We start from the raw sequence: 52,803 nt of genomic DNA, 5'->3' as shown, positions 1-52,803 counted from the left end.
AGGGTTGGAGTTGAGGGCATGAAATGCATAGTTGAAATCACATCATAGAATTCTTTTGCGCGCGCAGTTTTGTCTTTTTCATTGAGTGCAAGACCCATTGCAATGCGCATCCAAAATCCTTGCGGAAGTTCAAGGCGGTGTCCGTCTTTTCGTAGATAATATCGGTCATAGAGCGTGTGGATTCCCATGTATTCAATATGTTCGTCGCGTTCTATGTTGAGGTAGTCTGCAAGTTCTTTGAGGTCAAATTCGCTCATGCGTTCATCAAGCAATTCATAGGCAAGACCATTTTGGATGCTTCGGACAAACGCGTTTTTGTACGCTGTTTCAAGTGATTTATCAGTCAGTGATTCACCAATCACTTCTTTGTAGAGTCTTTGGCGAAACAGTCGTGACGCAACAATACTGTAGGCGGGGTCGCGTTCAATAAATGTTGCTGCAGAAATAACCGCAACTTTAGTGAGGTCTTTTGAGGTGATTGTGTCAAACACGTTTTTGAGCGATTCTTTAAAGATGAGTTCTTCGTCAATACTGTCCTCATATCCGCGCGCTGCAAGACGAATTGATTTTTTGAGCTTGTATGGGTCAAAAATAACGAATTTTCCGTTTTCTTTTTTAACGCGTATTTGCCCATGAAATGAGCGTTCAATGTTTTTTTCTTTTTCAACTTCACGCTCTTTTTGACGCTCTGCGCGGTAGAGAATATAGGCTTTTGCCACTTCATAAAAACCGTTTTTAACCAGGTTTTTTTCAACAACATCCTGCACGTTCTCTACATTAGGGTACAGGTCAGTGAACCGTTCTTCAATTTCTAAAAACACGTCGTGCGTGATTTGGTCTATTGCATCACTTGAGAGTGTTGTGTGCGTTGCCATAACTGCTTTTGCAATCGCGTTTTTGATGCGTGACTCGTCAAAGTCAGCAATAGTCCCGTCCCGTTTTATGATGTTCATGGCTGTTTTGCGAAAAAATGCATTCCCCACGCGCGCCGAAAGTAACGCGCGTTAATGTTTATGGTTTGTTTCTATATAAGACTAGTGTAACTGTGCACCGCGTATAGTCAACAACAATGCATTGTGTTGTCCGCTAATTTTTAAATGCGCAGCAAATGCTGGAATTGGTGTGATAAAAAAAAGGATGTATGGTTATTGTTGAGGTGCTTCAATGATTTCCATTGAGTAGCCTTTCTCGTCTGCTAGCGCCTGTACGTCGTTTTTGTACTTGTCTGCCCATTGCTTGGTGGTGATGATTTGTATCTCGTTTGTTGCCATGATGTCTGCATCATCCCAAAAGAGTTTTTGGAGCCGTTTTACGTCTGCAACAACGTTTTTTGCTTTGTTCATTTGGCTAAGCACAATCATCACATCAGTCATCTCTTTGTCACCCATTTTACTTTGAGGGGTTTTCGTTTAAGTACCAGCATGTTTTTTTGGCATTTTCGTGAACAGAAATTGTACGTTGTTCCGTCTGCTTTGAAGTATTGTTTTCCTGTTCCTTTGTCAATGTCTTTTTCGCAAAAACTGCACTTCATGGTCTTATCTCCTCTTGCCGTTTAGTGGTTGTGCTTCAAGTTCAACTTGTTTGAGCATGAGTAGGTCATCCATTCGAACCGGTCCTTTTACGTTTCTTCGCACCACTTTTCCTTTACTTGAGCCGTCAATGATTTTGCAGCGCACTTGCGTTGCTTCTCCTCGCACGCCTACGCGCCCTACAATTTCAACAACTTTTGCAGGCGCGCCTATTGCGGTAAAGGTTTCTTCATCGACGTCTTCATCTTTGATTTCAACGTCTTTCATGCCTTTGTCTTTTCGGCTCATGGTCTTATTCCTGTTTCTTGTTTAGTGCGCGAACGTGTTCTACAACTTCTTTGAACAATTTTCTTGCATCACCTTCGTCAACAAGGGCTGCGCTTGCGCAACTTACTTTAAGGTTGATGCTTGCGCCAAGTTCTTTCTTGCTTGGAACCTCAATGTATGCAATGTTCCGTTCTTTGCACAAAAGCGGTAGGTGTGCTACAATTGCTTTTGGGTCAACGTCTTTTGCGACCACTACAAGCTTTGCAACACTGCGTTCAATTGCTTTTGTTACTTCATTTGTTCCTTTTCGGATTTTTCCGGTATTAGCAGTTGTTTCTAAAAGTTCATAAACCTTATTGGTTAACTCATTTGCTGCGTTTTCAGCATTCATTGTCAATAGTCACCTCTTATCATCGGTTAATTCTTCACGAAACCTCATCAGTATTTAAACGTTTGCTCTATGCTAAAGCCAGCTTCTTACTCCAGTTATTTTTTATTATACCTATCCTAAACTAAGACTCCCAAAAACTGAGATAATATAAGTTAGATAAAAGCGGGTTATTTACTGGCGGAAATATGTTTCTTGTACATAAAATGTTTTAAACGTATTGTAATTTTAATTGAATCATGAGCAATAAAAATTCTTTAGGTAGTAGGGAATTGCTTGAAAATGTTTATTCTATTTTATCAGAAAAGTATTTGTTTAAAACAATTGATTTTCCAGAAGAATATCAAAATCAAGATCCAATTTTTGCGAAAGATCCAATTTTTGGGAAAAGGCCTACATCTGTTATAGCTCTAGATTACTTTGATCAAAATAAGCGTGGTTATATGGTTTATAATAGTATTAATGTACTAAAAGTAGGGAACAATATCTGGGCTGTTGGTTTAGGAGAGTTAACTGGAGAAAATCACCTCATTGAAAGATATACTGGGGATATAATATGGTTAAAATTAGAATTAGGAGAGAAGAATGAAGAAGAACTTAGAACTGAATTATTACGCAGAACACGTAGCTTAGCTAGTTATACAGATGGTAAATTGTTTCTTCCATTCATTCGAGATGGTTATAGGATTTTTGAGAGTTTGAAAAAACATAACCTGAATGAATATGTTGTTCAGGAAGCAGAGTATAATAACACGCGCAGTATGAAATTTAAACCTGAGTTTGCAGAACTTTTAGCGAATACAATCGAGAGTATTCTAGAGTAAGTAATTTTATGTAAAAACAGTTAACAGTAGCCAGCAAGCAAAGAAAAAAAATCCTAATCCAATGTCAAACTTTGAGCCTGTTTCAAATCTTCCGTTAAATACTACAAAGCTAGCGTTGTAAGGATAGAGTAGCTGAATGCCTCAGTTAGTTAGCATGTCCAGAAGGAAGTGAGAGAGTATTCCTAAGCTTAAAGCAAAGCCGTAAGCATAATTCAATAGTATTGCAGGCAGTAAAAATATTAGTAGCATAATCCAAGAGTGCGTGACTCCCCGTGCCCGTAATTCTCGTTCAGCCAAAAAATAATTCTCTGAAAGAATTGCCCTATTAAACTGAAAGGATAGTCAATGTCTGGAAGCAAAGAACCGATAATGACTAAGAACATGGCAAAACCATCATTCCTGAAAAACAAACTGCCCAACAACAGAGCTAGGCTAACATGAGTAAATCCAATCATGCAAGAAAATGTTCAAAGAAATATTTAAATAGTGATTTTTAGATTTTTGTTAAATCTATATTTTTATAAACAAACTCACTTCCTTTTGGTGATATGCTTATAATATCCTGTTTTTCATCAAATTCTATAAACTTTTCTTTATGCATTTTTTTAAGTAGTTTTTTGAAGTTACTTGTGTTTGAATGTTCTATATTAGAAAAAAGAGTGCTATAATTCATTTGGTCCGGAAAATTTGAATATAAAAGAACTAATATTTTTTCTTTGTATGTAAGTTTTATATTCAAGATTCTTTTTTTGTTGTTAACTTCCCAAACAATAGGATAGTCAATGTTTGTCAATATTTTGACAGTTTTTATAGCCTCATCAACTGAAATTGCTTGTGTTTCTCTAACTAATTCTGCTAAAATCCATCGAACACTAGAGATTATAATATTTGCATCCATCTCATTAGGGTCTATATTATTGCCTATATGGCCAACTCCTCTATGATTACGTATTGTATAAATTGAGTTTACTAATCTTGGGATATGAAGACGTATGCTGTCAGAAAAATTTGTATTATTCTCAAAACCTCGTATTATTTGACTAAAATCTTTTCCTAAATTTTGCCCGAATGGTGTATAAGAACCGGTTGTTATGAATTGTAAAGTTCTAACTATACATTCACAGAATTTGGCACCATTAAGTTCAGAAGGTTCGAATCGTTTATGATAATAGTTTGTGAATAATTCTGTGTATCTTTTTTCTAACTCTGATATTATATTCTCCGGAATGTTTGAAAATATTTGTTTGAAATTAATCTTATCCATCTTCTGTCTTTTTTCCTAATTTTTTGTTTGATTTACGTTTAGAAGATGGTACCCATCCCTGTTCTATTGAGTCATTTAAAACTTCGCTTATAAATTCATCTGCTTCTATTTCTGCTGTTTTATCAAGAGAATAATTGTCATTGTTTTTTAAGATGCCTCTATCATTTGCTAAAAAATCATATGAGCTCCCATGATATAATCTCCAGTTTTTTAATTCTGGGTTTATTATATCTTTTCTTGATATTGTTTCTACATCCATTACTTGAGTATATATTCTTATCAATACATAAATTAGTCTTTTTATCGCGTCAATGCCATTTTTGGCTTTTAAATTTGATATGTTTCTTAGTAAGAAATGAAATTCACCTGAATCTGTTTTATAACCTAGTTTGTTAATTTGTTTTATGTCCTGAGATCTTTCTGGCAAGATTATGGGTTCAGAACTTTCTTTTTTAATATTCCCTTCAAATAATGATAATAATAGCATTTCAAGAGATTTTTCCTGAAGGTTTTCAGGTAGTTGTTTAACAAATTCAACAATTTCAGGTAACTTTTCTTTAAGTAGTTCATAATTATTTTTCATTCTGTTTGCCCTCAAGTTGATCAAGAAACTTTTTTAATTTGTAATTAATCATGAAGTAGCCTTTTTCATTAGTGACAAAATTTGATAATTGTGTTCCTAACATATTTTTAACTGAACCGATAGCAATAGTAGTTTCTTTGGATATGTCTTTTTGTGAAGCTTTTTCACTGGGAATGAAACCTAACATTGCTGAAACTTTCTTTGCAACTAAATATACCCCTATCTTTTTGCCATTAGTTAATTTTTCAAATTCTTCATTAAATTCTATACCCCCTTCCCTATCTATTTTTACGTAATTCTGTATTATTGTTTTGGCAGTTTTTATATCCAGTTTTTCTGCTTTATCGATTATTAGATCTGAAAAGAAAGAATGCAAATCTTCCATGCGTCCTTGATTATTATCATTTTCCATTTTATACATCCAAGTAGGAAAACTTTATAACCAAGAAATTAGTACTCCTCAATTGCACTATCGGAAATGCCTATCTTGGTATTTTCTTACTTTTTTTATTTATATTAAATTATTAAGTTGGCTTATCTTTAAGTTGTTTATGCCTGTTCAGTTGTGAATTTACTAATCAGTTCAAAACATTGTTCTAATCCTTTAGCATACATGTCCGCGAACGTTAATTGTTTAGAGCAAACATTGTTTTCAGAACCAAACAGCTCATTGTTCGTGGCTTCAAAAACTATTATGTTGCCTTTCTTGGCGAACCCTGTTTGGTTGAAAAGCTTGTGAACATCGTTCTTTGTTAGATAAACTTCTGTGTAACCTGTGGTGTTTTTTGTGTGTTTGCTGAAGGATTTAGTTAATCCTAAGGCATGTCCAGGAAACTCTTTTTTCAGGTATTCTTCTATTTCTTGGTCGTTGATTGGTAGCGTGGTTCTGAAGGCTGGCTTTTTTGGCGTTCATATTTTTTTAAGAGAGTCTGTTGCTTGCGTGTTCATGCTTGGAAATACTGCGCATGCGATGACGGTTGTCCATTTGCCGTCTTTGTTTCCTTCGGCTGACTGGCAGATGTTTCTGGTTTTGAATTCTTTGCCGCTTGCTTTGTATAATTTTTTACGCTCGTCCCACGCGGTTTCCGGGTCAAACTCGAGTCCAAGCGTGGTTGCAAGCATAGTTGCTGCAAGGTCTTCAGCGTAATCTCCTGATTTCTTTTTAGTCTCGCCATGACCGTGATGTTCTGACAAGTAGCCGTACGTTTCTTTTTTGGTGTGGGCAACGCCGATAGCTGCTGAAATAAGCCGGTTTGGCTCGTTTGTTTCTGAGCGAGCCATTACACAGAATGTGATTTGTCCTGGAGAAAGTAATTTTGTTCCCTGCGCTTTGGTAATAACTTTGCAATTTGGCGGCAAGATGCTTGAGACATAGACAAGGTTGCATTTTTCAATGCCCGCGTCACGCAGCGCGAGCTCAAATGAAGCGAGCTTGTCTTTGTGCACGCCAACGCCTTTTGCAAAGAATACGTGAGTTGGAATCATACGTGTGTTAGAAGCGTTAAAGAGTTAAAAAAACTTTTCCCTATCAAACGTTAGTTGTGCGCGTACACAAACGTGAGCGGAGTTTTCTTGTCAAGTCTGACAAAACCAAAGCGCACAAATTGGAGGGTAGTGCCGATTTTTTCTTTTGCAGCTGCCAGTTCTGCAATGCCCTCAATGGTTGTGCCATCAGCCATGAGCACGACGCACTTCTTGCCTTCATGATTAACCCACTGAATTTTTTGCAGGTTATGCAATACTGAAATATCTCCTTTAATAGCAAGGGTTTTTGCATCTTTTTTCACTACGTTGCCAATATTCATAAGCCGCGTTTTCTTGCTTTTTTTAATATTTGCAAGGTCTTCACGGTTCAAGTAGAGCGTGCTTGCAACATTCACTTTGCGAGAGCCAAGTGCTTCATTAGTAGGATGGTTTTGAATGGTAACCTCAGAAATGTCTTCAAGACCTTCTACTTTTGCGCGTGTTTGGTCTTTGACAAAGAAGTAACGTTTTGTCTCGCTGTCAATTAAATCCTTGTCATGTGCAGCAAGCATTTCTTCTGACAGGCTTATTTTTCCGCCAGTCACGCCCGCGTCAATAATGAGTTTTCGAATCGCGTTTGGGTGGAATCCTCTGCGTTCATATGATGCAATCATAGGCAGTTGCGGGTCATCCCAGCCAGTGTATATTCCTTTTTCAATACCTTCGCGTATGAGGCTTTTACTAAACGTTCCGGGACCAACAAAACCCATGTGGCCCAGCGTTATTGTGGTAGGATAGTCCCAACCAAGATACGTGTACACCCATTTTTGGCGCAGAGTTGAAATAGCAAGGTCTTGACCGCGTAAAATATGGGTGACACCAAAATCGTGGTCATCTATTGCACTTGCAAAATCAAGAAGCGGCCAGACGGTAAATTTGTTTTTTGTCATGGCATGATTTGGCTTGTCAATAATGCGAAATGCCACCCAATCGCGTTGCGCCGGGTCTTTGTATTTCATGTCTGTTTTGATGCGCACAACAGCGTGTCCTTCTTTTAACTCCGCAGAGAGCATAAGTGACCACTTGCGTTCGTTCTCATAAATAGATTGCATACGGCACGGGCACGCAACGCCCGCCCCTCTGCGTTCACGCCATTCAGCTGCGTCGCATGTGCACACGTACGCGCGATTCTTTTTGAGAAGACCTGCCATGACGTGATAGTAGCGATCAAGACGAGCGCTTGCGCGTGATTCTTTGTGCACGTAGACGCGCAGCCAGTCAAGGTCTTTTTGCAATTGCGTGTACGCTTCTTTTACCGGTCTTTTGTTCTCGTTTTTTGGGTCAGTATCATCATAGCGAAGAATAAAGGTTCCCCCATATTTTTGCACGAAATAATCATTAAGAATAGCAACGCGCGCGTTACCAATATGCATGCTTGCGTTTGGGTTTGGCGCATAACGCATCGTGACGTTACCTTTTACGTTTGGAAGTTTAAGTTCTTTTTTTGACACTTCTTTTTTGTCAAGAATGTGCGGGTCAATTTTTAGTAAGCGCACTTTTTGGGAAGAAATATCAAGCCGGTTAACCTGGTCTACAATTTCTTGAATGCGTTTCATGGCAAACGCAACGCTTTCACGCACTGACGGTTCTTCTTGCACGACTTTTGAGAAAATCGCCTTTGCTTCTGCGCGTCCATCATGTTCTACCGCGTTTTTAAGCGCGTACTTCTCAATGATTTCATCCATTCTGTATCTTTTCAAGTCAGTTCTAATTAATTAAGATTCTCCTTCTTGAGTCCAACCAAGTCTCGCGCGCAATAACAAAGTATAAATTTCTAAACACACTCTTGAGCAGGTATGTCTTATGTGCTTGCAGCAAGTGTTAGAGAGGAAATTCTCAATCAATTACTTGATGACGGCAAATTTGCCGTGCATGATTTTAAAGAGCCCTATGCTGATTTCGTTGACAAGTTTGGTGCTATGCTGACGCGCGGTTTTGACAATTTGTACGCGCATCTCCTGCATGACTCATTTTATCAAGCGCACTGGAGCGAGATTAATTACAACGAAGTGCAGACATTAGTGGCGCATCTTAAAAAAAATAGGCAACTCAAAGAATTGTTTAATGACGGCTTAGCACAATTTGATTTTGACCGTTTCACTATTAATTTTAGAAATAAGGTATATACTGCGCCGCATTACAACGATTGGTTTTCTTTTTTACTGCACGCAAACAAGGCTCTTGGCGCGCATGCACGTCCTGAACTTGGCGGTATTGCATCAGATATTGCGGGTGACGCGCGCAGTTCTGTTGAGGATGTGGAGATGCTTCTTGAATGGTTTGGTACTAGTATTGCTAAGGGTACTCAGAGTAATTTATGCGCGTTGCTTGACGACAAACGCGTGTTTAAAAAGAAAACATTCATGGGATTTGGCAATGACCGTTATGCGCGTTCAATTGAGCTTTCTAATAATTGGCGCAAAGCCACGTTTTTCGAGCGGGAAAATTCCATTGTCACGTGGTACATGCTTCTCTACAAGGGCATGGAACAATTTGTTACTAACAAGATGAGTTCATTTGACAAAAAAAGAAAGGCCATCCCCTTAGACGCGTTGTCTAAGGAGGATAAACTGTTTGTTAAACAATATTTAGTTGCGCTTGAAAACGTTGCTTAACTCACTCCAATGCGAGACGCTGGCCGTTTTGGAGGATGTGTGCTTCTTTTCCAAGACGCATGTTAAAGTCGTATGCAAGGCTGATAGCGTTTGCAAGCATGTCTACTGGTCCGTGACACGGAATGTAGTTTTTTGGGCGAAGCATTTTCATCAAATCACGATGGTCTTCTTTGCTTGCATGCCCGCTTGCGTGCACGTCTTTGAAAATACGCGGATGAAATCGTTTGAGTCGTTGTTCAAGCTCGGCAACGTTTGAAATGTTAACTGGAGAGGGTATCACATTTGATGAGAAAATGATTTGGTCTCCTTGCGAGAGCTTGTAGGGCAACTCTTTTTTTGAAAGACGGTCAAGCACCGCTCCTGGCTCGCCCTGGTGGCCGGTGGTAATGAGCAGGTACTTGTGTTTTCCTTCTTTCATGATTTCGCGCATTTTCTTTTTCACGTCAGGTCCGCGCGCATAAAGTTCAATGTCCTCTTTGAGATTGACAATGCCCACTTTTTCTGCGGCATTCATGTATTTTGCCATGCTGCTGCCAAACAAGACGGGTTTTCGTCCCAACTTCTTGGAGAGTTCAACAATGGTTTTGATGCGCGAAATGTGTGACGCGAACGTAGTAATCACAATTCCTTTGCCGTCGTTTTCAATGCCAAAGAGAATGTCTCTGAGCATTTCACGAACAACCACTTCTGAAAATGTTTTGGTTGGTTTTTCAACGTTCAAACAGCATGAGACAAGGGCGAGCACGTCTTTGCTTTTTCCCAATTCTTTGAGGCGTTTTGTGTCTGTTCGCGGTCCAAGAACCGGTTGTTCATCAAACTTCCAGTCGTTTGCGTACACCACAACGCCATAGGGCGTGTGCACGGCAACAATAGAGCACTCAACAGTTGAATGCGTTGTGTAAATAAACTCGATACTGATGCTTTTTGTGAGTTTTTTTGTCTGACCTGGTTTGAGAGCCAGAAGTTGGTTTGGGAGTTTCACGTTTGTATCTTTGATAAGCGCTTTAAGCACTTCTAACGTGAAGGGTGCGCCAATAATTGGCGCTTTTCCATAGGTTGGTGCCATTTTTGGAATAGCACTAATATGGTCAAGGTGTGCGTGTGAGCACACAATAGCTTTTACTTGTTTGCGATAGGGGATGAGAATCTCGTCATCAGGAAACGCCTGGATTTCAATGAGTTCTTGAACGCTCATTTCTCTCCATTCTTTTTCTTTAGGTAAGAGCAGGACTTTGCTTAAGTCCCAGCCCATGTCGAGAATGACGATTTCATCATCAACTTTGACCGCGGTCATGTTGCGGCCAACTTCTTCATATCCGCCGATTGAGAAAATTTCTACTGGCATAACTAATCATTTTATATATATTTTTTTGATAAATAAGTGTAAAAAATCACGTTCTAATGGTGTCTTTTTACTCTCTTTTTTCGTTTTCAATAATCTTGTTTATTGTCTATGGGTTTATAAATGTGATTGATGAGTTGCAATAAGTATTTATTATTAAATGTGTTTCACGTTCTCGTTATGGAGTTAGTAACCGTAAAGGATTCATGCAATATTGATTTTGACATCCTGCCTCTTGGCTCAATTATTTTTCAAAACAACTCTGCATACGGGAAATCAAAACAACACAGCACATTCCTGTTCCGTTTTAGCAAACTTGTTGGCGGGAGCTCAGCAGTACTGCGCATTGACCAGTCAACAAAACGCTGTGATATCGTGCTTCGCGGCACGTTTTCACAAGAAAACAAAAGCCTGATTCGCGCCCATTTTCTTGAGTTTATCGAGCACTTAGAAACCCTGCATAATGGCGTGCGCCTCAAGTTTGATGAATTTCAGGACGTGCTTAATATGCACTACACCCTGCTTAAAAATAAACTCTCACCGCAAAGCATTGCTTCTGTGCCTGTTGAGGATGACTCACGCAAAACAAACGATGTTGAACAGTCAGCGCATAAAGAAATTGAAGACTTAACCGCGCGATTACGCTTTATGTGAAACAACCCATTCTTTAACGGTCATCTTGTTTTTCTTGGCAACGCGTTTCATAAGTTTCATCGTGCCACTGCCGTATTGCGCAGCTTTTTTTGCGCGCCACGCAAACTTCTTTGGCACGCCAAGCTTTGATGCGGCATCGCGAAATATCCATTTCTTGTAGGAGTCTTTTATTTTAAGCTCTGCTTTTATGGGCAGCGCGTAACTGACGAGTTCTGAGTCAAGAAAAGGGAGCATGTGTGTTTTTCCATAATAGTTCATAAGCGGGATGTCTCGTTCCATATCTCGTTCCCACATTAACTTAAGACCAGTAAGGCATTCTTCATTAACATTTTTTGCCTGCTCGTGGCGCTGGTATCCTGCAAAGAGTTCTTCGCTTCCAAGCCCTGAGAACACCACGCTGTTTTTTGATGCTTTGAGCGCGTAATAGAAGGGAACGGCAATGCTGATTTTTACCGGGTCTGTTGTGTTGATAATGCGGACAATTTCAGGAAGGTCGCGCGTTAATTCGTTTTCACCAAACTCAACGGTTTTAATGGGAAACCCCAAATCTTCTGCAGCACCTTTTGCCCACATAAGGTCAGAACTGTCTTTAACGCCTGCAGCAAGTGCCGTAAACTTTTTGCCCCGCTGCTTTGCAAGAAACGCAATAGTAGTTGAGTCAACACCGCCAGAAAAGAGCAAATCAAACCCGTCAACTTCATCAAAAAAGGTGTGGAACCGGTCAATAATCACTTTCTTGAGTTTCTCGCCTTCATGCTCGTTTTTAATGCTAAGCGAGTTGACCCATGCTTTGTATGCGTCTTTATCAGCGCGTATGTGCGGTCTCATTGGTGTTTTTTCTACGGCATGCCTTTTTAACTATTGTGGCTGTTTGAAAAGAGCATTACCTATTCATTATTGAAAAAACAGGATACGCAAGACTTATAAAGCGCGTTAGTGTGTTCCTCTCTTGTAGGATTTAGCGGGACAACACAATTCGCGTGCTTTTTCTGCTTCTTTCACTCAAAAAAAGAGGAATAATCAACTAGTAATGATATAATTAACTATGACAACATTTAAAGAATTAGGCGTACAAAACGCCCTTATAACAGCAATTAACGAACACGGTTTTGAAAAACCAACAGAGATTCAGGAAAAAACAATTCCACTCATAGTCTCAGGAAGAGACATTATTGGCGCCTCAGCAACAGGTTCTGGAAAAACACTTGCATTTGCATCAGCAATTATCCAAAATACAACGCGTTCAGGCAGCGTGCAAGCGCTGGTTCTCACGCCAACACGCGAGCTTGCAGAACAAGTCTGTAACGCAATTAAGGCATTTTCAAAACACACAAAACTCTCAGTAATCGCCGTGTATGGTGGTGTGGGTATTGAGCCGCAAATAAGAAAATTACAAAGCGCTGACGTAGTTGTTGGCACGCCGGGCCGGATTCTCGACCACGTGTCACGAAGAACTATTAATCTTCAAAATACGCGTTTTCTCGTGCTCGATGAAGCAGACAAAATGTTTGATATGGGCTTTAAAGACGATGTTGAGCGAATCATTTCAAAAACGCCAAAAGAACGTCAAACCATGCTTTTTTCTGCAACCATCACTGAGGACGTAGTACACTTGTCTCAAAAGCATATGAATAATCCTGTGCGCGTTATTGCAAGCACACTTGTTGACCCAAAAAAGCTTCATCAAATCTATTACGATGTTGAGGATGGACTGAAACTGTCTGTTCTTGTGTACTTGCTCAAACGAGAAAAATCAGGCCTTGTGATGGTATTTTGTAATTCCCGAAGAATGGTTGACCGCGTTGCAAAAAGCCTTAAAAAACAAGACATTGACGCAAAAGCGATTCATGGCGGATTCTCGCAAAATCGTCGCTCAAATGTGATGGAGGAATTCAATACTGGCGAAGAACTCGTGCTTGTGTGCACTGATGTTGCTGCGCGCGGTCTTGATATTTCTGGCGTATCCCACGTCTACAATTTTGACATTCCTGACGAGGCAAACCAGTACGTGCATCGTATTGGCAGAACTGCCCGCGCAGGTGAAGCAGGTATTGCAATTAATCTGCTTTCTGCTCGCGACCATGAGAAGTTTTCGCACGTTCTCCACGAAAATGACCTTCACATTGAGCGCGTTCAAACACCCTATGTGCAGCGCGTGGCCCTTGAGCATGGCGATGAGGAAAGACGACGCAATTTTGGCCCGCGCAAACACCATAGAAACCAGAGCCGCAGCAGAGTAGCTCATGGAAGAAATCATCGCCAACGCCATTAGTTTTCAACAAAGTGAAACATGACCATATCTCCTGTGCTCACATTGAGTGCTTGAATGATTCCTGCGTTCACTTCAAGAATGTAGGTTGCATTTGCGTCATATATTTGGCACGCTGTTTTGCATGCAGGCGCGTTTTCAACAAGGTGTGTGATAGTGCGGTTTTCATCAAGCCACATAATATCAAGTGGGAAGCGCATATCTTTCATCCAGTAGCGCACCTGTTGCTCTTCTTCATACACAAAAAGCATGCCCCAATCTTGTGCAAGCGTGTAACGATTACTCAATCCCGTGTTTTTTTCAAACGCGCTTTTTGCAAGGTCAACATAAAATGTGTGGTTTGCAATCGTGACTGTGGGTTGTGTGGTGCTTATGCTCGTGCAGCCAAGCATAAATAAAACAGTAAGGGTGAGGATGCTGGTTTTGTGTTTCATAAAAACTCAAGATAGTCTCCAATCTCTACGTGGTCAACGTGTTTTGGGGGCAGTTCAATTACCCAACGTGCAGGCTCGCTTGGCGCGTATACATGCCAGGGTTTTGCAAGCACTTTGTCAATAACAACGCGCTCAGAATTAAGCCACAATACGACAAGGGGCGTAAAAACAAACATCATATGAATGGTTGCAGCATATTTGCTTTCAAAATCAAGCGGGAACACGTATGCTTTGTCAACGCGGCGTTTAAACATGGCGCCGAGGCTTTTTGAAATAAATGAGTTGCAGTACTTGACATTTTTTATGAGGTGTTTCTTTTTTGTGATGTTTTGAATCATTGCCATGCCCGTGTACCTACGTGTTGTTCTGTGCTTTTAATGTTTTGTAGCACCGTAATCCTTTTATGCTCTTTTTGAAAGCAGAATGCTTGTGAAAATGAGTATTAACACGCTCAATCCCTTGCGTGATGCGCTTACATATCTTCAGGCAAAGTATACGGAAAAACATTATGCAGTCAAAGCCGGTTACGTTTTGAAGCGTTTTGATGGGGCGCGTGCTGACAAACCCCCGTTTCCCCTTTTGACTCTAACTGACGCGCTTGCTGAATGCATGCATGCTGAACGCATAGGTGATACCCTTGGTATTGATGCAACACTCTATGATGTTCGTGCACATGAAGAAGTCTATAATTGGCGCGCGTTCATGGTAGAACAGAAGCTTTCAAAACCAGTTATTGAATCCTACTCTAAAAAACACAATCCTTCTTTTCCACCAAACGTAGACTATTATCTTGAGCAGGAAGCAAAGCTATAAGGTTTATAAAGCAGGTAGCATTTCTACTCTTTCATGTTTTTAGAGTGGAAGCGCACAAGCATGCAAAAATTAGCTGACGCGCGAAAGATTGGGCGTGTTGACGAAGACATCGGCACCATGATTGACTTTCTCAATAGTAAGGATGCGTTTTACACGACTTCAACATGCAGTGGCAGAATCACGCTTATTACCCTTCCTGAGAGTGGGAGAAAAGATGAGTCATTATTTGTTCACAAAAAACACACATTTGTTGATGCTGATGCCATGTTTGAAACACTCAAAGAACTTGTCACCCGCACTGATGAGGAAGTGTGGTTTAGAATGGAAGGTCTTATCATGCACGTTGGTTGTAAGACGCTAGAAAACGCAAATGCATTACTTGCTTGCGCGCGTGTTGCGGGCCTGAAAAAGAGCACGATTTTTTCTGCACAAAAACAAATCATTGTTGAAATTAACACGTCACAAAAAATTGACACGCTTGTTGCTGAACGTGGCACTATTGTTGTTCCAAAAGCGTATTTTACCCGTCTTGTTGAAAAAGCAAACAGTAAGCTCAAAGAAGTCAAAAAAAAGAATGAACAATTCTTTTCTATTCTCAAACAAACATTTTAGCGGTTATTCTTCTGAGAAGTCATCAATGGTGTATTTGAACTCGTCATCTGTTTTGATGTCACCGCGCGTTTTTAGGTATTCGCGGGCAAGCAAGTAAAATGCAACGCCAAGACTGCGTTTTCCTTTGTTGTTGCAGGGAATAATCAAGTCAACGTTCTGGGTTGAGTTGTTTGTGTCTGCAAGTCCCACAATGGGCACGCGAGATATTACTGCATCCTTGATTGCGTTCTTGTCAATCCAGGGATCTGCAATAAGCAATGCTTTTGCTTCAGTGTAGGAGGGAATAATAGGATTTGTAAGCGTTCCAGGATAGTATCGCCCCTGAACAGCGCGACACCCCGTGACACGTGAGAACATACTGATTGGTTTTTTTGCATTATCACGCCTGCCAACCACGATAATATCATTTGGTTCGAATTGTGATAAGAATTTTGCTGCGATTTTGATGCGTTCATCAATTTTTTGAATGTCAAGAATAGCAAGACCATCTTCGCGAACTTTGTAAATGTAATCGCGCATGAACTTGGTTTTGAACTTCATACCAATGTGAATGCCTGATGCTAAGTAATCGTCAAGCGCGGTAAGCAATCCCTTCACATTCTGTTGTTCATCAGTTTTTGTGCTTGCTGTCATTACGTCGAGTATAACCACACAACCCTTTAAAAGGTTTATTGTCAACAACTCGGTTTGGCAGTTCTAAGTAAGTTTTATAATTAACCAGATTTTATTATATGCGTATGGGCCAGGAATTTATTTTATGGTACAACCAAATTAATAAAACAGACACGCCGCGCGTTGGCGGAAAAACATCATCACTCGGAGAGATGATTAATAACGTTAACGTGCCCATTCCCGAATTTTTTGCCATCACCGCACACGCATACCAGCATTATATTGAGTATTCCGGGCTTCATGAGAAAATCACCTTAGCACTCAACAGTCTTGACGTGCACAGCATCGCGTCGCTTCAAAAAACTGGCGCAAAAATACGCCGCCTTATTAGAAATGGTTCAATCTCAAAAGAGTTGGAAACGGCGATTCGTGACGCCTACAAGAAATTTGAAAAACAGTTTGGCAAGGGATTGTACGTTGCGGTTCGCTCATCTGCAACAGCAGAAGACCTTCCCAATGCGAGTTTTGCAGGACAACAGGAAACGTATCTTAACGTGCATGGAGCAGCTGATTTGCTTGGAAAAGTGAAGGATTGTTTTGCCTCGCTTTTTACGAATCGCGCGATTAGTTATCGTGAAGACATGGGTTTTGACCATTTCAAAGTTTTTTTGTCCGTTACGGTTCAGCGCATGATTCGCAGCGACCTTGCATCGTCAGGAGTTGCGTTTACGCTTGACCCTGATTCGGGTTTTAGAAATGTGGTGTTTATCAATGGAAGCTGGGGTCTTGGCGAGTACATTGTGCAAGGTAAAGTAACGCCCGACGAGTTTGTTGTGCTCAAACCAACAAACACAATTCTCTCAAAGAAGCTTGGAAGCAAAAAAATAAAGTTTGTGCGCTCAAGCAAAGGCAATAGTGAAAAGAAGGTTTCTAAAAAAGACCGCGAGCAGTTCGTGCTCAAAGACCAGCAGATTACGCAGCTTGCGGATTATTGTACGCGTGTTGAAAACCATTACAAGCGGCCTATGGATTTGGAGTGGGCGTTAGACGGGCAGTCGCATAAACTCTACATCCTGCAAGCCAGACCAGAAACAGTTCATGCTTTAAAACATGAACACGCTCTTGAACATTACGCGCTCAAAGAAGAAAGCACGATTCTTGTGCGCGGAAAAGCAATTGGCAGAAAGATTGGTGCAGGAAACGTGCGTGTTATCAACAGTGCTGAGAACATTCACCAATTCAAAAAAGGTGAAGTGCTTGTTACTACCATGACTGACCCTGATTGGGAGCCCATCATGAAAATTGCGTCAGCAATCGTAACTGACCTTGGCGGCTCAACAAGCCATGCTGCAATTGTGTCACGCGAGCTTGGGGTGCCTGCAATTGTAGGAACTGCGTCAGCGTCTCACGTGCTCAAAAATGGTCAAGAGGTCACGGTTGATTGTACTGGAGGCGAGGGTCGTGTGTGGAAGGGCATGCTTGACTTTGTAGTGAAGAAAACAAAGATTACTACTATTCCAAACACAAAGACAAAGATTATGGTAAACATTGGCGAGCCTGACACTGCGTTTGACGTTGCCCAACTGCCTGTTGACGGGGTGGGTCTTGCGCGTGAAGAATTTATTATTGCAAACTATATTGGTGAGCATCCTCTTCATATGATAGCGCAAGGACGCGCGCACGTCTACATTGATAAGCTTGCTGAGGGTATTGCAAAAATTGCTGGCGCGTTCTATCCCCGCATGGTCACGCTTCGGCTCTCTGATTTTAAAACAAATGAGTATCGCACGCTCAAAGGGGGTGAGAAGTATGAGCCTGAGGAGGAAAACCCTATGATTGGATGGCGTGGCGCGTCTCGCTACATCAATAAAACGTTTGAACCAGCGTTTCGTTTAGAATGCAAGGCATTGCACAAAGTCATATATGATTTGAAGCTTAGAAACGTGGTTATCATGGTCCCGTTCTGTCGCACTATCAAAGAAGCAAAAGCAGTGCTTGCCATTATGGCAAGTGAAGGGCTGAAGCGCGAAAAAGACGGGCTTAAAATCATTGTTATGGCTGAAATTCCGTCAAACATTATGATGGTTGACGAGTTTAGCGAACTTTTTGACGGGTTTAGCATTGGCTCAAATGACTTAACTCAGCTCACGCTTGGCATGAGCAGAGATAGTGTCTTGCTTGGCAAAGAATTTGATGAACGAAACCCAGCAGTGCTGCGCTTGATTGACAAACTGATTCGTGACGCGCACAAAAACAAGAAGTATGTGGGCATTTGCGGGCAAGCGCCGTCAGACCATCCTGAATACGCAAAATTCCTTGTTGAGCGCGGTATTGATTCTATCTCGCTTAATCCCGATGTGGCGCTTGAAACAAAACTTCGCGTAGCAAAACTTGAGGCAAAGCGCTAAAACTTTTTATGCATGGAGGATGAAAAATACCGTATGTTTGAATTTGTAACGCGTTTTTTTGGTGCAGAATCACCTACACCTAATATTCTTTCAAAGCAAGTAGCGCTTCCGCGAGAAAAAGGTCAGGACACGCCAAAGTGGGTGAGCATTTTTGCCGCGCTTGAAGTTGAATTGCGCGAACGCGTTGATGAAAAAGACGCGCAAGAAGAAGCGCGCGAAGCAGCGTTGTGCATGCGTTTTATTTCAGGTGATGAGAAAAAATCAGAAGGAAGCAGTGTTGACGTGTTTGAGCCGTTTCACGTGTTTGAGGTGAATACCGTTTTGTTTGACTATGATGATAACCTATTTGAAGATGCAGACCACGCATTCTTTTTCATCCTCAAAGAAGCGCACAAGGTTCTCAAACCAAGCTTGAAAAATCCGACAGGCAAGTCGGACTATTTTGAGAAACTTATAACAGCGCCCCTTGATGCTCATGCAGTTGCAAAAGGCAAAGAGCAATTTCACGTTAACCTGCAAAAACAAATCAGTCGTTCACTCAAACGAAAAAAACTGCATCAAAAGAGCATCAAAAACCTTACGCTGGCATGAAATTTAAAAACGTGCTTTTTAAAAAAGTTACTATTCCTAACGGTGAGTCTGTTGAGTGCGTGCTCAAAACAAGTGCGGGCACAACACGCGCGGTTGCGCCCTACGGCACGAGTGCGGGCGCGCACGAGGTTTCATCTTTTTCAAAAAAAGGACTTGCAAGCGCGATTAAGGCATTTCCAAAACTTGAGGGCAGGGAGTTTGATTCTCTTAGAGCATTAGAAACAGAACTGCTCAAACATGATTCTGAGCGTTTTGAAAAGATTGGTGGAAATCTTGTGTTATCACTGAGCGTAGCGTTCTTGCGCGCTCACGCAAAAGAGAAGGGAAAAGAATTGTTTGAATTGTTTCGAGAAAGAAAAGTTCCAAACCCCTTAAGCAAAGTAGTTGGCGGTGGCGTGCACGCACCGCGTGGATCGGATTTTCAGGAATTTTTAGTGCACTCAAAAAAACCGTTTGAAGAGGCCCGCGCGCTTAATCTTGAATTTCACAAGCTCGTGCGCGACTACTTTAATGCAAAACAGCTTGATTTTGAGGGAGGCTGGGTTGTTGATGCTGATGAACAAAACGTGCTTGACGCGCTTGTTAGTATCAGGGATGGTTCGTATCCTGAAGTTAGCATTGGCCTTGATATTGCAGCAAACTCGTTTTACAAAAAAGGAGTGTACGCATATAAGAATACGGTGCGCTCAAGAGATGAGCAATTTGATTTTGTAAGCAGGCTTATCAAAGAGTATGCTTTGTTTTATGTTGAAGACCCGTTTTTTGAAGAGGATTTTGACTTGTTTGCAAAACTCCAAAAAAAGCATCCGCAAACCCTCATTTGCGCTGATGACCTTGTTGTGACAAACCCGGACCGTCTCAAGCGTGCGCTTGCAAAAAAAGCGTGCACTGCAGCAATTGTTAAACCAAATCAGATAGGTCTTGTTTCGCGCATGTTTGAGTTTGTGCGTGACTGTAAAAAAAGAGGGGTTGAACCCGTGTTTTCGCATCGTTCAAAAGAATCTTATGACCCGTTTCTTGCTGATTTCGCGCTTGGCACGCGCATGATGAAAATAGGTATTGTTGGCAGAGAGCGAAACGCAAAGCTGGACCGATTGCAAATGATAAGAAAAAAGGTTCGCGCATAGTTTGCGCGCAAACGAAGTTTTTTTTTAGCCTTCAAGAACGCGTCGAACCGTGATTGGAATCACGTTCTTTTCATATTCTTCCATTGCGATTATAACCGGGTTTGTAACGCTCTTGTTTCGCTTGATAAGAAGCGGAGCGCCCATAGCAATCTGAAGCGCTCGTGCACCAATGATGCGTGCTTTCTCATACTTGTTGTATTCCATCATGAATTGTTAACCTCTGCATGCTCACGCGAGTTGTTTGCGAATAATTTTACTTTGTTTTATCGCTGTTTTTAAACATTTCTCTATCTCTTCAAACGTGAGTCCTTCACTGCCTTGGCGTTGGAGCGATACGATGCGGTCTTTTTCATCAACAGTCACAACAAGATGCGCGGTTGCGTTTTGCACTTCTTCTTTTTTAGGGTCGACAAATAAGTGGCTTCCTACTTTTGCAAAACTAATTGGAATTGGTTCTGCAGTGATGGGAATTGCTTTTGTTCTTTTTCCTTCCTTGTCAATTTTGTCTTCTTTCTTGTTATATGCAGGCAGTTTTGCGTGTTTGAGTGCGGCAAGGGCACCAATGCCTCCTGCGCCAACAAGGTTTCCGTCATCATTGATGACGTACACGTCAACAAAGACTTCCCATGTTCGTTCTCCTTCTTTGATGCATAATTTTTTAACATCAATAGAACCGCTTTCGCGAATACCTCGGTCAATCACGCGTGCAATCGCAACTTCCCAGTCCCGTGGCGGTCCTGGTTCGTATTCTTCATCAGCAAGGGGTGTGACTTCTGCGTTCACAATAAGGTTTCCTTTGTTTGGCGTATCAGGGTAGGGTGTTCCTAGTCCGACTTTCACGCCAACATACACTTCGGTTTCACCAAGTTTTACGCGTGCACTTCCTTCTGCTTGGTCGGAAATGTCGTATTCGATTTCAAGTTTTCTCATGTCGTCAAATCCGCGATTGTCAATGCGCTTTTTCTCTTCAGCCAGGTGGCTGATGAGTTGTTTTGCGCCTTTTGTAATTCGTGTCATATTCATTGTTCACCTATGCGAATTTTTGTTTCAATGCGTTTTGCATTTTTCCTTTGATTATTTTGCATCCTTCAATGCCGAGTTTGAGTGCGTCTATTGCCTGTTTTTCTGTTGCTTTTCCGTCCAGTTGCAGAAGCGTGACTTTGTTAAGGTTTTCAACATACGCGATTGGCATGTCAACTACATCGCCGTCTTCATATGCTTCTTCCTGGTAGTTAAGGTCAAGTACAACTTCTCCGTCAACAACGCCTGCAGAAACTGATGCAACAAAGTCTTTCATTGGAATGCCCGCGTCTGCAAGTGCGAGTGTTGCTGCGCAAATGCTTGCACACCTGCTTCCCGCGTCTGCTTGCACAACATAGATGTGTACATCAATGACTGCTTGTCCGAATTCTTCGAGGAACACGGATTCTTCGAGCGCTTCTTTAATGACCATTGAGAGTTCGATTTCTCGTCGTCCTGGTCGTGGTGTTTTTCGTTCTGAAACGCTAAAAGGGAGCATGCGATAGTATGCGCGGATGATTCCTTTGTCAGCTTCACGAAGTCGTTGTGGGTGAAGCGTTTTTGGACCGTACACTGCGGCAATGATTTTTGTTCGGCCCATGCTAAATTGTGCTGAGCCGTCCGCGTTTGCAACAACACCGAGTTTGATGTCGATGTCGCGCATTTGGTCAAATTTTCGTCCGTCTAATCGTTTTTTGTATGCCATTATAATTTCACTTCAACAGTTTTTCAATCTTTTCGGTGAGGCCTTGCTTGTGAGCGTTTTGGTTGATAAACTCGATTGCTTGTGCAGCTTTAAGCTCGTTTTCAGGTTTATCGCTTTTAATCCACACCCAGCCGTTTGGTCCTGCGATGATGTTTGTGTTTGTTTTTTCTCGTAGGAGCGTTATCATTGAGCCTTGTTTGCCAATGATGCGCGGTACTTTTTGGGGTGTGACTCGTATCACAATTCCTCCTTCAAGTTTTTTGTCTTGCAAGTGTTTTGTTGACACAATGAGATTTTTTGTTTTCGTGTATTTCACAATTTTACACTGGATAAGGTCTCCTTCTGCAAGCAGGTCAACTGTTTCAACGTGGCGTGAATCCATAAAGCGCTTAGTGTATTCTGAGAAAGGAAGATACGCTTGGTATGGTGCGCCAATGTTAACTTGCCACCCGGTGCCTCCCGCTTCCAAGATGACGCCAATAAGTTCGTCAAACTTGTTTGGAATGTATTTTCCGCTAAGCGGGATGATTTTTATTACGCGACCCTTTATGTCAACGAGTCCTGCGGTTTTGGCGATAATTTCTTCGCCATGTCGGTATGTGTTTTTTCCTGCAACAAGGCCCATATCTTTAGCTAATGTTTGTCCAGGAACAACTATGTCTTTGTCTTTTACGTCTGTTTTACTCATGGTATTATTTCACCTGTCTAATCTCTACATCGCCATGGGTGAGTTCGTTTGCTCGAGAAATCAGCTCGTCCTTCAGTCCTCCGGGGATGGTGAGCTCGAGGTACAGTGAGCCGTTATGTTGCCATTCCTGTTTGCTGATGGTACCAACATTTCTAAAAGCGTGATATGCTTTTCCCGCATATTTTGCCGGGATAGTTAGAGCGTAAATAAACTCCTTCATGGAGATGGGTATTACACTTCGTATTTTTTCAACAACGTCTTTTGCTTGTTCTTCTTCATTTTTAAAGATGTCGATAGAAACTTTTGCCTGTTCCATTGCGTTTTCAATGCGTTTTGGCGGGTGAGGGTTGCCTGTTTTTGGATCGCACGCACGTGACGCGATGAGGTCAATAACGCGCTTGGTTTTCTGGTCTTTGAGTTTTTTTCGATATTCTGTTGTGAGATTGATGTGTCCATGTTTGATGATTTCGTCTGCGATTTTTGCAAAATCTGTTGTATTAAACGCTTTTTGGAGGGATTCATGCGTGTGTTTCAAGCCTTTTTTTGCATCAGAATACACTTCTTCTGCAATAACCACGTCAGTAAGGTTTGCAAGCATACCGCTCCGGTATTGGAGTGCTTTTTCGCAGTCAACAAGGATTTCAAAATCCTGCTCGTCCTTGCTTATGCGGGCTTCAACTGCTTGTTCAACATTTGTCATGTTCTCACCATTTTGCGTACTCTAGTAATAGGTTCTTTGCACGGCTTAAAAACTTGTCGCGAGCAGCCTTGGACTAAAGAAATAGTATTATACGATTACTCCTGCTAGTATATCATGACGCTTGGTGTGTTATTTGCAGACAACTACGTAGATGCGCGTTTTCAGGCACAACTTTCAAATGATTTTCTCACCCACGCAAAAGGTCGTGCGCATGCGCACGTTCTTGAAAATGAAGAACAATATGCAGCATTTAAAGCGCAGGATTGGCAGGTTCCTGACTGGAAATTTGGATATTTCTTTGATGACGATGATTTATTTTTAGAACAAATTGGTATTGGTTCGGCAATTAATGCTTGTTTTTGGAATATTGTTGACAATAAACGCGTTGCGTGGGGCTATAAACAAGAAGATGTTGATTGCATCGGTTCAGACCTTATGTTTAAAGTGATTAAAGACTTGCACGAAGTAGGTCGCGTACTTAATAAGAACTTTCAGGGCAGGTTTGCAAATCTTGCGGATTACTGTGACAACAATGTTGTTACTATCAGTAACGAACTCGTGCGCAATCTTCCGCTTTCTTTTGGCCAAGACCGGCATGAAACAAAGTATGGCGCACTTGTTTTTGACAAGCGCGCGAACTTGTGTCCTGACATGTGGTACGGCCGGATGCCAAACAAGTTCACGAATATTGAGAATTTAGGGGCAATTCCTGATTATCGTGTTCCAATGGCTCTTGAAAATCTTGGTCTTATCTCGTTTAGTGATGCTCTTTTAAGACGAATAGAAGAAGAAAAACTAATTACCAAAGGTTCTCTTATTGAGCATTCCTTTCGCGCTGCAACCGTTGCTGTGTGTTATAACATTACGCAGAAATCTGATAAGTCAATTGCGCAGATTGATGCGTATGGGTGGTATGCTGGAAGAAAAATTTCAAAATCCCCGTTCGTGTTTACACTCAATTACTGAGTTTTTTGGTTCTTGCTACTAATTGCGTATTCAGCTATGGTTTTTTCTTTTTTTTGGAGAATCGAACCGAGCACAACTGCAAGGATGATGAGCAAAAATGCAGTGATAATAAGTGTTTCAAACGAGAGAATCGTGGTTATTTCAAAATGTTGCGCGTCAATGTATTTTCTGCCATTAAAGTCAACAATCGCGTAAAAAAAGTAGTCTCCAACGCCAACACTGTTTGGCACAGGAATGGCGAGTTGTGATGTGCTCGTGCCTGACACTCTTGCGCTTATCGTGTTTTCACCAATTTTTTGACCAGTTACGGTCTGGATGCCATAGGTCACGCTTAACGTGACTTCGGTTATGAATCCGCTGTCTATAGTTATTTTTGCATTCAAGTTTCGTCCTGCTTTCACGTTTCCAAGGATTTCAATGTTTGCTGTTGTTCGCTCGTTTTCTGAAACGCTGATGATTGCAGGGACGTGTTTTTTTATGACCCCGGTATCAAACGTGATGTTTCCTGTGTACAGGCCGGCGCGCGTTGCATTAACAAGAAACATGGTTTGGTACGCGCTTTTTCGCTCGAGCGGGAACGCGCTAAAACCTGCTTGCATTATTGGGGAAATGTTTCCTTCAAAACCTATTTCAAGGCGGGGGAAACTTTCATCACCATCATTAGTGATAGTTACAAATACGCTTGTCTGGTTTTGTAAAAGCGCGTTTACAAACAGGGTGTCTGGTGAAACATCAAAGTTTGAGATGCGTATAAGCCAGCTCATTGCGCGCGCTTCACTGTATTCAAGAGGGGTTACTCCTTGCGCGTGAACACTGGTGATACTAATAATCACCAACAGGGCAATAACCGCCGGCTTAATCATGTGTTGTTACGTCCAGGCAGAAACCACATCTCGTTGAGAGAGTCTTTTGAATGTTTTATCAACAGTCGTGATGATGCCAATGTCAACGTGGTTTTTATCAAGGTCTTTAATGTGCTTTTTAAGCGAAGAAAGACCTAGTTTGAGTGCGTCTTCTTTTGACATGTTGTCTTTGTATCCTGCTTCAAGCAGTTGGTTTATTTCAGTTGATTTGTCGCCAATTGCGGTTGCTTTGTATTCAAAGTAGATGCCAGAAGGTTCAGTAACAAGCAGGTGAGGCTTTTCATCAATGCCTGCAAAAAGCAGTGAGATGCCAAACGGTCGTGAACCGCCCCATTGCGTGTATGCTTGTTTAAAATCACTGATTTTTCGTGTGAGCGTGATAACGTCAATTGGTTCGTCGTACGTGATTTTGTGTTTTTGCGCGATTTGCTGTGCTTTTTCAATAAGCACTCGCCCGTCACCAATAAGTCCTGCGCTTGTGACGCCAATGTGGTCATCTATTGCGTTGACTTTTTCGATGCTTTCAGCAACCATGAGTTTGTCAATGACTTTTTTGACTGCCAAGAGCACAACCCCGTCTTTAAACACGATGCCAATTGCAGGCGTTCCCTGACTGATTGTTTTTCTTGCATATTCAACTTGCAGTATTCTTCCGTCTGGTGAGAATACGGTTATTGCTCGGTCATATCCCATTCTTCCTTGTAATCCATCCATTATGATGCACCTTTTTTAATTTTGTGCAGCGTGCCAAACACGTTGCCTGTTTTAACGATAACTTGTTTTTGTCCTATGCGGCGAATAAGGGTTTGCGCAACTTTCACGTCATTGACGTATTCGGGATGCACTCTTAAAACGCCCGACTGTGTTTTATCATTCCACAAATTCTTGATAAGACGAGGACGCGCAAGAGAAACTCCTTTTTCGCCGATGAGTTCAAGGATGTGCGAAAACGTGTGTTCCTTGATTTCGTTGTATGTTATAGTACGCTTAGAAATAATCTCAAAGGTTATATATCTTTTTCTTTCTCTCATTGATGGTTTTGCGCGCTTCACAATGTTTTCTCATGTTAAGCCATCTTAATAAAGCTTGTTTTAAACGTGCATTCATGCAGCAGAAGTGCGATAAGTTTTTAAAGCAAATTGCGTATTCGCCTACGTATGCCGGTCTCATCTCTTGATATGAATAACGCGTCTCTTCCTGCAAAGGGTGGGCGCATTACGCTTGTGCACACGTATGAGGGCCTGAATAGGGGGGTGCTTGAGCGTTTTATAAACACGTATCGAACCGAGCTTGACGCTTTTTCGCCGAAGCTGATTTACGAACGGTTTTTTGACGCGTTTGCAGACGCGTCATGGCGGGTTATTGCCGCAAAAAATAATGTATACCACTTTAAAGAGGAGCCAAAAGGGGTTCAAGAATCCTTGTTTTGTGAGTATGCTGACTACGTGCTTAACGCGCTTGAGCAGGGTGCAAAACAGTCAAAAGATTCCACGCTTCTTTTGCTCTACGCAGCGCGCACGGTTCGCTCTTCACTTGAGGACGTGCTTGGTTTTGCAAGCTGTTCTGAAAAAAACCCGTTTCTTGCTGATTTACATCGCTTTGGAAACCTCAGTGAGCTCGCGCTTGGTGTCCAAGAAACTCTTGCGCACACAAAAGAGCTCGCGGATTCTTGGGTGTTTTATGCACGAAAGAGTAGCAATTTTGCAGAACTGCATCTTGCTGTTGATATGTTAGCCCGCGTAAATGACATGAACTTCAAACCGTTTAGTGAGAAGACACCTGAAGAGTGTTATGAGCAGGGAAAGAAGAACGCGCAATCCATAATTCATGTTTTGAAAAAAGAATCAAGTGTTGCTCTTGCCCTTGACGCGGTGATTGATGACTTCTTAAACACCGTTGATGCAGAGGTGTTTTCAAAAGATTCAGCGCTGTTTGCTGACGACATGTTCAAAGGGTTTGTTATAAGCCAAATCAGAAAAAAGCATGAAATACAAGACCGTGTTGCCTACGAGCGCAAAATCCTTCGCGAGATTGAGCAAGACACGCTTCTTACCTATCTCTAGACTTTTTTGATTCCTTTCATTGCAAGATAGCCGTGTTTTTTTCGTTCAATAATTTTTTCCTGCACAAACTGCAATGCATGTTTGCTTTGTTTTTTTGAAAGGCCGAGAAACTCACCAAAGGCAATTAAATTATTTTTTGGCACGATTTCAAATTCGTTGCGCGCACCACTTGAGAGCATAAGCGGCGTGTCATATTTGAGTGCAAGTCTTACTTCGTCGCGCATCGCTTGCAGTACGCGCTCGCGTTTTCGTGCGCCAAGCACATCGCGAAAACAAAGGTCTATGGCAACTTTTTTTTGTTCGCACTCGCGCGCCATGATATGGTCAATGCCGCCGCGCGATTCATTATGCAAAAGCGCGTCAACAAGTGCTTTTTTTATTGCGTAGCGCGCAACCTCATATTCGCTCGTGCTGAGCACAAGATAGTCTGCGTGTTTGAATTTTTTTGCAAGTAAATTAAGGTCTTTGATTGTGTTTGCGCGGAGTTCAACGCCCGTAAGGTAGGGGTTTGTTTTAGCAAATGCCTGATACTCTTTGAAACTTTTAAAGGGTTTTATAACGCAGGCAAAATCATAATCAAAGCTCGCGCTTTTTTGAGGAATAAATGCGAGCTGAAAATCGTGGAATCGTCTCATGGTCAAAGCTTTTATGTATTGCGTTGCGTTTAATAGTAATAGTGAGAAATGCTCTTTTGTTTGTTTTAATCTTTTTGTTTACACTTAAGGGTGCTGTTGCTCTCGATTACTTTAATGTAACTGATTTTGCAGCAACTATCTCTTTTTCAGGCTCGGTTGAATTGATTGCAAGCGGGGATTTTGATGTGCAAAACCTTTCACTTGTGCTTCGCGCGCTTCCACAGGAGGGTAATTTCACGTTCACTTCTTCTCAGGCTGTAATGCAAGGCGAGTTTGAAGAAAATCAGGTTCTTTATTTTAATTATTCAGAGCTGCGCGAAGGTTTTGAGTATGTGGTTACCCTTAATTATACCACACTGCTTGAGCCGGTGTTTTTCTCAGAAATTGAACTGCTCAATGATACATTGTATAGCGAGGAGTTAGCATCCTACACTGAGTTTGATGAATTTACTACACCTGACCCTGTTGTGCGTGAAAAAGCATCCACCCTGGTTTTGGGCAACCGCACGCGTCTTGACGCAGTTCTTGCAGTGATGGATTTTGTGCATGCCTATATCACGTATGATTTGAGTGTGGGTGATGATTTAAAAAATGTGTCATGGGTGTGGGAGAACCGGATTGGCACGTGTGATGAGTACTCAGTTCTTGCAGTAAGCATGCTTCGCGCGCTCAATATTCCTGCCCGTTTTGTGCACGGGTACGTGTATTCTGGTGAAACAAATGATTTTGGTCCGCACTCATGGGTGGAAGTGTTTGTTGGCGGACAGTGGATGCCCTTTGACCCTACCTACGGACAGTATGGTGTGGTTGATGTAACACATATTGCGTTTAGCAAAACAAAAAGCGCACGCTTTGAACAAGTGAGCATATCATATTTGCAGAGAAACGCGCGTCTTGATGCATCACGGCCAACAGTGTCTATTGTACCCACGCGCGCAGAACAGGGGAGTACGGGGTTTACTCTGAGTGCTGCCCTTGATAAACAAAAATATTACGAGAATGATTATGCACTCCTTACTATGGATGTGAGCTCGCCACAAAGCAGGTACACCCTGCTTCCTCTTCAAATCACGACAACAAGCGCGATTCAGCGTATTCGTAATGTGAGCGCGATTCTTGTTGAGGGTATGACCGAGCGCGCGTATGAACTTCTTAAAACAGGTCAAACGCCAAACAAACAAACCTATCTTATCCATCCTGTGCGCGTGAGAACCCCGTTTTCACCCGACGTGTCTCTTGAGCTTGAACACTATCCTGGCAGCGCGCAGTCCACGCTTGAACAAGCGCTTGCACAAATACCTTCACAAAATGCTACGCCGTATGCTGATGTGTCAGTTACGCTTTTTTATGAGCCGGTTGTGTATGGGACACAGATGACTGTTGAGATGGCACTTACAAACACAGGCAATCAGGAGCTTGATGACATGCGCATCAGCGCAAACGAGCCGCGTGTCATGGTTGACGCGGGAACCTTGTTTGTAAATGAAAAAAAGAATGTGACCCTTGCACTTGTGTTTGATTTGTTTGGAGAAAAAAACGTACCGCTCAACATAACGTACGGGAACACCGTGCTCGGCGTGTTTTTCGTATCAGTTCTGCTTGTTGAGAAACCAAACTTGAGCATTTCGTATGACTATACAAAACAGGACGGTGCCCACTCTGTTAGTGTAGAGGTCACTGATGTGCATAATGCTTCGCACAACGCGTCAATTTCACTTGCTGCACAAAACTATTATGAGCGCGTGCACAAGTCTAACTACACATTTATTATTCCTGACCGCGCAATTGACACGGATATAATTATAGAAGCAACCGCATTTGACACTCAAAACCAGTCTCATTCAATACGCGAAATTATCTTTGTTGAGCGCACTCTTCTTGAACGGGTCTGGCTTGCACTTGTTCGCTTCCTCTCTGCGTTGCTAGCGTAACCCTTTTAAACTCTCTTTCGTTTTAGTTCTTTTCATGGCAAGCAAGTTCCCTGAAGCTGAAACACGCTTACTCAAGAACGTGTATGTGTGTCGTAAATGTAAGTCTAAGATTAGAACAACCTACGCAAAGGTAAAGGCCAGACTCGCAAAATGCCGTTCATGTGGTTCTAAACAGCTACGCCCAAAAAACAAGGTTAAATCCAAGTAGTAGTAACGGGTGTCTTTTTGTAAAAAAAAGAAAATGCGCATCCCCTGTGTTTAGCGAATGCGCAAATGTTTTTTTAATTCCTGCTCTGCGCTCATGAAATGAGGAGTTGCGCGATGGTCGGCGCTCCACAATTCAAATATTTGGCGTATTTGTGATTTTTGCAGCCCATGCATTTCTTTGGTGAGTAACAGTTCAATGAGCTCGTTGTCGCTGGTGTCGGGTGTGCTGTGATTTTGATAAAACCAGTCAAAGAGCATGTGGAATTTTTCCCTCTCTACAATTATCACCACGTAAAAAACACCTGTATTCCCCCTAAATTAATTATTACAAACGGTACGGGCTTTTTTAATCTTTCCTCTCTCTTAAATAGTCTCAAATCATTTTTTAGGCATTAAGCATGTTTTTTTTTGCTAAACGCTGTTTAGACAACGTTGCACGCGTGTGTGTTTGTGGTATGCTTGACGCATGCAATGGTGGTGTCAAGAATGCGCTGCACTGCTTCTTCACTGTTAAATGCGTTGTGTGGCGTGACAACCACATTGTCCATAGTAAGAAGAATATTGTTTTCAATTAAGTGGGTCATATCAACAGGTGAGAATTTTCCTGAGAGCAGTTGTGATTCTTCTCGAAGCATTGCCTCGCTTTCAAGCACGTCAAGGCCTGCTGCACGAATTTTACCACTTCTTAGACCCGCAATAAGATGGTCTGTGTTTATGATGCCGCCACGTGCAGTGTTAATAATAACAACGCCGTCTTTCATGGTAGTGATGGTATCTGTATTAATCATGTGTCTGGTGTGCTTGTTGAAAGGAACGTGCAGAGATATAATATCTGACTCTTTGAAAAGGCGGCTGAGTGAGACATACGTGAACCCGATTTTTTTTGCAAGTTTTTGGTCTTTATTGAGGTCAAAAACAAGAACGCGCATTTGAAATCCGCGCGCAATGCGCGCAACGTTTTGCCCGATTTTTCCACACCCCACAATACCTAGTGTTTTTTCTTTAAGGTCAAAACCGCGCACATCGCGCAAATCATAATTGTGACGTTTTGCTTTTTCAATTGATGGCACAAGTTTTCGTGCAACTGCAAGAATAAGTGCAAACGTGTGCTCAGCTACCGTGTTGTCGCCGTAGCTTGGCACGTTTGCAACTCTCACGCCGCGCTTTTTGCACGCGTCTACGTCAATATGGTCAAAGCCGGTGCTTCGCGTAATAATACGTTTGAGTTTTGGCAAGCGCTCAAGGATGTTTGGAGTAATGCGGGAATTGATAAAAATTGAAATAATTTCGCAATCATTTGCGTAGTGCGCGTTTCGCGCAGTAAGAGGGGATTTGTAAAATTCTTTGGTAATTCCTTTAAGGTGTTGTGCAAGATAGTTTTTTTCCCATGTTTGAACCCCAAAAAACGCGACTCTCATAGTACTGTGTTGAACAGTTGTGCAATATAATCCTTACCCAAGACGCTTTTTTTTTACATCAGCAAGGAAGATAGTACTTTTGTTGAGGTATCAGGTAAGAACATGTTTTGCGGTAAAGAAAAACTTAAACATGGACCGTGTTCTAGTAATTGTCTATTGTGAACGCCAACTTTGACAAAGATGATTTTGAAGCGCTTCTTAACAAAGGCGAACTATGGAGCACGTATAAAACAACTGCCCAGCTTCCAAGTATTTCTTTATTTGCACATAACGACCCTTTTTTGCGCGTTGTTGGGTATGATGATGTGATAAAACGCCTCAAAGATTTAGTGCACCGCTATGTTTTATCTGAAAAAAAGTTGCAGCAGAGAAGATATGAGCTGAAAAAACAGGGCGTGAGCGAGCGCGCCATGTGTGACACGCTGCAAAAAGAAGCAGGCCACTCACTTGTTCATCTTTTGAGCGGGGATTATGGGAGTGGAAAAAGCCTTCTTCACGCGTGCACTGAAGATTATTTTTATCTTGTTGCCAAAAAAGAAGGCTTGCGCTTTTATGATGGTGTCATGGTTCATGACAAAAAGCAAGCGCTTGAGTGTGATTTTACATTAGTTGGGGGAGGAGAGGGCATGTCGTATGTTAAGCGCTATAACCGAAAGGCAAAAATCAAGCGCGCGCTCAAAGTCGGCGGGGCTGCAGCAGGCCTGCTTGGCTTGTTTTCTGTTCCGCTTCTTGCAGTTAATAATCTCATATCTGAGGCAGTTGTGCGCTACAATTCAGAAGATGCGGGCGTTGTCTCATCAATGCTTATCAAAGATTTGTGGCGCGACTTTGGTTTTCTTGTAAACTGGACATTCTATGGACTTGCAGTCAGTCTTGGATACAAATATGTTAATAAGAATGAAAAAAAGAATCCTGTTGAACTCTTTCGCCATTCAAACCGCGTGCCAACAATTAAAGGCCGTGAAGATAAAAAAGTGCTTCAGGGCTATTACGATGAATCAGCAAGCGACCTTGCCCCTCAATTTCGCGCAAAAAACTCACTCCTGCTTTCAGGAAATGGCAAACCCATCACGATTGAAAACCCTGATGGTTTTTCAAAAGATGAAGCACTACTGCTTGAACACGTTATTGAAGAAAACAAAGTGGTATTTTGCGATAAAGATGATTGGTCACGCTTCCACTCCGCATTGTACCTTATAAACATGAACGAGGAAAAATCATCCGCCTCACTGCCGCGCTCATGAACCGTGCCTTGTATGGTGGTATTGACCACATACAAAATCGCATTGCACGCACAACGCGCAACGAGCGTCATCTGGCTCTTCTTTTGCGTGACTGGTCAGAACGCGAAGGATGGGCCGATTGGTCGCGCCATGCAGTTGAAGAATATTTTGACGTGTGTTCGCGTTTTGCAGACAATCTAGATGAGATGCATATTGGTCGCCGCTCATTTAATATTGGTATTACTGCAGATGGGATTGCGCGAGAACATAAAAGTGAACATATCGAGAAAGAACACATACTTCTTGGAGAAAAACAAACACGCACAAAAACACAAAAAAGCCTTGAGCAATTGCTCGGACAATCGGGTATTCGCACGCTCAAAAACGGAGTTGGTCGCGTGAATGTGCTTTCTGAAATCGGCTACGACCAGCTTCCTAATGGAACCGTAAGCGAGTATGGGCGTGAAGCAGAATACGTGGGATATGTTGCTCCTGTTATTGCGCTTGAAGACCCGCGTGACGGCGTGCGCGTGATTCCTCCAAAAGATGGTTCTGATGCATCAGGATTTCTTGAGCGCGTATCATTCTTGCTTGGTCACGAACCCGATAACGTTTTGTTTGATTTATCTAATTTTTTCACGCTTGACGAATCCCTGCTTGCCGGTATGTACGTGGCCGTGCGTTCTCTTCAAGAACAGAAGCGTGTGCGGGAGGATGTGGTACTCGCGTTATCAGTCTACCCTGATAAACGTCTTGCCCCTTTGGTGCGCCTTAATAACAGAATTATGACAAGCAAATCACAAGACGTGCGCATTCTTATCCCTTATTTTGATATTGATACGCGCGTGCGCACTACATTTTATAACGGAAAACTGCGCGGTGTTGTAGACAAAAAAGAATTGCTTGAAACCGTCTTAGAAAAGTAGTGAGTGGGCCCAGAGGGATTCCACCGCACCTTTTTTAGAAAAAAAGCTGCACCCAAAAAAGTAGTGAGTGGGCCCAGAGGGATTTGAACCCCCGACCCCTTGGTTAAAAGCCAAGTGCTCTACCAGCCTGAGCTATGAGCCCCACAATCGTATTCTTTTTTGATTGCGTTCTCGTTTTTAAACGTTTGCCCAATCCTCCTTAACAGGCTTACTAAACAATACGCTTTTATGTATGCACGTCCTGCAAGGACTGTTATGGTTTCACTTGATATTGTGAGCGCAATTATTTTTTACGCGATTGTGCTCTTTTTTGTGTACCGAAATCGCGACAAGTTTGAGCGCCAATTGGGCATTATGTTCTTGTACCGCTCAAAAAAAGGCTTAAAACTTATTGAACGCGTTGGACAAAAAATTGCGCCCCTCATTATCGCGCTTGCAACCATTGGCATTGTTGTATCTTTCTATTTCATGATTGTTATTGTCAAAACATTTCTTGACGGCGTGATTGAAATTATCAAACCAACTGATGCCCCCGCACAATTCGGTCTTATTATCCCTGGAATCCACATTCCCGGTTCACCGGTCTTTGTGCCCTTCTGGTATGGTATTATTAGCCTTGTCATACTTGTGTTCGTGCACGAAATTGGCCACGCACTTGCTGCTGCAGCGCAAAAAATCAAGCTCAAACACGACGGATTTGGCTTCCTGCTTTTTATCCCTCTCTTCTTTGTTGAACCCGATGAAAAAGAAATGAAAAACGCGCGAGGCATTGAGCGCATGCGTGTTGCCGCAGCAGGACCCTTTGCAAACATTGCACTTGCATTTCTCATAACTATCTCACTTGGTTACGTGCTTATACCTGCAGCAAGCGGTCTTGTTGAGCTCAACGGGGTTGAACTCGTAAGCGTTAAAGATGGCTTGCCTGCAGCCAATGCAGGTCTTTCAAGCGGCATGATTGTTTCAAGTGTGAACGGCACGCAAACGCAGAACATGAGCGCGTTTATTAGCGCGCTTGAAGGCGCAAAACCGGGAGATACAATCGTGCTTGGAGCAGTGAGCGGCGAGGAGTTTGTGGTTAGTGCAGGCCAAAATCCTGACAACGCGTCCCAAGCATATCTTGGCGTGACATTTCAACAATCAAGCACGATTAGCGCGGGCGCAAAAGAGCGTTTTGGATTCCTCCCCCAAATAGTCCTTATGTTCCTTACCCTGCTCAATTGGGTTGCGTTTCTCAATTTTGGGGTTGGCGTGATTAATCTTGTACCAATCTGGGTGCTCGACGGGGGTCACATCCTTTTTGACACGCTCAGGTACGTGCTTCCTGAGAAAAAGGCAGTTAAAATCGCGGGAGCACTGTTCTCAACTGTCCTTTTTCTTTTCTTATTTAACCTCTTCGCGCCTTTAGTATTCTAAACCTTTTTATTATTTCGCAGTAACTAATAAGATTGTGGCTCGTTGAATGGCATCAAAAAAAGAGATATTTACCAATGAAACCGTCCGCGACTACCTGCTCAGTTTTGTGGGTGAACCCGGATACAAGGCAGCACGAGCTTTGCCGTCAACTCGCGCAAAAAGCGAGTACGAGATTGCTGATGACACGCACATAAACATTAACCAGTTGCGCAGCATTCTCTACAAGTTCTACTCAAAAAACCTGGTGAATTATCATCGCATTCGCGATGCAAACAAGGGTTGGTATATTTATCATTGGAAATTCTTTCCTGAGAAACTGATTGAAACAATTCTTAGAGAAAAAGAAAGCGTTCTAAGCGAGATTGAAGAGAAACAGGAACAGAACTCTGATGTGCAGTACTATGCGTGCCCCTCATGCGCTGAGAAATACCCTTTTGAAGAAGCATTTAATATGAATTTCATGTGCGAGAACTGTCGCTCAACGCTTAACTTGCTTGAGAAAAAGAAATCAGGCGTGTCACGCTCAATACTTAACACGCTCAAGCGCGAAATTCGCGAGCTTAAAAAACTTGCTTCCTAAGCCCCCCGTGGATTTTAACTTTGTTTTATTGGTGTGAGCATGTCAAAAACTGCCATGAAATTACTAAACAAGGATACAAAGAGGAGAATGCTCACGTTAAAGATTTGAACACTTGTTCCTACACCATTTCTGAGGTTGAGCACGCCAAGAAGAAAGTATTGTACTACAAGCGCGGTTTGCGTAAGAATAGAAAGGGTTATCCAGAGAATCACGCGTCTGCTGCCGAATCGTGCTCGCCCAAGCAGTTTAAAGGCCAGAACCACGGTTGCAATCGCCATTACAAGGTCAAAAACGCCAAGTACTGTTGCAATGAGGTAAATGCTTTCAACCACGCAGTCATTAGAACACGGTGTATTTTTAAATGTGGACGCTGATAGTGCGCAAAATAAACAGAAACCCATTAGAGAGCATTCTCTGCCTTTTTATCACGATTTGGTGTTGTGCCAATCCCAATTCTCAGGCTATCCCAAAAGATAAGTAGTCCCGCCCGAGTTATCATCATTTAAATAATCAGTTCGGAGAATGATATGTACATGGTTATTAATTAACATATTTTACGTTAATTTTATAAAAATAGTTAATTTACACAAATTATAACTTTCATTATCTTAAAGTAACTATTATTAATTACTTTAAATAAACAAAAGTTATATAACTACGTTCCACTTTAACCACAGAAGTATGAACTATATATTTCTTCAACAAAAATTGCAAGAACTTCAACTAGAAATATTTACAATAAATGATGTTATAAAAATAACCGGTCAATCAAATACAGTTATAAAAACTAAGCTAAACTTATTAGCTAAGCAAAAGAAAATTTTCAGGTTAAAAAAAGGCTATTATTCAATAAATGCTATTGAAAATAAGTTTTTACTACAAAATATCTACAAAGAATCATACATAGCACTTCATTCCGCATTGGAGTATTATGAAAGTACAACGCAAAGATACAACAACCTTGACCTTATAACAAAAAATATATTAAAAAACCAAAAAATTAAAGAAATAAAAATTCAATTTCACAAAGTAAAAAAAGAAATGTTTTTTGGCTATGAAAAAATTAAAATAAACAACACAGATGTGTTTATATCTTCTATTGAAAAGACTATAATTGATTGTATATATTTTTCTTCAAAAGTCTATTTAACAGATGTTGTTGATTTAATAAAAAAATATAAAGAGATATTAAATATAGATTTGATAAGCGAATATCTCAGAATGATTAATTCTTCAACACTTAACAAAAGAACTGGATATTTGCTAGAATTATGTGGAATAGAAATAAAAAAACTGAAAATAAACAATAAATATGAAAAATTAAACAAAAATTTAAGTAATAAAGGAATAAAAAACACTGAATGGAAACTTATAATAAATGAGGAATTATAAATGGAAAAAAATGAACTAAAAACATATTCTGCAAAACTAAATTATAATTTAGCACAATTAGAATTAGATTACTACCAGCATCTTATTCTTGCAAAACTATTTGAAAAATTTAATACAATATACTTTAAAGGAGGAACTTGCCTGCAAAAATGCTACGGAATAAAAAGATTCTCGGAAGACTTAGACTTTAATTATGTTAGTTTAGACATTAATACAATAATAAAATTCATAGAAACCGTCTTTAAAACAAAAATCATAGACCGCCATAAAACAAGATTCGGAACAAGTTTCAGTGTGCAATTTCAAGGAATATTATATGATGGCTCTAAACAATCACTCTGTAAAATATCTTTTGACTTCAGAGAACACGACACATATAATGCATTGCTAAAAAAAATAATAAGACCCATATATAAAGATTTGCCACAATATTTCTTGTTGGCACTCAACGAAGAAGAAATATTGTCAGAAAAAGTAAGAGCAATAATCACGAGGTACAAAGCAAGAGATGTATATGACTTGAATGAATTATTACTAAATGGGGCGAAAATAGATTTTGAACTAATAAATAAGAAATTAAAAACATATAATAAGAAATTTAACAAAAAAGAATTTAAAGAAAAACTAGAAGAGAAAAAAAGCATCTATAATGAAGAAATAAAAAGATTAACAAATATTTACGATAACTTTGATACGTGCAAAAAAAGAATTCTAAAAGCATTTAATATAAAATGACATCAAAGTCCTTTGCGAGTGACCCGCTATTATCAGTTGAATGGATATAGCCCCGCCAGGATTCGAACCTGGGTCACGAGGTTCAAAGCCTCGCATGCTTGGCCACTACACTACGGGGCTATTAATAGTGGTGTGTTTTTAGAAGTGCACAAGCAGTTTTTAAGGTTTTGGTATTTTTGCTCTGCACTAGAAACAGGCTAAAAGTTGGGGAATAATTTCTTTTCCTGAGACGTAGCCGTTGTGCTTGGTACGGTACATTCCCTGAATGCCACACACATCAACTCCCACAAGCTCTTTTTCATGGCTAATGCGCGTGGCGTGTTCTTGGAGTGTTTTTTTAGTCATCCTGCCGCTGCTCGCGTCTGTTGGAAAACCCCACAAACAGTCAAGGTCAATTGAGACATAGACTTTTTTCTTGCTTTTTTCAAGAATATCATCGAGGGTTATATTCACAAAGTAGGTGTGTTCAAAACCAAGAGGAGACTCTCTTTTAAAGCAATCTCCTTTGCGATACAGTGAGCCCTGATTATAAGCAGAACCAATATTAAACGCATTCACGTCTTTTCCAACGGCAATAAGAAGCGATTTCATGTAGTTGTGATACTCTATCATGTCATCAGGAGCGTGGTCTCCTGCACTCATAAGGTCAAGGTGCGCGTCAAATACGATAAGGTCAAAATCCTGTTGTTTTTTATACACTTCCCAAACATAATATGCAGTCACGTTGTGCAGCCAGTTTGTGCCGGTAAAAATGAGAAATGGCTGCTCAAGGCGTTTTATAAAACCCATGTCCTCATGCGCAATCATGTCATACCCGTCTTCCACGCAGGCAAGGTCACCCCATTGGTCAATCATGCGTATGAACGTGAAAGGTGTTTGTTTCACATCAACAGGAGTGAGTCGAGGAAAGTCTGCGCTCAATTTCTCCATTGAATCGCTGCTTTTGAGAAGGTACTTATGCATGGTTGCTCGCCTTAGAAGAATGTTGCTTTTGTCCAATACTCGTTTTGAGCAATCGCAAGCATTGCAAGTGCATCATTACGTTTTTCTGGAGGGACGCTTTTAATGTAATGTGCAAGTTTTAAAAAGTGAATAGCATCCTCAAAAAATGATGCTTGCTTTTCTCTGGCAATTATTTGTTTTTCTCTCTTATTTGTTGGTTCGTATGCAGTCTCTTGTTTGAGTACGTTTGCAATCCAGAAATTATGCAAATACCCATGAGTCATATTCCAGATAACTTCATCTTCAACGAGTCCAATGATTGAATCAATAAGTGCGTAAGGATAACTAGTCTTGAGCGTCTGCATCTTAACGCTTTCTATGTGCATTTTATCCGGGTCAAAGGTAATTGACTCAAGACTGCGCCAGCCATTGAGGTAATCATCATTTACAACAGGATACATGCTCATACTCGCGGAATCAACAAGATGAATATTTAAATCTTTAGATAAAAACATCTGATTTAGAAATATTTAGTCATGTAGGGTCCATCACGCGTATAGCCAAGCGTGCGGTAATACTCGCGCACGCCAACGCCTGATACAACGCGAAGCTTTTTTGCACTATTCTTTTTTGCAAGCTCTTCAGCTTTAGCCATAAGCTGTTTTCCAAAACCTTTGTGTTGGAATGCAACACCCTCATCTCCTACAGGTGTTTGTGAGCCGTACACGTGCAGTTCGCGAATAAACGCGCCCGCAGGACTAATGCGAAGCCGCGCGAATCCAATAAGTGAATCAGATGCTTTGTCATTAATGCTAATAAAATAGTCAGTGCCCCCACTTGCTGCATAGCTTTTGACACGAAGCTCAGGCACGATAGTGTGGGTTGTATTTCTGCCAATCTCCCTGCAGCGAATGCACCTGCAGGGGGTTTTCATTCGTTTCCAGATTTGTTCGCGAATATTTCCCGCGCGCGGTCCTTTAAACACTTGTGTTGTTGGAATGTCACGCATGATGCGTTTGACGCGCACGTATTCGGGAAGAAATGTTTTTGCCTTGCTCAACACGTCAATAACATACGCGTCATCAGCAGGTTCATACCTGCCCTGCTCAAAGAGCTTGTAGAGAACAGTTCCTCTAATAACCAGTGTTGGATACATTTTCAAGCCGTCTGGTTGGTAGCGTTCATCTTCAAATAAGGTTTTGAATTGCATGATATCTTCATCTTTGCTCATGCCCGGCAGTTTGAGCATCATATGGTAATCGCATTTGAGTCCTGCATCTTTGAGTTTTTTTGTTGCTTCCCACACGTCGTTAAGGTCATGGCCGCGCTGCGTGCTTTTGAGTACGTCATTGCGCAGGCATTGCACGCCGATTTCAACACGCGTTGCGCCATAGCGCATGACTTCCTCAACATCAAGCCAGTCGGGCTTTGTTTCAACCACTAACGAAACACACCGGTGCTTTGCTGTTTCATTTGCTAATTGCACGTTCTCAAGACTGGGTCGTTTATTTTCTTGTTTGTGAGGAAACTCATTAAGTGCCTGAAAACAGCGTGTGATAAATTCTTGCTTATAGTCATCTTCATAACTGAGAAACGTGCCGCCCATAATGATAAGTTCAATTTTGCTTGGCACGTGACCAACATCATAGTACTGTTTGAGCCTGCTAAACACTTGCGCATACGGGTCGTAGTGGTGTTGTGCGCCGCGCATGCTTGCCGGTTCTTTGCCGGTGTAAGATTGGGGAACGTCTCCAAACACACTTTTTTCTCCGCCAGGACAAAAGGTGCAACGACCATGCGGGCAACGGGAGGGTTTTGTCATGACCGCGACTACGCTCACCCCGCTTGCTTTTCGTGACGGTTTTCGCTGCAGGAGCGCGCGAAACCGGTCAAGCTCATTATCGCTCATGAGTGCAATGATGTCACTGTTTGCAACCATGTTGCTTAGCCCGAACTGTTTTCCAACACGCTTTTTAGCCCGGTCTAGTTCGTCGCGCGTTTGTATGCTGCCAATGCGGATGTTGTGGAGCAAAAGCTGGGTTGCGTTCATGATTCTAGAGCATGACACGCTCATTTTTAAAGGTTAACCTTGCGGGTTGAAGCCCATTTCGTCAAGGAGAATTGCAAGACGCGCGCCATTGCCGTCATCAGTGAGGTTAATAATAGCAGTGAGGTTGACTGATGCTCTGCGGTTTGCAAGGTGTTGTTCGAGCGCGCTCACTTTGTTTAAGGATGTTTCATAGATGTTTTGTGATTCCTGCGGGTCGCGGGTTATGTCATACAGTTCTGGTTGTGAACCATTTGCGTGCACATACGTAAAACACTGGGTATCATCACACCAATGCGCTCCTGAATTGTTTACACCGCTTTTGTCCAAATAATCTTGGTAAATGATTCTCTCAGGCAGGGGAGTGAGAAGCGATACACCTTCTATGGGGGTGGTGTTTGAAAAGTTAAGCGCTAAAAGAACGGTTGGCAAAATATCAACATGTGACACGAGTTGACGCACTCTTCGTGCAGTAATTCCTGGAACGCGCACAATAAGCGGGATGTGGTGCACTGGTGCGTAGAGCGTTCCTTTGTGCCCGATTGAACCGTGTTCAAAAAATTCGTCACCATGATCTGACGTGATGATAAGTATGGTCTTTTCATACAATCCTTCTGCTTTAAGATATTCAATAACGCGTTTTATGTACGCGTCAGTGTAGGCAAGGTCTCCTGCATAATTTGCAAATACATACTCTCTGTCTTCACTGCTTATGGTTTTGTTGATTGTCCATTCTCCGTCACGGTTAATAACACCGTCTAGCGCCTGCAAGTCGCCTGCGTATGAGGGCAAGACGTCGTGAGGGTAGGTTTTGTTTGCAAGGTAGTTGTAGTGCGGGTCAAAATAGTGAAGAAACAAAAAGAATGACCTATTCTTGTGCGCGTCCATCCATTCAATGCCTTTTTGCGTTATGATTTGTGACGTGATTGTGTTGAAGTGTTCAACCTCGGGTTGCAGATGGTTTTGGTACGTGTCAAAGCCTTTGGAAAAGCCAAATGCTTCTGAAACATACGCTCCTGAAACAAATCCTGCAGTAGCATAACCTTGTTTTTTGAGTAGATCTTGCATCATGGGGTCGTGTATATCGCGCACGCACTGCACGCCCTCGCACTCTTGGGTTATGTCATGAAAGATGCCATGCGTTAAAGGGTAGAGGCCGGTAAGCATGCTCGCATGTGCGGGAAGCGTGTACGAAGTTGTGCTGTACGCGTTCTCAAATACGAGCGCGTCTTTAGAAAACGCGTCAAGTGCGGGTGTTGCATTCCACAACGAACCATACACACCCACCATGTCGGTTCGCACTGAATCAAGTGAGATGAGAATAACATTGCAATCTGTGCACACTTCGTTTTGTTGGGACATTCCCGCAATAAAGAGGAGCGTGCCAACCACGAGAATGCTCAAGAAGAACACGCGAAGCATAGTAGTAGGTTATGCGCGCTTTGTCTATAAATCTATACCTGCACGAGCACAACCTTTTTTTTACCTAAGTGTGTGGGGCTTGCACATCATGCGGGTTGTGGGGATTACGGGAAAAGTGTGTGCTGGCAAGGGCGCACTCAAACAGTTTCTCAAAGAATACAATGGGTATACTGATTATTCAATTTCAGATATGCTGCGCGGTGAATTGAGAAAACGTGAAAAAGAGTTGACGCGTGATAATCTTATTGCGCTTGGTAATCAGTTGCGCGAAGAAGGGGGTGCGGGCATTCTTGTTGACATGCTTGCAAAAACCCTGTCTTTTCCCGCCATTGTTGAATCAATTAGAAACCCCGGAGAAGTGCTTGCATTTCGCGAATTGTTTGGCAAAGATTTTGTGCTCATAACGGTGGTCGCAGACCCGCACGTTCGCTTTTCACGAATGCACGCGCGTGGAAGAGAAAATGACCCTCAAACGTGGGAAGAATTTTGTGAACTTGAGCATATTGAGCATGGCAAAGACCAGGGAACCCACGGTCAATTGCTTGACGCGTGCGAAGCCCTTGCAGATATTACCATTGAAAATAACGGTTCATTTGATGAGCTTAAGGCGCGCGCAAAAGCATTGTTTGATTCACTTCACCAATAACCTTTTTTAGCAAGCATGTCTTTTGAACAAGTAATGGGAAATTTTACGCGCTACCTCTTTTTTATTCTGGGTGTAGGATTGCTCACGGTTCTTCTCTCAAGCCTGATTCCCGGAGCATATGAGCGGCTTGCCGGTGTTTCAAATGTTGCAAATATTCCGGTTACTGGTTTTATCGCGTTTGAATCAGATTTTCTTCAGGGAACAAATTCAATTCGCGACATTATTCTTTCCCTTGAGCAGGCTGACAATGACCCGGAAATTAAAGCAATCATGTTAGACATTAATTCGCCGGGAGGCTATCCTGTTGCGTCATATGAACTGCAAAGTGCGGTTAGCGCGGTGCGAAAACCGGTTGTAAGCATTATTAGAGAGGTTGGCGCAAGCGGTGCGTACTGGGCTGCTGCGTCTTCAGACTATATTATTGCAAGCGAACTGAGCACAGTAGGAAGTATTGGCGTGAACGGCGGCTACTTAGAGTTTAGCGGATTGCTTGATGACTTTAACGTGACGTACGTGCGCGTTGTAAGCGGTGAGCAAAAAGATGTTGGTGCCCCATTTCGAGCGGTAACTGCTAAAGAAGCAGCAGATATGCAGGCAATGATTGATGAAATGCTTTTTCTTTTCTTGAATGATGTGGCACAAAAGCGAAACCTTTCAGACGCGCAAATAGCGTTTGCCAAAACCGGCGCAGTCGTGCTTGGAAGAGAAGGGGTTGTGCAGGGTTTTGTTGATGAAATTGGCGGTTCAAAAGAACTGGATGCATATCTTAAATCAATTACCCGTGCAAACAAGATTCAGTTTGTGGAGTATGCGCGTCAAGCATCACTTCTTGAATCACTTCTTTCAACGAGCGCAAAGCAGGGTGTTAGTTTTGCTCTTGATAGAGCAATCGTGCCTTTCTTGTTTACCCATACCTTTTTAAATAATTGAGAAATAATGTTTTTTACTATGAATAGAACTGCCTTGATGGGTGAATGTCCCGTATTGCCGCTCTATTAGTGTTATCAAAACCTTTTTTATACAAAACTATATTTGGAGAGGTTAGCAATGACTCTAGACAAGCGTTATGACATAAAATCTGTTGAAAAAAAATGGATTGTTTCCTGGAAAAAGCAGGGAACCTACAATTTTACCCTTAAGGATATAAATTATGGTATTGACACGCCACCACCATTCACCTCAGGCACCCTGCACATGGGTCACGTGCTTGATTTTACCTGGATAGACATTCTTGCACGTTTTGAGCGCATGCGCGGAAAAAATGTGTATCTCCCGCAGGGTTTTGATTGTCACGGACTCCCAACAGAGATGAAAGTTGAGCGCGAATATGGGGTGAGCCCGCGTGATACAAAAAAATTCATTGAAAAATGTGTTGAATGGACGCACAAGGCTGCAGAACACATGAAAGAGCAATGCAACCAGATTGGGTACTCAACTGACTGGCGCTATGAGTACCGCACTATGAATGATGATTATAAACGACTCGTACAAAAAAGCCTGCTTAAATTCTACAAAAAAGGATTACTCTATCGCGCAAAGCATCCTGTCTTGTTTTGCACAAACTGTGAAACCGCTCTTGCAAAAGCCGAAGTGGGATATCTTGATAAGCAAGGAACCTTGTACGCAATTGATTTGCCTCTTGAAGACAAAAAAGGTCACATTACAATCGCAACGTCGCGTCCCGAAATGATGCCTGCATGCGCTGCTGTTTTCGCTCACCCCCAGGATGAGCGCTATAAACACCTTGTTGGCAAAAAAGTGCTATTGCCTATTAGTGGCAGGAGTGTTAGCATTCTTGCTGACAAAGATGTTGACAAAGATTTTGGAACTGGCGTAGTTTATCTCTGCACGTATGGTGACGAACAAGATATTGCATGGCAAAAACGCTACAAGCTCCCTTCATATGATATAATTACTACTGATGGCCGCATGAAAAACACAGGAGACTATGATGGCATGACTGTTCTTGAAGCGCGAAAAGCCGTGCTTGCAGTTCTTGAAAAAAAAGGACTTGTGCGGGATATCAAAAATTATCCATCACGAGTGCTTGCGCACACTGAGCGCGGAAGCTGTCTTTCACCAATTGAATTGCTTCCTGTTGAACAGTGGTTTATTACGGTTAAAACGTTTACCAAAGACATTATTGCTGATGCAAAAAAGATTGCGTGGTATCCAAAAAAGGAATATAAGCGCCTTGAGGATTGGGCAAAATCGCTTGACTGGGATTGGATTATTTCGCGCCAGCGAACCTTTGGCACGCCAATACCGTTCTGGTACTGTAATGACTGTGGTGAGATTGTTCCTGCAAAAGAAAAAGATTTGCCCGTTAACCCGGTGCTTGCAAAAGCGCCAACAAGTGCGTGTCCTGCATGCAAAGGAAAAAATCTCATTCCTGAAGATGACGTATGTGACTGCTGGATTGACTCGTCAATGTCTGCGCTTAAAATCGCAAAATTCTGGGAAGATGACCATTTCTTTAGTAAGACCTATCCTACAAGCCTTCGACCGCAGGGGTATGAAATTATTCGAACCTGGCTTTTTTACACGCTTTTTAGAAGCAAGCAATTAACCGGAAAAATTCCGTGGAAAGAAGCAATCATTCATGGCATGGTTGCAGGAACTGATGGCAGGAAAATGAGTAAGAGTTTTGGCAACACCGTTGACCCTGATGACGTGCTCGCCCAGTATGGTGGAGATGTAGTCAGACAGTGGGGAGCCCTGCCTATTGGCAGTGATGATTTTCCTTTCTCATGGGAAGAGCTTAAGCATGCTGACAAGTTTCTCACTAAATTGTGGAATATTTCGCGCTTTATTGAAAACCACGCAAGTGCGTTGAGGCCAAAGAAGTTACAGCCAAGCGATAGGTGGGTCTTGCATGAATTAAACATGCTCAAAAAAGAGTACTGGAAAAACATGGACGCACGTACGTTTGGAAACGCGCTTCGTGCAACACGAAACTTCATTTGGCATGTGTTTGCAGATTACTACATTGAAATGGTTAAACACCGCTTGTACAGAGTTGAAGAGTTTGGAGAGGACAGTAAAAACGCGGCAATCCACACGCTTCGCGCGGTTCTCAAAGAGTGTTTGCTCATGCTCGCACCTTTTACGCCATTTATTGCTGAAGAAATCTGGCATGGCTTGTTTGAAGCAAAAACATCTATTCACTTAGAGCAATTGCCTGCTGTTGAGAAGAAGTATCTTAAAAAAGACTACAAAACCGTTGGTGACGAGATTGTTGAATTCATCAATAAAACACGAGAGGAAAAGCAAAAACAACAACTCAGTCTTGGTGCAGAAATTGATAGTTTGACTCTTAAAGCAAAACACGCGCATGACATAAAAGAATTGCAGGGCATGCTTCGCGCAAAAACCATTGTGCTCAAAAAGTAAATGCGTATAAACGGTGATTTAATCAATTAGCAATGCACGTAGCGTGCGGGACAGTTCACCATTTGAAAAAGCACTAAGTCACACGTTTTAGTTACTAAACTCATCAAAAATGGTTGAGAACGCTTTAGCAACGTACGGGCTTTTTACCCACACGCCATGTTCGTTTGCTTCCTTATCATCGGTGTCCGGGTTGAGGATGAGAAGCAGTTGTTCATCATCAACAAGAGCAAAGCGCATGTTGAGTGTTTGATTCTCGCGCACCACTATATCTTCGTACTCGGTGTTTGGCATGCTTGGGACAAGAAAGTGGATTTTTGCTCCATTTTGTTTTGCACTTTTAATTGCGTCAGACAGTTCGCTTGTTTTTCGAAACACGCCTTGTTCACTTGTTGCAATCTTCACTGAGTGTTTGGCGTTTCGCATCATTTCGTGCAGTCGTGCGTAAATGTTTTGTCTGCCTTTCACGCCGTTTGCGTTACTGTCCTGTGCGCTTGTTCCGCTTTGTGCGTACGTGTTTACTAAGGTTTTGAATAGTTCATGCTCTTTGATGTGGTCAATACGTTCTATTATGCGCGATTTCTCCTGGGTTACGCGTGTTTTGAATCGTTCAACAATTTCTTCAGGGTGCACGGCTGAGTACGTGATTGGTTTTCCAAGCTTAACAAGGATGAATCCTTTTTTTTCAAGGCTTTCGAGAATGTCATAGCTTCGCGAGCGCGGTACTTCTGCAAGCTTGCTTAACTCTCCTGCGCTTGCGTCACCTTTTTCAAGAAGAGCAGTCCACAATTTGACTTCGTAGAGGTTTAAATTAAACAATTCTTTGAGCCTGTGGAGTTGTTCTTTTCGGATAATCATTGCTAAGGATTACCAACATGTGCGTGATTAAAATAGGTTTTGTTTTGCTATGCCTGCTTTTGTGAAAGCGATTTTTGGTCTTGATAAATTCGCTTGATTCTCTCAAGGTCATCAGGCTCTTCTTTATCATCGCGAAAGCGAATCAGGCGCGGAAAACGAAGGGCAAATCCTGAGCTGTATGTGGGGCTTTTTTGGATTTCTTCATACCCCACTTCAACAACGAGTTTTGGCTGCACTTCAACGCGCTTGCCGCTTGTTTTGGTGATGAGGGGTTCAAGTCGTTTTGTTACTTCTTCAAATTGTTCTTCTGAAAGACCAGTAGCCATTTTGCCAATCTCTGCAAGCACATCTCCTTTTTTGCATGAAAGAACATAACTGCTCAGCCACTTGCCCCGCTTTCCTTCACCCCAAATCGCTCCCGTAATAACAAGGTCAAGCGGTTCGAGAATGGGTTTGACTTTAACACCAAACCCAACCCTGCTTCCTGGTTGGTATTGTGCATCAAGCTTTTTCATCATCACACCTTCCTGATGCTTTTCAAGCGCTTCATTGTAAAATCGCTGCGCTTTATCTTCATTTCCTGTGATGACTTGTTTTGCAAGTTCAACTTGCCACGCTTTTTTGCGTACAATACGCTCGAGTGCTGCTCTGCGTTTTTTAAACGGTTCAAGAAGCAGGTTTTTTCCCTCTAAGTAAAGCATGTCAAACACGTAGAGCACAACAGGGATTTTTTTTGCAATCTCATCAATACGGTGCTTTCGCTTGATGCGTTTTCCAAGAATTTGAAATGGAACATACTCTTTTGTTTTCGAGTTGTATGCAACTGCTTCACCTTCAAGAATACACTCCTTGCATGACACGTGTTCTTTGAGTGCGCCAACAAGGTCGGGAAACTGTTTTGTCACGTCATCAAGGCGGCGCGTGAAAAGCGTGACTTCTCCTTTTTTGAAGTGGCATTGCACGCGCATGCCGTCATACTTGTATTCAATTGCAGCGGGCGCACCAACGCGCGTAAAACCATTGCTAATTCCCTGCGCTTTTTGGTAGAGCATGAGTCGAAGCGGCTTTCCTACTTTAAGGTCAACATTCTTGAGTCCTTTGTTTCCGCTTTCTTTTGCAAGAAGAACAAGTTCACTGAGGTCTGAACGAAAATCATACGCGTGCTGGACGTGTTCTTTTTCAACATTAAATGCTTTTACAATTGCGTCGCGGATAATGCCAAACCCTACGCCAATGCGCAGGTCACCAAGCGCGGTGCGCGTGATGTAGCGCGCTTCTTTTGGCTTTGCTGAGCTGAGGAGTTTTGCAAGACTTCCGGTCTTTTTTTGCGTGCTGTTCTCTCCTTCAAAGCGTGCAATTGCGCGCAAAATTTCCATCACGTATGAAATTGTAAGTTTTTCTTGTGAGAGTGTGGTTTGCGTTTTCTTTTTTACCACCTGTTCTGCTACAAGACCTAAATCACCTTTTTCTTTCCACACGTTTGTGATTGCGTTCTCGTTTTTTCCGGTGATTTTTGAGAGTGCTTTAAGCACCATTTTGTCTGCAATGCCAAGCACTTCTTCGCTCACGCTTGGAAAAATTTCACCATTAAGAAAAAGAATCACGTTTGCAAGCTCGCTTTTTGGTGTGCGCTTGAGGAAATCAGCAATAATATCCCGTTTTTCAAGATTTTTTGTTGTTTTGTCAAGCTGTTCGTACACGTCTGCAAGCTCTTGGTAATCCATAGTGTTTGTTAGGGTTTTTTGTTTCATAAAGTTTTAGTAGTTTTACCGCGTTAGTAGTACAAAACGTATGGAACTTTTTGACGCGCTCATGCATCGCCGCTCTACGCGCCGCTTTTTGAGCTATCCTATTGAGCGTGAGCAGATATTCAAATTGTTGGATGCTGCAGACCGCGCGCCTTCAGCAGGAAACTTGGATAACTGGAAATTTATTCTCGTAGAAGACGAGCACATGCGCTTGGAACTTGCAAGTGCTTGCCACGCCCAGTTTTGGATGGCAGAAGCTCCGCTTATCATTGTGGTACTCTCAGATATTGAGCGAGTAAAGCGCGTGTACGGCTCGCGCGCCGAATTTTTTGCAACACAAAGTATTGCAGCATCAATCCAAAATCTGTTGCTTGCCGCAGAAGAATTGGATCTTGGCGCGTGCTGGGTCGGCAGTTTTGATGAGAAGTGGGTTAAGCGCGTTCTCGCTATTCCCGACAAGATTGATGTGCACGCCCTCATTCCGGTTGGACCTAAGGGTGAGAAGCCTCCTGAGCCAAAACGCTACCCTCTTGACACGAAAGTGTTTTTTGAAAAGTACGGCAAAACAAGCAGGTGATGTGCTTAACGGTATTTGAGTTTCATAACAAGCACTGTGCCAACGAGCAGTGTTGATATGCTGTTTGCAATTGCAATTGGCGCGTCAGCGCGCAAGTATCCGTACACAGCCCACAAGAAAATGGCTGTGGTGAGAATCACATACATGCCAAGTGAGATGTCATCTGCTTTTTTGGTTTGAAATGTTTTAATCACTTGAGGCACAGTAGCGATGGTTCCTAAGAATCCTGCTACAAATCCAACGAGTGAAACAATATCGAGCGCCATAGAGGGTACCTAGTCTAAAATAGCAATGTCTTCTAAATCTTTTTTGTCTAATTTCTTTTTTGAGAATTTTGAAAAAATTCTGCCAAAAAAGCTTTGCTCAGGCGCGTGAGTATTCATGCGAAGAGAAACCATGTTAGGCTTGTAAATATTTTCAATCATGCAGTACAAAGACTTATCACTTACCAAACCTTCTTTTTCTGCTCGTATGTAGAGGTAATCTTTACCCGAGAAAATAATGTATTTTTTCATACTAATCATTGTTAGAACGCTTTAAAAATAAAAAGGTAAGGATAGCCCCGAAGGGCTATTCACTTTAGATCATTCGAATTCCAAGGTCTTCGCTGACTTGCTCTGCTTGAATGCTTGGCTTCTTGTAGTCAAGAGCGCCAAGAATGTAGGGGCTTCGCACGCCAGTCACGATTGCCATGACGCGGATTTTTCCTTTCATGTCGTCTGTGATGCGCGCACCCCAGATAACATTTGCATCCTGGTCAAGGTTTTCTGTGATAAGCTCTCCTGCTGTGTTGACTTCCTCAAGTGTGAGGTCTGGACCGCCCGTGATGTGAATCAACGCGCCGTCAGCGCCTTTGTAGGAAACGTCAAGCAACGGGTTCATGAGTGCTTTGTTTACTGCCTCTTCTACGCGTCGCTCAGTGTCGCTTTCGCCAACACCAATTGCTGCAACGCCGCCCTGTGACATGATTGCTTTGACATCAGCAAAGTCTAAGTTGACTAGTGATGGCAGTGCGATTGTTTCTACAATTGCTTTAATCATGGTTGAGACAAGTTCGTTTGCAACAGCAAATGCTTTCTCAACAGGCAGGTTACCGGCAAGCTCAACAAGGCGGTTGTTGTCAACCACGATGACCGTGTCGCAGACTTGGCGCAGTTGTGAAAGACCAAATTCAGCTTTCTCAATGCGAGCTCGCTCAATCTTGAATGGCATGGTAACCGTTCCAATAACAATTGAACCCATGTCACGCGCAATCTTTGCAATCTCAGGAGCTGAGCCAGTTCCGGTTCCTCCTCCAAGTCCTGCGCAGATAAAGAGCATGTCTGTTCCGCGCAAACCTTCTTTGATTTCGTTTGCAGACTCGCGAGCAGCGTTTGCGCCCACGTCAGGATAGCCTCCTGCACCTAGTCCGCTAGTTATTTCTTTTCCAAGCAGAATCTTGACGTCAGCGTCGCGAGCATCTAAGTGTTGCGTGTCAGTGTTCATGGCGATGATTTCAGCACCACTCACTCCTTTGTGGTACAACCAGTGAACCATGTTGTTACCACAACCCCCTGAACCCACTACTTTGATTGTTGCTTGACTTTCAAGACCTGCTTCGATTCCCATTATATCTTTTTTATCCAATGCGTTTTGTACTATGAAGTCCATTTTGCGACTCCCCCTATCTTTTTTACCATAAAGGTTTTTATACGTGAAGTTGATATTCTTCACTATAAAAAGCATTTATACCTGTGAGACTATATTGATTGGAATAAGTGCTCAAAGTTACCACTGCTCCAAAGAAAATTGCGTCCACTCTTTTCTTAGCAGTTCTTGTTTAAATATATTTCTTTAATCTCTTAATTCCTGTACGCACACGCATTTATTTTTGCCGATTTTGTGCAAGAACAATTATAAATGAGAATGCGCTAGGTTTGTTTTGATGTACGCTAAAAAAATTAACACGCTTGCAGGAAAAACACTCTCAATCCCGCAGGATGTTCGCGTTTTGTGCGCAGGTAAGGAATATGAAGGAACAATTATGCCTTCACCTGATGAGCAGGCAAAAACGCTGGTTCTTAAACTTGCCAACGGATATAATATTGGCATTGACTTTTCGCGCATCAAAAAAATTGTGCCTCAGAAGAGGTCAAAAACAACTTCACAAAAAATTAAGGCGTCTTTTAACAAGAAATTGCCAACAATCAGCATTGTTGCAACAGGCGGCACCATTGCGTCAAAAGTTGATTACCAGACCGGCGCCGTGCGCGCTCTTTCAAAACCTGAGGAATTTCTTTCTATTAATCCAAAACTATTGCAACTTTGCAACCTCAAACTCGTCACTCCTTTTACTAAGCTTAGTGAGGATATGGATTTTGATGATTACAAAACATTGTGTGATGCAGTCAATAAAGAGCTTAAAACCTCAGATGCAGTGATTGTAACGCACGGCACTGACACTTTGCACTACACCGCGTCTGCGCTTTCATTTGCGTTTCAAGGGCTCAATAAGCCTATTGCGGTTGTTGGCGCGCAGCGTTCAAGCGACCGAGGCAGTGCTGATGGCGTCATGAACCTTACCTGCGCGGTTCATTATTGTTTGAGCGATGTTGCTGAAGTTGCAGTTGTAATGCATGCAACAACAAATGATGATTATTGTTTTGCTATTCGTGGAACCCATGCAAGAAAACTTCACACTGAACGCAGAGACGCATTTCGCTCAGTAAACGAGCTTCCATTAGCAAAAATCTGGCCAAATGGCAATATGGAACTGCTCAGTGAGGTCTATAAGAAACGCGACAAAAAACGTGCGGTTACGTTTTCAAACAAGTTTAGCAAGGACGTTGCCCTCATTAAAGTGCATCCAAACAGCAATCCAAAAATGATTGATTTTCTTGTCAAAGACGGCGTCAAAGGTTTTGTGATTGAAGGAACAGGCTTTGGTCACGTGCCAATCAATGCAACGCCATCTTGGGAACCTCATTTGCGCGCTGCTGCAAAAAAGGGCGTGTTTTTTGTGCAAACCTCGCAATGTGTATACGGACGGACAAGCCTGCTTGTGTACTCGAACGGCAGGGTGCTTCGTGATATTGGGTTTATGAATGGTTATGACATGCTTTCAGAAACCGCGTTTATCAAACTCGCGTGGGTGCTTGGTCAGACCAAGGATGCAAAAAAAGTGCGTGAACTTATGCAAACAAACATGGCACGAGAGTTTGGCACGCGCTCGCTTGTTGACACATTTCTCTACTAACTGGTGAAAAAAAGATGATTGATTACAAAAAGCTTGGATTCAAGTGCGGTCTTGAACTGCATGTGCAGCTTGACACGCATAAATTATTTTGTGACTGTCCGTCCCAGTTGCGTTTTGATACGCCTGATTATACTATTATGCGAAAGCTCACGAGTGTTGCAGGAGAAATGGGAGAAATTGATGTTGCAGCAAAGCTTGAGAGCGCAAAAGACAAGACATTCATCTACGAATGTTATGACCAAAATGATTGTTTGGTTGACATTGATGAAGAGCCCCCACATAACATTGACTCTGACGCGTTAGGTGTGGCTTTGCAAGTAGCATTCCTGTTGAACATGAAAATTCTTGATGAAATCTTTGTCATGAGAAAAGCAGTAGTTGACGGCAGCAACACCGCTGGTTTTCAGCGAACTGCGCTTCTTGGCGAAGATGGTCACATTGACACAAAAAAAGGACCTGTTCGCGTAAACATGCTCAGTCTTGAAGAAGATGCGGGACGAAAAATGGATGAGACAGACAACACAGTAACCTATCGCCTTGACCGCATTGGTATTCCGCTTATTGAACTGCGAACTGAACCAGACATTGTGTCTGCAGAGCACGCAAAAGAAACAGC

General features: G+C 42.2%; 62 protein-coding genes and 2 tRNA genes. 25 read left to right on the top strand and 39 right to left on the bottom strand.

Going from position 1 to position 52,803, the window contains the following annotated elements; genetic code table 11:
- From COT72_05035 to rpl7ae, 5 genes are all read right to left on the bottom strand, one after another.
- Positions 1-953, bottom strand: a 953-nt coding sequence (locus COT72_05035) for a ribonucleoside-diphosphate reductase subunit alpha (GenBank protein PIN99770.1), incomplete at its 3' end; no start/stop codon positions are given.
- Between the two features lie 192 nt (positions 954-1,145).
- Complete coding sequence (locus COT72_05030; GenBank protein ID PIN99769.1) at positions 1,146-1,388, bottom strand: hypothetical protein; 243 nt, start codon at positions 1,386-1,388, stop codon at positions 1,146-1,148.
- The gene (locus COT72_05025) at positions 1,370-1,531 is read right to left on the bottom strand and encodes a 50S ribosomal protein L24e (GenBank protein PIN99768.1); all 162 of its coding nucleotides are present in this window, start codon (positions 1,529-1,531) and stop codon (positions 1,370-1,372) included. Before COT72_05025 ends, COT72_05030 begins: the two co-directional genes overlap by 19 nt.
- 4 nt (positions 1,532-1,535) lie before the next feature.
- Entirely contained in the window at positions 1,536-1,796 is a 261-nt protein-coding gene (locus COT72_05020) for a 30S ribosomal protein S28e (protein ID PIN99773.1), read from the bottom strand.
- 25 nt (positions 1,797-1,821) lie between these two features.
- Positions 1,822-2,187, bottom strand: coding sequence for a 50S ribosomal protein L7ae (gene rpl7ae / locus COT72_05015; GenBank protein ID PIN99767.1), 366 nt, complete (start codon positions 2,185-2,187; stop codon positions 1,822-1,824).
- 236 nt (positions 2,188-2,423) lie between these two features.
- Between rpl7ae and COT72_05010 the strand changes: the two genes are divergently transcribed.
- Complete coding sequence (locus COT72_05010; protein ID PIN99766.1) at positions 2,424-3,008, top strand: hypothetical protein; 585 nt, start codon at positions 2,424-2,426, stop codon at positions 3,006-3,008.
- A 239-nt stretch (positions 3,009-3,247) separates the two neighbouring features.
- Here COT72_05010 and COT72_05005 read toward each other — a convergent pair whose 3' ends face one another.
- The 6 genes from COT72_05005 to COT72_04980 form a co-directional block, all read right to left on the bottom strand.
- Positions 3,248-3,463 (bottom strand): hypothetical protein, encoded by a 216-nt coding sequence (locus COT72_05005; protein PIN99765.1) that lies wholly within the window; start codon positions 3,461-3,463, stop codon positions 3,248-3,250.
- 38 nt (positions 3,464-3,501) lie between these two features.
- Positions 3,502-4,272, bottom strand: a complete 771-nt coding sequence (locus COT72_05000; protein PIN99764.1) for a hypothetical protein — start codon at positions 4,270-4,272, stop codon at positions 3,502-3,504.
- Entirely contained in the window at positions 4,265-4,855 is a 591-nt protein-coding gene (locus COT72_04995) for a hypothetical protein (protein PIN99763.1), read from the bottom strand. Before COT72_04995 ends, COT72_05000 begins: the two co-directional genes overlap by 8 nt.
- Positions 4,845-5,267, bottom strand: a complete 423-nt coding sequence (locus COT72_04990) for a hypothetical protein (GenBank protein ID PIN99762.1) — start codon at positions 5,265-5,267, stop codon at positions 4,845-4,847. The genes COT72_04995 and COT72_04990 overlap by 11 nt, the downstream gene beginning before the upstream one ends.
- Positions 5,268-5,764: 497 nt before the next feature.
- On the bottom strand, positions 5,765-6,340 hold the full coding sequence (locus tag COT72_04985) for an arginine decarboxylase, pyruvoyl-dependent (GenBank protein ID PIN99761.1): 576 nt from the start codon (positions 6,338-6,340) through the stop codon (positions 5,765-5,767).
- Positions 6,341-6,390: 50 nt separating this feature from the next.
- A complete protein-coding gene (locus tag COT72_04980) occupies positions 6,391-8,064 on the bottom strand; it encodes a glutamate--tRNA ligase (GenBank protein ID PIN99760.1) in 1,674 nt (557 codons plus the stop codon).
- A 111-nt stretch (positions 8,065-8,175) separates the two neighbouring features.
- On the opposite strand from COT72_04980, the gene COT72_04975 reads away from it, so the two are divergent.
- The gene (locus tag COT72_04975) at positions 8,176-8,994 is read left to right on the top strand and encodes a hypothetical protein (protein PIN99759.1); all 819 of its coding nucleotides are present in this window, start codon (positions 8,176-8,178) and stop codon (positions 8,992-8,994) included.
- Position 8,995: 1 nt separating this feature from the next.
- On the opposite strand, the gene COT72_04970 is transcribed toward COT72_04975, so the two are convergent.
- Positions 8,996-10,339 carry a ribonuclease J gene (locus tag COT72_04970; GenBank protein PIN99758.1) on the bottom strand — a complete coding sequence of 448 codons (1,344 nt, stop codon included), beginning with the start codon at positions 10,337-10,339 and terminating at the stop codon, positions 8,996-8,998.
- A 177-nt stretch (positions 10,340-10,516) separates the two neighbouring features.
- Between COT72_04970 and COT72_04965 the strand changes: the two genes are divergently transcribed.
- The gene (locus COT72_04965; GenBank protein PIN99757.1) at positions 10,517-10,990 is read left to right on the top strand and encodes a hypothetical protein; all 474 of its coding nucleotides are present in this window, start codon (positions 10,517-10,519) and stop codon (positions 10,988-10,990) included.
- Here COT72_04965 and COT72_04960 read toward each other — a convergent pair.
- The gene (locus tag COT72_04960; protein ID PIN99756.1) at positions 10,976-11,818 is read right to left on the bottom strand and encodes a hypothetical protein; all 843 of its coding nucleotides are present in this window, start codon (positions 11,816-11,818) and stop codon (positions 10,976-10,978) included. The genes COT72_04965 and COT72_04960 overlap by 15 nt on opposite strands.
- Before the next feature lie 256 nt (positions 11,819-12,074).
- Here COT72_04960 and COT72_04955 point away from each other — a divergent pair, with 256 nt between their 5' ends.
- On the top strand, positions 12,075-13,262 hold the full coding sequence (locus COT72_04955) for an ATP-dependent helicase (GenBank protein PIN99772.1): 1,188 nt from the start codon (positions 12,075-12,077) through the stop codon (positions 13,260-13,262).
- On the opposite strand, the gene COT72_04950 is transcribed toward COT72_04955, so the two are convergent.
- A complete protein-coding gene (locus COT72_04950; protein ID PIN99755.1) occupies positions 13,259-13,693 on the bottom strand; it encodes a hypothetical protein in 435 nt (144 codons plus the stop codon). The genes COT72_04955 and COT72_04950 overlap by 4 nt on opposite strands.
- Positions 13,690-14,037, bottom strand: coding sequence for a hypothetical protein (locus COT72_04945; GenBank protein PIN99754.1), 348 nt, complete (start codon positions 14,035-14,037; stop codon positions 13,690-13,692). Before COT72_04945 ends, COT72_04950 begins: the two co-directional genes overlap by 4 nt.
- Before the next feature lie 79 nt (positions 14,038-14,116).
- Between COT72_04945 and COT72_04940 the strand changes: the two genes are divergently transcribed.
- Both COT72_04940 and COT72_04935 read left to right on the top strand, forming a co-directional pair.
- Positions 14,117-14,506 carry a hypothetical protein gene (locus COT72_04940; protein PIN99753.1) on the top strand — a complete coding sequence of 130 codons (390 nt, stop codon included), beginning with the start codon at positions 14,117-14,119 and terminating at the stop codon, positions 14,504-14,506.
- A gap of 33 nt (positions 14,507-14,539) precedes the next feature.
- On the top strand, positions 14,540-15,118 hold the full coding sequence (locus COT72_04935) for a hypothetical protein (protein PIN99752.1): 579 nt from the start codon (positions 14,540-14,542) through the stop codon (positions 15,116-15,118).
- Positions 15,119-15,121: 3 nt separating this feature from the next.
- On the opposite strand, the gene COT72_04930 is transcribed toward COT72_04935, so the two are convergent.
- The gene (locus COT72_04930) at positions 15,122-15,751 is read right to left on the bottom strand and encodes a 30S ribosomal protein S2 (protein PIN99751.1); all 630 of its coding nucleotides are present in this window, start codon (positions 15,749-15,751) and stop codon (positions 15,122-15,124) included.
- A 98-nt stretch (positions 15,752-15,849) separates the two neighbouring features.
- Between COT72_04930 and COT72_04925 the strand changes: the two genes are divergently transcribed.
- The 3 genes from COT72_04925 to COT72_04915 are packed head-to-tail and all read left to right on the top strand — an operon-like array spanning position 15,850 to position 19,856.
- Positions 15,850-18,138, top strand: coding sequence for a phosphoenolpyruvate synthase (locus tag COT72_04925; protein ID PIN99750.1), 2,289 nt, complete (start codon positions 15,850-15,852; stop codon positions 18,136-18,138).
- Between the two features lie 12 nt (positions 18,139-18,150).
- The gene (locus COT72_04920; protein PIN99749.1) at positions 18,151-18,729 is read left to right on the top strand and encodes a hypothetical protein; all 579 of its coding nucleotides are present in this window, start codon (positions 18,151-18,153) and stop codon (positions 18,727-18,729) included.
- A complete protein-coding gene (locus COT72_04915; protein PIN99748.1) occupies positions 18,726-19,856 on the top strand; it encodes a hypothetical protein in 1,131 nt (376 codons plus the stop codon). Before COT72_04920 ends, COT72_04915 begins: the two co-directional genes overlap by 4 nt.
- Before the next feature lie 24 nt (positions 19,857-19,880).
- On the opposite strand, the gene COT72_04910 is transcribed toward COT72_04915, so the two are convergent.
- From COT72_04910 to COT72_04890, 5 genes are read right to left on the bottom strand one after another with little or no spacing between them, the layout of a single operon-like run.
- Entirely contained in the window at positions 19,881-20,060 is a 180-nt protein-coding gene (locus COT72_04910) for a DNA-directed RNA polymerase subunit K (protein PIN99747.1), read from the bottom strand.
- A gap of 24 nt (positions 20,061-20,084) precedes the next feature.
- The gene (locus COT72_04905) at positions 20,085-20,879 is read right to left on the bottom strand and encodes an RNA-binding protein (GenBank protein PIN99746.1); all 795 of its coding nucleotides are present in this window, start codon (positions 20,877-20,879) and stop codon (positions 20,085-20,087) included.
- A 7-nt stretch (positions 20,880-20,886) separates the two neighbouring features.
- On the bottom strand, positions 20,887-21,582 hold the full coding sequence (locus tag COT72_04900) for an exosome complex exonuclease Rrp41 (GenBank protein PIN99745.1): 696 nt from the start codon (positions 21,580-21,582) through the stop codon (positions 20,887-20,889).
- 7 nt (positions 21,583-21,589) lie between these two features.
- On the bottom strand, positions 21,590-22,270 hold the full coding sequence (locus tag COT72_04895) for an RNA-binding protein (protein PIN99744.1): 681 nt from the start codon (positions 22,268-22,270) through the stop codon (positions 21,590-21,592).
- Between the two features lie 4 nt (positions 22,271-22,274).
- Positions 22,275-22,970, bottom strand: a complete 696-nt coding sequence (locus tag COT72_04890) for a ribosome assembly factor SBDS (GenBank protein ID PIN99743.1) — start codon at positions 22,968-22,970, stop codon at positions 22,275-22,277.
- Between the two features lie 114 nt (positions 22,971-23,084).
- Between COT72_04890 and COT72_04885 the strand changes: the two genes are divergently transcribed.
- The gene (locus COT72_04885) at positions 23,085-23,936 is read left to right on the top strand and encodes a hypothetical protein (GenBank protein PIN99742.1); all 852 of its coding nucleotides are present in this window, start codon (positions 23,085-23,087) and stop codon (positions 23,934-23,936) included.
- On the opposite strand, the gene COT72_04880 is transcribed toward COT72_04885, so the two are convergent.
- Genes COT72_04880 through COT72_04870 form a run of 3 tightly spaced genes read right to left on the bottom strand, consistent with a single transcriptional unit; the run spans position 23,930 to position 25,851 of the window.
- Positions 23,930-24,769: a hypothetical protein gene (locus COT72_04880; GenBank protein PIN99741.1), complete on the bottom strand. Its 840-nt coding sequence runs from the start codon at positions 24,767-24,769 to the stop codon at positions 23,930-23,932. The genes COT72_04885 and COT72_04880 overlap by 7 nt on opposite strands.
- Positions 24,770-24,805: 36 nt before the next feature.
- Positions 24,806-25,513: a proteasome endopeptidase complex, archaeal, alpha subunit gene (psmA, locus tag COT72_04875; protein ID PIN99740.1), complete on the bottom strand. Its 708-nt coding sequence runs from the start codon at positions 25,511-25,513 to the stop codon at positions 24,806-24,808.
- The gene (locus COT72_04870; GenBank protein PIN99739.1) at positions 25,513-25,851 is read right to left on the bottom strand and encodes a hypothetical protein; all 339 of its coding nucleotides are present in this window, start codon (positions 25,849-25,851) and stop codon (positions 25,513-25,515) included. The genes psmA and COT72_04870 overlap by 1 nt, the downstream gene beginning before the upstream one ends.
- Before the next feature lie 105 nt (positions 25,852-25,956).
- On the opposite strand from COT72_04870, the gene COT72_04865 reads away from it, so the two are divergent.
- Positions 25,957-26,862 (top strand): hypothetical protein, encoded by a 906-nt coding sequence (locus COT72_04865; protein PIN99738.1) that lies wholly within the window; start codon positions 25,957-25,959, stop codon positions 26,860-26,862.
- Here COT72_04865 and COT72_04860 read toward each other — a convergent pair.
- Positions 26,859-27,497 (bottom strand): hypothetical protein, encoded by a 639-nt coding sequence (locus COT72_04860; protein PIN99737.1) that lies wholly within the window; start codon positions 27,495-27,497, stop codon positions 26,859-26,861. The genes COT72_04865 and COT72_04860 overlap by 4 nt on opposite strands.
- Between COT72_04860 and COT72_04855 the strand changes: the two genes are divergently transcribed.
- Complete coding sequence (locus COT72_04855; protein ID PIN99736.1) at positions 27,467-29,428, top strand: hypothetical protein; 1,962 nt, start codon at positions 27,467-27,469, stop codon at positions 29,426-29,428. The two genes, COT72_04860 and COT72_04855, sit on opposite strands and share 31 nt — an antisense overlap.
- 34 nt (positions 29,429-29,462) lie before the next feature.
- Complete coding sequence (gene rpl40e, locus COT72_04850) at positions 29,463-29,636, top strand: 50S ribosomal protein L40e (protein PIN99735.1); 174 nt, start codon at positions 29,463-29,465, stop codon at positions 29,634-29,636.
- Positions 29,637-29,686: 50 nt separating this feature from the next.
- On the opposite strand, the gene COT72_04845 is transcribed toward rpl40e, so the two are convergent.
- Both COT72_04845 and COT72_04840 read right to left on the bottom strand, forming a co-directional pair.
- Positions 29,687-29,893 (bottom strand): hypothetical protein, encoded by a 207-nt coding sequence (locus tag COT72_04845; GenBank protein PIN99734.1) that lies wholly within the window; start codon positions 29,891-29,893, stop codon positions 29,687-29,689.
- A gap of 164 nt (positions 29,894-30,057) precedes the next feature.
- Complete coding sequence (locus COT72_04840) at positions 30,058-31,053, bottom strand: hydroxyacid dehydrogenase (protein PIN99733.1); 996 nt, start codon at positions 31,051-31,053, stop codon at positions 30,058-30,060.
- A gap of 158 nt (positions 31,054-31,211) precedes the next feature.
- On the opposite strand from COT72_04840, the gene COT72_04835 reads away from it, so the two are divergent.
- Together COT72_04835 and COT72_04830 are read left to right on the top strand one after the other, a co-directional pair.
- Complete coding sequence (locus tag COT72_04835) at positions 31,212-32,297, top strand: hypothetical protein (GenBank protein PIN99732.1); 1,086 nt, start codon at positions 31,212-31,214, stop codon at positions 32,295-32,297.
- Positions 32,294-33,202: a hypothetical protein gene (locus tag COT72_04830; protein PIN99731.1), complete on the top strand. Its 909-nt coding sequence runs from the start codon at positions 32,294-32,296 to the stop codon at positions 33,200-33,202. The genes COT72_04835 and COT72_04830 overlap by 4 nt, the downstream gene beginning before the upstream one ends.
- 68 nt (positions 33,203-33,270) lie before the next feature.
- On the opposite strand, the gene COT72_04825 is transcribed toward COT72_04830, so the two are convergent.
- Positions 33,271-33,344, bottom strand: a tRNA-Lys gene (locus tag COT72_04825).
- 86 nt (positions 33,345-33,430) lie between these two features.
- Here COT72_04825 and COT72_04820 point away from each other — a divergent pair.
- Complete coding sequence (locus tag COT72_04820; GenBank protein PIN99730.1) at positions 33,431-34,615, top strand: hypothetical protein; 1,185 nt, start codon at positions 33,431-33,433, stop codon at positions 34,613-34,615.
- Between the two features lie 46 nt (positions 34,616-34,661).
- Positions 34,662-35,195: a hypothetical protein gene (locus COT72_04815; GenBank protein ID PIN99729.1), complete on the top strand. Its 534-nt coding sequence runs from the start codon at positions 34,662-34,664 to the stop codon at positions 35,193-35,195.
- Positions 35,196-35,209: 14 nt separating this feature from the next.
- On the opposite strand, the gene COT72_04810 is transcribed toward COT72_04815, so the two are convergent.
- On the bottom strand, positions 35,210-35,527 hold the full coding sequence (locus COT72_04810) for a hypothetical protein (GenBank protein ID PIN99728.1): 318 nt from the start codon (positions 35,525-35,527) through the stop codon (positions 35,210-35,212).
- A gap of 349 nt (positions 35,528-35,876) precedes the next feature.
- On the opposite strand from COT72_04810, the gene COT72_04805 reads away from it, so the two are divergent.
- Positions 35,877-36,587 (top strand): hypothetical protein, encoded by a 711-nt coding sequence (locus COT72_04805; GenBank protein PIN99727.1) that lies wholly within the window; start codon positions 35,877-35,879, stop codon positions 36,585-36,587.
- Entirely contained in the window at positions 36,588-37,322 is a 735-nt protein-coding gene (locus tag COT72_04800; protein PIN99726.1) for a hypothetical protein, read from the top strand. It begins immediately after the preceding gene.
- Positions 37,323-37,369: 47 nt separating this feature from the next.
- On the opposite strand, the gene COT72_04795 is transcribed toward COT72_04800, so the two are convergent.
- The 5 genes from COT72_04795 to COT72_04775 all read right to left on the bottom strand — a co-directional run bounded on the left by COT72_04795 (position 37,370) and on the right by COT72_04775 (position 41,733).
- Positions 37,370-37,442: transfer RNA gene (locus tag COT72_04795), tRNA-Gln, on the bottom strand.
- 66 nt (positions 37,443-37,508) lie between these two features.
- Positions 37,509-38,285 carry a hypothetical protein gene (locus tag COT72_04790; GenBank protein ID PIN99725.1) on the bottom strand — a complete coding sequence of 259 codons (777 nt, stop codon included), beginning with the start codon at positions 38,283-38,285 and terminating at the stop codon, positions 37,509-37,511.
- Positions 38,286-38,296: 11 nt separating this feature from the next.
- Positions 38,297-38,731 (bottom strand): hypothetical protein, encoded by a 435-nt coding sequence (locus tag COT72_04785; GenBank protein ID PIN99724.1) that lies wholly within the window; start codon positions 38,729-38,731, stop codon positions 38,297-38,299.
- A gap of 53 nt (positions 38,732-38,784) precedes the next feature.
- A complete protein-coding gene (locus COT72_04780; protein PIN99723.1) occupies positions 38,785-40,338 on the bottom strand; it encodes a tRNA uridine(34) 5-carboxymethylaminomethyl modification radical SAM/GNAT enzyme Elp3 in 1,554 nt (517 codons plus the stop codon).
- Positions 40,339-40,347: 9 nt separating this feature from the next.
- Positions 40,348-41,733 carry a hypothetical protein gene (locus COT72_04775; protein PIN99722.1) on the bottom strand — a complete coding sequence of 462 codons (1,386 nt, stop codon included), beginning with the start codon at positions 41,731-41,733 and terminating at the stop codon, positions 40,348-40,350.
- A gap of 88 nt (positions 41,734-41,821) precedes the next feature.
- Between COT72_04775 and COT72_04770 the strand changes: the two genes are divergently transcribed.
- The 3 genes from COT72_04770 (at position 41,822) to COT72_04760 (ending at position 45,772) form a co-directional block, all read left to right on the top strand.
- Positions 41,822-42,379, top strand: coding sequence for a hypothetical protein (locus COT72_04770; protein PIN99721.1), 558 nt, complete (start codon positions 41,822-41,824; stop codon positions 42,377-42,379).
- Between the two features lie 15 nt (positions 42,380-42,394).
- Positions 42,395-43,309: a hypothetical protein gene (locus tag COT72_04765; protein PIN99720.1), complete on the top strand. Its 915-nt coding sequence runs from the start codon at positions 42,395-42,397 to the stop codon at positions 43,307-43,309.
- A gap of 117 nt (positions 43,310-43,426) precedes the next feature.
- Complete coding sequence (locus tag COT72_04760; protein PIN99719.1) at positions 43,427-45,772, top strand: valine--tRNA ligase; 2,346 nt, start codon at positions 43,427-43,429, stop codon at positions 45,770-45,772.
- Positions 45,773-45,859: 87 nt separating this feature from the next.
- Here the strand turns inward: COT72_04760 and COT72_04755 are convergent, their stop codons facing one another.
- Together COT72_04755 and COT72_04750 are read right to left on the bottom strand one after the other, a co-directional pair.
- On the bottom strand, positions 45,860-46,627 hold the full coding sequence (locus tag COT72_04755) for a hypothetical protein (GenBank protein ID PIN99718.1): 768 nt from the start codon (positions 46,625-46,627) through the stop codon (positions 45,860-45,862).
- Between the two features lie 47 nt (positions 46,628-46,674).
- The gene (locus COT72_04750; protein ID PIN99717.1) at positions 46,675-48,378 is read right to left on the bottom strand and encodes a DNA ligase; all 1,704 of its coding nucleotides are present in this window, start codon (positions 48,376-48,378) and stop codon (positions 46,675-46,677) included.
- Positions 48,379-48,418: 40 nt separating this feature from the next.
- Here COT72_04750 and COT72_04745 point away from each other — a divergent pair, with 40 nt between their 5' ends.
- On the top strand, positions 48,419-48,952 hold the full coding sequence (locus COT72_04745; GenBank protein PIN99716.1) for a nitroreductase: 534 nt from the start codon (positions 48,419-48,421) through the stop codon (positions 48,950-48,952).
- Between the two features lie 5 nt (positions 48,953-48,957).
- On the opposite strand, the gene COT72_04740 is transcribed toward COT72_04745, so the two are convergent.
- From COT72_04740 to ftsZ, 3 genes are all read right to left on the bottom strand, one after another.
- Entirely contained in the window at positions 48,958-49,218 is a 261-nt protein-coding gene (locus COT72_04740; protein ID PIN99715.1) for a hypothetical protein, read from the bottom strand.
- Between the two features lie 9 nt (positions 49,219-49,227).
- Positions 49,228-49,467, bottom strand: coding sequence for a hypothetical protein (locus COT72_04735; GenBank protein PIN99714.1), 240 nt, complete (start codon positions 49,465-49,467; stop codon positions 49,228-49,230).
- A gap of 64 nt (positions 49,468-49,531) precedes the next feature.
- A complete protein-coding gene (gene ftsZ / locus COT72_04730) occupies positions 49,532-50,602 on the bottom strand; it encodes a cell division protein FtsZ (protein ID PIN99771.1) in 1,071 nt (356 codons plus the stop codon).
- 274 nt (positions 50,603-50,876) lie between these two features.
- Between ftsZ and COT72_04725 the strand changes: the two genes are divergently transcribed.
- On the top strand, positions 50,877-52,187 hold the full coding sequence (locus COT72_04725; protein PIN99713.1) for a Glu-tRNA(Gln) amidotransferase GatDE subunit D: 1,311 nt from the start codon (positions 50,877-50,879) through the stop codon (positions 52,185-52,187).
- Between the two features lie 14 nt (positions 52,188-52,201).
- The coding region (locus COT72_04720; protein ID PIN99712.1) for a Glu-tRNA(Gln) amidotransferase GatDE subunit E at positions 52,202-52,803 on the top strand (602 nt) is incomplete at its 3' end.

Source organism: archaeon CG10_big_fil_rev_8_21_14_0_10_43_11 (assembly GCA_002763265.1).
Classification (GTDB): Archaea; Nanobdellota; Nanobdellia; order PEZQ01; family PEZQ01; genus PEZQ01.
The sequence above is the reverse complement of the archived record's forward strand: the minus strand, read 5'-3'. Positions and strand labels throughout refer to the sequence as shown.

Bases quoted from the DNA above. Each gene is read 5' to 3' on its own strand.
- COT72_05030 (PIN99769.1), bottom strand. From the start codon at position 1,388: ATGGGTGACAAAGAGATGACTGATGTGATGATTGTGCTTAGCCAAATG.
- COT72_05025 (PIN99768.1), bottom strand. From the start codon at position 1,531: ATGAAGTGCAGTTTTTGCGAAAAAGACATTGACAAAGGAACAGGAAAA.
- COT72_05020 (PIN99773.1), bottom strand. From the start codon at position 1,796: ATGAAAGACGTTGAAATCAAAGATGAAGACGTCGATGAAGAAACCTTT.
- rpl7ae (PIN99767.1), bottom strand. From the start codon at position 2,187: ATGAATGCTGAAAACGCAGCAAATGAGTTAACCAATAAGGTTTATGAA.
- COT72_05010 (PIN99766.1), top strand. From the start codon at position 2,424: ATGAGCAATAAAAATTCTTTAGGTAGTAGGGAATTGCTTGAAAATGTT.
- COT72_05005 (PIN99765.1), bottom strand. From the start codon at position 3,463: ATGATTGGATTTACTCATGTTAGCCTAGCTCTGTTGTTGGGCAGTTTG.
- COT72_05000 (PIN99764.1), bottom strand. From the start codon at position 4,272: ATGGATAAGATTAATTTCAAACAAATATTTTCAAACATTCCGGAGAAT.
- COT72_04995 (PIN99763.1), bottom strand. From the start codon at position 4,855: ATGAAAAATAATTATGAACTACTTAAAGAAAAGTTACCTGAAATTGTT.
- COT72_04990 (PIN99762.1), bottom strand. From the start codon at position 5,267: ATGGAAAATGATAATAATCAAGGACGCATGGAAGATTTGCATTCTTTC.
- COT72_04985 (PIN99761.1), bottom strand. From the start codon at position 6,340: ATGATTCCAACTCACGTATTCTTTGCAAAAGGCGTTGGCGTGCACAAA.
- COT72_04980 (PIN99760.1), bottom strand. From the start codon at position 8,064: ATGGATGAAATCATTGAGAAGTACGCGCTTAAAAACGCGGTAGAACAT.
- COT72_04975 (PIN99759.1), top strand. From the start codon at position 8,176: ATGTCTTATGTGCTTGCAGCAAGTGTTAGAGAGGAAATTCTCAATCAA.
- COT72_04970 (PIN99758.1), bottom strand. From the start codon at position 10,339: ATGCCAGTAGAAATTTTCTCAATCGGCGGATATGAAGAAGTTGGCCGC.
- COT72_04965 (PIN99757.1), top strand. From the start codon at position 10,517: ATGGAGTTAGTAACCGTAAAGGATTCATGCAATATTGATTTTGACATC.
- COT72_04960 (PIN99756.1), bottom strand. From the start codon at position 11,818: ATGAGACCGCACATACGCGCTGATAAAGACGCATACAAAGCATGGGTC.
- COT72_04950 (PIN99755.1), bottom strand. From the start codon at position 13,693: ATGAAACACAAAACCAGCATCCTCACCCTTACTGTTTTATTTATGCTT.
- COT72_04945 (PIN99754.1), bottom strand. From the start codon at position 14,037: ATGGCAATGATTCAAAACATCACAAAAAAGAAACACCTCATAAAAAAT.
- COT72_04940 (PIN99753.1), top strand. From the start codon at position 14,117: ATGCTTGTGAAAATGAGTATTAACACGCTCAATCCCTTGCGTGATGCG.
- COT72_04935 (PIN99752.1), top strand. From the start codon at position 14,540: ATGTTTTTAGAGTGGAAGCGCACAAGCATGCAAAAATTAGCTGACGCG.
- COT72_04930 (PIN99751.1), bottom strand. From the start codon at position 15,751: ATGACAGCAAGCACAAAAACTGATGAACAACAGAATGTGAAGGGATTG.
- COT72_04925 (PIN99750.1), top strand. From the start codon at position 15,850: ATGCGTATGGGCCAGGAATTTATTTTATGGTACAACCAAATTAATAAA.
- COT72_04920 (PIN99749.1), top strand. From the start codon at position 18,151: ATGGAGGATGAAAAATACCGTATGTTTGAATTTGTAACGCGTTTTTTT.
- COT72_04915 (PIN99748.1), top strand. From the start codon at position 18,726: ATGAAATTTAAAAACGTGCTTTTTAAAAAAGTTACTATTCCTAACGGT.
- COT72_04910 (PIN99747.1), bottom strand. From the start codon at position 20,060: ATGGAATACAACAAGTATGAGAAAGCACGCATCATTGGTGCACGAGCG.
- COT72_04905 (PIN99746.1), bottom strand. From the start codon at position 20,879: ATGAATATGACACGAATTACAAAAGGCGCAAAACAACTCATCAGCCAC.
- COT72_04900 (PIN99745.1), bottom strand. From the start codon at position 21,582: ATGGCATACAAAAAACGATTAGACGGACGAAAATTTGACCAAATGCGC.
- COT72_04895 (PIN99744.1), bottom strand. From the start codon at position 22,270: ATGAGTAAAACAGACGTAAAAGACAAAGACATAGTTGTTCCTGGACAA.
- COT72_04890 (PIN99743.1), bottom strand. From the start codon at position 22,970: ATGACAAATGTTGAACAAGCAGTTGAAGCCCGCATAAGCAAGGACGAG.
- COT72_04885 (PIN99742.1), top strand. From the start codon at position 23,085: ATGACGCTTGGTGTGTTATTTGCAGACAACTACGTAGATGCGCGTTTT.
- psmA (PIN99740.1), bottom strand. From the start codon at position 25,513: ATGGATGGATTACAAGGAAGAATGGGATATGACCGAGCAATAACCGTA.
- COT72_04865 (PIN99738.1), top strand. From the start codon at position 25,957: ATGCCGGTCTCATCTCTTGATATGAATAACGCGTCTCTTCCTGCAAAG.
- COT72_04855 (PIN99736.1), top strand. From the start codon at position 27,467: ATGCGAGCTGAAAATCGTGGAATCGTCTCATGGTCAAAGCTTTTATGT.
- COT72_04860 (PIN99737.1), bottom strand. From the start codon at position 27,497: ATGAGACGATTCCACGATTTTCAGCTCGCATTTATTCCTCAAAAAAGC.
- rpl40e (PIN99735.1), top strand. From the start codon at position 29,463: ATGGCAAGCAAGTTCCCTGAAGCTGAAACACGCTTACTCAAGAACGTG.
- COT72_04845 (PIN99734.1), bottom strand. From the start codon at position 29,893: ATGCTCTTTGACTGGTTTTATCAAAATCACAGCACACCCGACACCAGC.
- COT72_04840 (PIN99733.1), bottom strand. From the start codon at position 31,053: ATGAGAGTCGCGTTTTTTGGGGTTCAAACATGGGAAAAAAACTATCTT.
- COT72_04830 (PIN99731.1), top strand. From the start codon at position 32,294: ATGAACCGTGCCTTGTATGGTGGTATTGACCACATACAAAATCGCATT.
- COT72_04820 (PIN99730.1), top strand. From the start codon at position 33,431: ATGTATGCACGTCCTGCAAGGACTGTTATGGTTTCACTTGATATTGTG.
- COT72_04815 (PIN99729.1), top strand. From the start codon at position 34,662: ATGGCATCAAAAAAAGAGATATTTACCAATGAAACCGTCCGCGACTAC.
- COT72_04805 (PIN99727.1), top strand. From the start codon at position 35,877: ATGAACTATATATTTCTTCAACAAAAATTGCAAGAACTTCAACTAGAA.
- COT72_04800 (PIN99726.1), top strand. From the start codon at position 36,588: ATGGAAAAAAATGAACTAAAAACATATTCTGCAAAACTAAATTATAAT.
- COT72_04790 (PIN99725.1), bottom strand. From the start codon at position 38,285: ATGCATAAGTACCTTCTCAAAAGCAGCGATTCAATGGAGAAATTGAGC.
- COT72_04785 (PIN99724.1), bottom strand. From the start codon at position 38,731: ATGAGCATGTATCCTGTTGTAAATGATGATTACCTCAATGGCTGGCGC.
- COT72_04780 (PIN99723.1), bottom strand. From the start codon at position 40,338: ATGAGCGTGTCATGCTCTAGAATCATGAACGCAACCCAGCTTTTGCTC.
- COT72_04775 (PIN99722.1), bottom strand. From the start codon at position 41,733: ATGCTTCGCGTGTTCTTCTTGAGCATTCTCGTGGTTGGCACGCTCCTC.
- COT72_04770 (PIN99721.1), top strand. From the start codon at position 41,822: ATGCGGGTTGTGGGGATTACGGGAAAAGTGTGTGCTGGCAAGGGCGCA.
- COT72_04765 (PIN99720.1), top strand. From the start codon at position 42,395: ATGTCTTTTGAACAAGTAATGGGAAATTTTACGCGCTACCTCTTTTTT.
- COT72_04760 (PIN99719.1), top strand. From the start codon at position 43,427: ATGACTCTAGACAAGCGTTATGACATAAAATCTGTTGAAAAAAAATGG.
- COT72_04755 (PIN99718.1), bottom strand. From the start codon at position 46,627: ATGATTATCCGAAAAGAACAACTCCACAGGCTCAAAGAATTGTTTAAT.
- COT72_04750 (PIN99717.1), bottom strand. From the start codon at position 48,378: ATGAAACAAAAAACCCTAACAAACACTATGGATTACCAAGAGCTTGCA.
- COT72_04745 (PIN99716.1), top strand. From the start codon at position 48,419: ATGGAACTTTTTGACGCGCTCATGCATCGCCGCTCTACGCGCCGCTTT.
- COT72_04740 (PIN99715.1), bottom strand. From the start codon at position 49,218: ATGGCGCTCGATATTGTTTCACTCGTTGGATTTGTAGCAGGATTCTTA.
- COT72_04735 (PIN99714.1), bottom strand. From the start codon at position 49,467: ATGAAAAAATACATTATTTTCTCGGGTAAAGATTACCTCTACATACGA.
- ftsZ (PIN99771.1), bottom strand. From the start codon at position 50,602: ATGGACTTCATAGTACAAAACGCATTGGATAAAAAAGATATAATGGGA.
- COT72_04725 (PIN99713.1), top strand. From the start codon at position 50,877: ATGTACGCTAAAAAAATTAACACGCTTGCAGGAAAAACACTCTCAATC.